The organism is Methyloceanibacter sp. (assembly GCF_050726195.1).
Taxonomy (GTDB): domain Bacteria; phylum Pseudomonadota; class Alphaproteobacteria; order Rhizobiales; family Methyloligellaceae; genus Methyloceanibacter.
On record NZ_JBOHJC010000015.1, the window covers coordinates 55,846 to 97,513 of the forward strand.

Below are 41,668 nucleotides of genomic sequence, written 5' to 3' on the forward strand. Positions count from 1 at the left end.
ATCCTCCTGCGGCACGACGTAAAACAAGCTCTACGTCCGTCAACGCCGAGTATCGCAACTCTGTTAGCCCTAGTGTGTTAGCTTTGTGTATGCCGCAGTACAGGCGCACAGGAGGACAACATGGCCCCAAACGACGCCGAAATGCCGGACCACCAGGCTCTGAAGGAAGACATCCAGGAAATAGCACAGCGCCTGTCGACGCTTCGCCACGCAGTGGAGAATCTCACACGCTCGATCGGACGCGCAGGCAGCCATCAGGCCGATGCGCTTCAGGATCAGGCGAGCGAGCTTCTGTGCGCGGTGGAGGACTCCGTCAGGCGCGAACCCGTCAAGTCGCTCAGCATCGCGCTCGGCGCCGGCTTCCTGCTCGGCGTGCTGATGCGGCGCTAGGGAGCCGTTCCTTACCGTCCTATTTTGCGCACATTGCCGCGATGGAATTCAGGTGTGTAAAGAAAAGAGGCGCCCCATGCAGATTCCCCTGGAGGTCAAATTCCGCAACATGGACCCCTCGCCAGCCGTCGAGGCGCGCATCCGCGAGAAAGCGGCGAAGCTCGAGCGCTTCCACGACCGCATTATCGGCTGCACCGTCGTGGTCGAGGCGCCGCACCGGCATCAGCACAAGGGCAAGTTATACCGCGTGCATATCGACATCAGCGTGCCGGGCAAGGATCTCGTCGTCGACCGCGCAAAGCCTCTCGATCACGCCCACGAAGATGTCTACGTCGCCTTGCGCGATGCCTTCAACGCCGCCGTGCGGCGCCTGGAGGACCATAACCGCAAGAAGCGGGGCGATGTGAAAACGCATGTGGCGCCCTAAGGGTCCGGCCGAACGAACCGCCAGGTCAGGCTTTCCAAAAGGCCTTGACCTTGGCGAAGCGCGCATAGGCGCGCTCGGACTCTTCCAGCCGCTTCTCAGCCTCGGCGGTGTGCGTCTCGAGGCGGACCGGCGCCTTGTCCTCACCAAGCACGATGTGCCGCGTGGCGATATCGTTGAGCGCGCCGAGGGCGCCCTGAAGGTCCTTGAGCGCCGACAGCGACTTCTCGCGGCGCTCGTCGTTCTCCTTGCCGGGAAAGGTGGCGGCGAAGAATTCGGTGGCATAGCGCAGGCGCTTGGCACGAATGCGAAGCCTGTGCCGCTCGCCCGCTGAAAGATCGCGCAAGTTCGCCCCACGTTTCTTGACCTGCCGACGCAGGCGGCGAAGCTCCTTGGCGGCATGCTCGGCGACGGAGGCCCCTGCCCTATCGCTCTCCGCCCAATGGCCCACCTCGATCCAGCCGATAATGTCGACCAGCACCAGGCGAAAGCGCTGCGATCCAACGGCGCCCGCGGCGCGCGCATAAGCGGCGTCGCGGCGCGCGGCGAACTCGCGATGGGCGGCCGCGACCTCGGCGTCGCCGGGACGCGCGGCACGCAGCGGCTCGAGCACATCGGCCGCGAAGACATCAAGATCGCGCGCCGGGCCGAGCTCCTGGGTGATCCACTTCAGCTCCTCGCCGATGCGCGCACGAACTTCGTCATCAACCACATCGGCGAACAGCGCGATGCCGGCGCGAAGGCGCCTCAGGCCTATGCGCATCTGATGCAGCGCTTCGGGGTTTTCATCGCGCACGGCCGGCGCGTTGACGACGATCTGGCGGAGACAATTACGGGCGATGGTGCGAAAGGCCTCGGCCACCGCCATGTCCGGCGAGATCGCGATACTACCCGCCTTCTCCACGGCATGATCGCCGCCGTCGACAAGCTCGAACCCGCGCTCCGCCTTGGTCTTGACGTTGAGGTTCAAGGGTATGGTTTCGGCCAGTTCGCCGGCCAATCGGAACAGCTCGCGCTTGTCTCCAGCCTTCAATTCGAGCTCGAGTTCGGATACCGGCGTCCCCGTGACCCCCGCGGTGATCTCGCCCTGGTCTATGGCCAGCTCAATTTCCGCTCCGTCGCGCCGCATTTGGAAGGTCTGGCGCCTCACCCTAGTGTGAAACCGCGGACGCAAATTGGCGCGGACTTCGGGGGTGAGGAGGGGTGCGAGCGCAGTGCCCTCCGCCGCGTCAAGATCCGGCTCGTGTGTGGGTACCTTCTGCTCCCATTCACGCCGCTCGAGAAACTGCGTCTCGTCGCGGGCGGTCTTGATCGTCTGTACATAGCCATTGCCGGTGGCACGGACCCGCAAGAAGACGCCCGCCTGACGCAGGACGTCGTCGCCGGTGTCGTAATAGATGGAGATCAGATCCCGCGTCTCGCGCGAGGCGTCGCTCGCGGTCAGCACAGGGTGCGACAAAATCCGGGACGCATCGGCGGGATCGAAGGTGAGCTTGAGCTCGACCTCCGTCCCGGCACGTTCCGACTCTGAACCTGACACAGCGAAAACTCCCGCTCCAAACACGCAGGGCGAACGCGTCACGCTATGTCATTGACGGCATTTTGCCTTCGACGCGCGTCGGCCCCTGGCGCCCACGGCGCGTCGCGACAGAGCCAACATCTGAGTGTCACAATCAAGCCCGGAATGGCGGCGGACGAAGCCGCCGTCAGGCGATTCTGACGGGGCGGCGCGGCAGAATGGGCGGCGTGGGCTTCAGTCGCGAGGGCGACGTGCGGATGGCGGCGGTAGGGGCGGCGACGAAGCTCTGGTCGTCCGACTCAAGAAGCGCGACCTGATTGCGTCCCGCGCGCTTGGCGATGTAAAGCGCGGCGTCGGCGCGGCGGAAAAGGCCGGAGAGGTCGGTGTCGACTTCCACGTCCGAGGCGACGCCGACGCTGACCGTCGCGCCGACCGCCAAACCATTGATAAACGCAGCCGACCGCGCGAAGGCGCGCCGTACCACCTCCGCCGATTCGGCCGCGGAGGGCGCGTCGGCGCCCGGCAAGATCGCCGCGAACTCCTCGCCGCCGAGGCGTCCGACGATGCCCCTGGGGCTCAGATGCTTGGCCACGGTCAAGGCGAAGACCTTGAGCACCGCGTCCCCAAGCTCATGACCATAGGAGTCATTGGTTTCCTTAAAGTGGTCGAGATCGAAGATCAGCACGGCGACCGGCGTGCCGCCAAGGATGCGGCGGTGGCCGAAGGCGTCGGCGGCTTCGAACAGCGCCCGGCGGTTTGGCAGCCCGGTTAGGCTGTCAGTAAGTGCGTTGACACGCTGTTCCTCTTCCTGACGCTCCTTGGCCATGGACAGAACGATAAACGCAAGTGCAACTCGAAGCAGCACCGTGACCAGGATCACCACCGGGAACCAGCTGCTTGAGAAAACGGCGCCGGCTTCATGAATTGGCATCGCCGCGATAAGCGGCAGCCAGGACAGGAAGCTCACGCCGGTGAGAACGAGGAGCACGACGGCCGGCCAGCGCGACGGCAGCTGCTCGCCATTGGCGTAGGCGAGCTCGACGGCTGCGCTGAAGCTGTAGGCCGCGATCAGCCCGCATAAGAGAATCAGCCGGTCGTCGAAAGTCTCCGCGTAGCCGGAGCCGGCGGCGAGTAGAAAGCCGACAGGGCCCACCAGCATGTAGATCACACTGGGACGGCGGTGTGAGAACTGCCGGCAGGCATACCACTGGATGCAGCTCGGCAAGATCATCAGGGCCTGGCCGAGAACCAGGAGACCGGAAAGACCGGCCCGCGACGAGACGGCGGCGACGACAATGCCGGCGCTCATAAGCAGCAGGGCAAAGCCCCACAAGCCGACGAAGGCCGAGCCGCCTTGGCGCGCCCAATCGAAGACGAGCACAAGCCCGAGGACGGCGGTGACCGTGACGGCCACGGCCGACATCGTCATCATGTCGAGAGGCATGGGCGCTCGCAGCTTGGGTGAAACCTCGCGCGCACACTAGCTCAGGCGGCCTCACGGCAGGCTTTATGGGGCCGCTAGATTTTCTGGATAATTTTAGGCAACGCGCTCGCGGCATCCAAAATACCGCACGGCAAAATTTCGAGCCGCAACCGGGGCTTGTCACCCGGCTAGGGCCGACGATCAGGCATCTCCGCTTTTGATGCCGCGGAAGAAATCTGCGTTACCGCCAGACGGCGAGCCGCGCCATACCGCGCTAGGCTTGTGACTTTGCCCGCTCGATGCCGGCGCGGATCAGATCGGCGGCCTCCCCGACTTCCGCCCAGCGCACGACCTTGACCCATTTGCCCTTCTCCAGGTCCTTGTAGTGCTCGAAGAAGTGCCCGATCTGCTCCATCAGGATCTCCGGCAGATCGCGATAGCTGGTCACCCGCTTGTAGAACGGATGAAGCTGATCGATCGGCACGGCGATGATCTTCTCGTCGATGCCCTTCTCGTCCTCCATGAGAAGCGCGCCGATGGGGCGTGCGCGAATGACGGCGCCCGAGGCGACCGGCGTCGGCGCAATGACCATGCAGTCGATCGGATCGCCGTCTTCCGACAGAGTGTGCGGGATGAAGCCGTAATTCGCCGGATAGAACATCGAGGTGTGCAAGAAGCGGTCGACGAACAACGCGCCCGATTTCTTGTCGACCTCGTATTTGACGGGAGACCCGCCTTGCGGGATCTCGATGATGACGTTGATCTCGTGCGGCGGGTTATCGCCCACCGGGATCTTGGGGAGGTTCATGCGCAGGCGCTCCGTTTAAGGCTCGAGATCGCCGGCCGATCTTAGGCCATCCCACGGCCTTGCGGGGTGGCAAAAACCTGGGAGTGGGCCCGCCTCTACTTTGGGCTTTGAATGGGCGCCATCTTCCCGCTAGGACTCGTCTCACATCTAAGCAAGAGGAGTGCAAATGAAGCCGATACTCTCAGCAGTTCTGCTCGCGTCTCTGGCGACGGTTTTCAGTTTCCCGGCGCATGCCGAGAAGGTGCGCTGCTCCGCGATCAGGGATTCGGCCATGTGCGTGGCGGAGCCCAGCTGCTGGTACGATGCGGCCAACAACAAGGGGTGCCTCGACGGCCCGCGGCCCGAGGAGAATGCCTGCGCCGTGCACGGGAGCGAATCCACCTGCAATACGAGCTCGCTTGGCTGCACCTGGAGTGCGGCGGGCGAGTGCGTCACCAAGACCGAATAGCGACAACCAAGAGGAGGCCAGATGATCGAGCTGCTCAGAGGCTTTCCGGAGAATGTCGTGGCGGTGAGCTGCACGGGCCAGGTCACGCGCAAGGACTATGACACCGTATTGATTCCCGCGCTCGAGAAGGCCTTGAAAGCACACGAAAAAGTTCGTCTCCTGTACGAGGCCGGTCCAGATTTCGACGGAGTCGACGCCGGCGCCGCGTGGGAGGACTTCAAGATCGGCATGGAGCACTATTTCCGCTGGGAGCGGGTCGCCGTGATCACCGACGTGGAGTGGATCAAGCACGCGGCCCGTCTGTTCAGCTTCGCCGTGCCCGGGGCCATGCGCGTCTATCCCACAGAGGAGGCGGCCAAGGCGCGGCTGTGGATCACGCAAGCCGCGTGAGACTCCCGCTCATTCGTGGCGGAGCGCGTCGATGGGGTTGAGCTGCGCAGCGCGGCGCGCGGGAAAGTAGCCGAACACGACGCCGATCACGGCGGAGAAGCCGAAGGCGATCACGACGATGGCGGGATCGAGCACGTAGGGAATATCCATGCCCGCCGAGGCGGCGCCAGCGAGCGCGAGCCCCAAGAGAACGCCGACGGCGCCCCCGAACAGCGACAGCACCACGGCCTCCACGAGAAATTGCATCAGCACTTGCGATTCCTGTGCGCCGATGGCGAGGCGGATGCCGATCTCGCGCGTGCGCTCGGTGACCGACACCAGCATAATGTTCATGATGCCGATGCCGCGGACCAGCAGGCTGACGCCGGCCACGGCGCCGAGCAAGGCGGTGAGGATGGAGGTTGTCGCGGTTCTTGTATCGGCGATCTGCTTCATGTCGGCGACGCGGAAATCGTCTTCCTCACCGGCAATGATGCCCCTGCGCTCGCGCAGCAGAAGTTCGATGTCGGCCTGCACCTTTTGCGTGTCGACGCCGTCCAGCGCCGAGACGTTTATGGTGTTGATGTCGGTGTTGCCGGCGATGCGCCGCTGATAGGTGCGGATCGGCATCAGCACCACGTCGTCGCGGTCGGTGCCGAAACCGGACTCGCCTTTGCGCTCCAGGATGCCGATGACCTCACAGGAGACATTGCTGACGCGAATGCGCTTGCCAACGGCCTCCGCCGAACCGAATAATTTATCGTGCACCGTCGCGCCGATGATGCAAACGGCGCGGCCGCTGCGCAGGTCGCCGTCGAGGAAATTGCGCCCTTCGGCAAAGCCCCAATCCTGGGTAATGACATAGTTGGCGTCAGTACCGATCGTACCTACGCTCCGGCTTTCCGAGCCATAGACCACGGTCACCGACTGCTGCGCCATGGGCGCCACGGCGCGCGCGCCCCTGAGTTGGCTGCGCAGCTCGGCGATGTCGCGCATGCTGAACGGCCTGGCGGTCGCGCTGGAGCGTCCGGGGCCCCACTGCCCGGGACGAATGAAGAGCAGGTTGCTGCCGAGCTTGGCCATCTCCACCTTGACCTTCTCGGTCGTGCCGTTGCCGATGGTCACCATGGCGATAACGGCGGAGACGCCGATCACAATGCCGAGCAAGGTAAGAAACGAGCGCAAGGCATTGCGCTTGATCGCCTGCACCGCGAGCTTCAGGGTCTCGTAGAACATCAGGCGGCTTGCTGCTCCACGGTGTCGTTCTCGATCTTGCCATCGAGGAAATGGACGATGCGGCCGGCGAACTGGGCCATTTCGGGCTCGTGCGTCACCATGAGGATGGTGATCCCCTGCTCGCGATTGAGATCGACAAGGAGGTCCATGATCTCGTGGCTCGTCCTGGTGTCGAGATTGCCGGTCGGCTCGTCGGCGAGCAGGACCGCAGGATTGGTGACAATGGCGCGGGCGATAGCGACGCGCTGTTGCTGACCGCCGGACAGTTCGGCGGGGGTGTGCAGCGCGCGGGCTTTGAGGCCGACGCGGTCAAGGGCGTCCATGGCCAGCCGGCGCCGCTCCCGCTTGCCCATGCCGCGATAGATCAGGGGCAATTCGACATTCTCCACGGCCGTGGTGCGGGCGAGGAGATTGAAGCCTTGAAACACGAAGCCGAGGTAATGCTGCCTGAGCAGCGCGCGTTCCCGCCGGTCGAGACGACCCACTTCCACGCCATTGAACAAATAATGGCCGCTGGTCGGCTGATCGAGGCAGCCGATGATATTCATGGCCGTCGACTTGCCGGAGCCCGACGGCCCCATGACGGCGGCGAACTCCCCTTCACCGATACGGAGATCGATGCCGTCCAGGGCGCGCACTTCGGCTTCGCCGTGTCCGTAGAACTTGGTAAGGTTGCGGAACTCGATCAGAGGCCGCAAAATTCTGGTGGCAACCCGCTGGTCCATCACTTGCCTGCCGCCGTATCGACGATCACGGCCTGACCGGGCTGAAGCTCGCCGGCGACGATCTGCGTGCGCTTGCCGTCGCTCGGGCCGATGGTGACGCTCACCTCTTGAGGGACGCCGCCGCTCAGCACCCACACTTTGCGCGAGGCGCCTTCGGTCGCAGTCTGCGTGCTCGGTTTGCGGAAGCGCGGCGGGCCCGGCATGATCTTCTGCAAAAAGTTCCTGTCATCGACGTCTCCGGTTCCGGCCGGCGGCGAGAAGCGCAAGGCGGCGTTGGGAACCGTCACGGCGTCGTTGACCTGCTCGGCGACAATCTCGGCGGTCGCGGTCATGCCGGGGCGGAGCAAGAGCTCAGTATTATCGGTGGTCAACACGGCCTTGTAGGTGACGACGCCCTGCACGACCTCAGAGCCGAAGCGAAGCTCGCGGATCTCGGCGACGAACGTCCTGTTGGGATAGGCATCGACGGAGAAGGTCGCCTTCTGACCTTCCTTGACACTGCCGACATCGGCCTCGTCGACATCGACCTGGACCTCCATCTTGGTGAGGTCCTCGGCAATGGTGAACAGGATTGGCGCCTGGAGGGAGGACGCCACGGTCTGCCCTGGCTCGACATTGCGGCTGAGGACCACGCCGGTGATGGGCGAACGAATGAGCGCCTTGCTGAGGTCGGTTTCATGCAGGGCGAGATCGGCGGCAGCGGCGGCGGTTTCGGCTTTGGCGCTTTCGAGCGCGGCGAGCGCCCGCTGATGCGCGGCCTCGGCGGTTTCCAGCTGCTGGCCCGCGCCGACCTTCTTGGTGACGAGCATTTGCTGGCGCTCGTGCTCAAGTTTCTTCTCCAGCACGGTCGCCTCGGCTTCGCTGACCTTGGCCTTGGCCGCGAGGAGCTTGGCCTTGGAGCTGTCGACGGCCGACTTCAACTTGTCGGTGTCGAGCTCGGCAAGTGACTGCCCCTCCTGGACGGCGCTGTTGTAGTCGACCAGAACGGTGCGGACGATGCCGGACAGCTCGCTTGAGATCTCCACCTGGTTGGTGGGCTGGACGGTGCCCGTGGCGGTGACCGTGACGGTCAGGTCGGCCTTGGTGGCGGGCTCGGTCACATAGCGGATGCCGTTGTTTGCTCCACCCGTTCCGAGCCAGAAATAGAGAAGCAGGGCGGCGGCCGCTACTAGGGCGACGATAAGCCCGGGCCGGAAACGGCGGAGCCGCGTCTCGGGCCGGTCGAGTCCAAGTACGGCCTCGATATCGGCCCTCACCTTCTCGGATTGCACGTGTTCGTTCATGGCGGCTCTTCCAATAGCTCGCAGTCCCCCGGCGCGGCCTGGATGAGCCTGCCTTTCCTCTCTGTTGTAATGCCGGATCCGGTCGCCGGAGATGAGATTTTTGTAACGAAAGCCGGCGACTGCCAGGCCGGGAAACGTTTCGACACAAATCTCGCGCACCCGAAATGTTGGGAAACCGAGCCGCCGAACGGCAGCAACGATTGGTGCCTAGCGTGAACGCGTCAACTCTGAGGAGCACCCCCACATGACCGTGTTCTTATGGGTCGTCGCGCTTACGTGCTGGAGCATCGCCGCCCTGCTGATTGCCAGCATCGCCTACCCAGACCTCTGGCAGATGTTGCGCCGCGAGCGCCACACGCGGCTTGCGTCGTAGCGATCGCCTGCCTCAGCGAACCGCAGCCGTGACCGGGGTTCGCTGCGCCAGGATCGGCTCGGCTTCGGGGTCGAGGATCCGGTAGCCGAGCAGCTTGACGCGATCGTTGATCAGGAACCAGACAAGCGCATAGCCCCAGACCAGCAGGGCCAGCTCCCAGCCGATGGCCGGCATGAGGAGCCCGTACACGGCGATGATGGTGGCGACCGTCTGCGTCCCGAACACCGCAATCAGCAGAATAGGCGCCGGCGCGATCGACCAAAACGGTCCCCGCGTGCGGGTCACGAAGATGTTGAGGTGCCCCGCCACCGACAATTTCAGATACATCAAAGTCTGGATCACGGAGCGATCAAGCTCCAGCACGCGCTCGCCGATATAGAAGAGACCAAAGGTGGCGATCACGCCGACGAGGCCAAGTATGGTCGAGATGCCGAGAACGCGGCGCATGTTCCACGCCTCCGGCTTTGGCGAGGTGCGCACGTTGTCGTAGGCGATCGATAGAATCGCGCCGTCGTTGAGGAGTGCGAGCAGCACGATCATGATCGCCGTGACCTAGAAGTTGAACACGATGATCGAGAGCGTCATGAACAAGAGGACGCGAATGGTCTCGGCGATGCGGTAGATCGTGTAGCTGTTCATGCGCTGGAAGATCTTGCGCGCCTCCTTGACGGCCTCGACGATGACCGTGAGGCCGGGCGTGAGAAGCACCATGGCGGCGGCGGCGCGGGCCGCGTCCGTTGCGCCGGACACGGCGATGCCGCAATCGGCCTTCTTGAGCGGCGGCGCGTCGTTGACGCCGTCGCCGGTCATGCCGACGATGTGCCCGTGCTTCTGCAGCACGTCAATGATGTGGAATTTGTGCTCCGGAAAGACCTGGGCGAAGCCGTCCGCCGTCTCGATGTCCTGGTCGAGCGCCGCCTGCTGATGCACCTTTGCGTCCTCGAAGCCGCTCGCGTCGAGGATGTTGGTGCCGAGCCCAAGCTGGACCGCAATTTCCTTGGCGATGGCGAGCTGGTCGCCGGTCACCATCTTGACGTCGATGCCGAGATCTTCGGCGGTGGCAATCATCTCCTTTGAGTCCGGACGGGGCGGATCGAATAACGGAAGGACGCCGAGGAACTGCCAGGACCCGTCGCCAACGGCCTTTGCCACGCCGAGCGACCGGAACCTGCGCTTGGCGAATTCGCCGGTGGCTTTGTCCACCGCGGGGCCGACCTCGGCGGCGTTGGCGGAAAGCCCGAGGATCACCTGCACCGCGCCCTTAGTGACCTTTAACGTGCTGCCGTCGGTGGCCTTGATCGTCGCCTCGGTGCGCTTGTGGACGGGATCGAACGGCTGGAAATGCTCGACTTGATATTTCTTGAGCGCCGCCGGATCCTTGACCCCGGCAATCACCGCCATGTCGATGGTGTCCTGATCCTCGGCCCGGGAGGCGAGCGCGCCGTAGAGCACAAGCTCGTCGCGCGTCACTTTGCCGATGGTGAAAGGATCGCCGAGGGTCAGCTTATTCTGGGTCAGGGTCCCCGTCTTGTCAGAGCAGAGAACGTCGACCCCGGCCAATTCCTCGATCGCCGCCAGCCGGCTGACGATGGCTTCCTTGGCGGCAAGGCGCCGCGCGCCGACCGCCATGGTCACGGACAGGACCGCCGGCATCGCCACAGGGATGGCGGCAACGGTGAGCACCAGCGCGAATTGAAGCGTGGTCATGACCGGATCGCCGCGGAACAGGGCCACGGCGAAGATCAGGGTGACGAGCGCGATGGCGATGACGATCAGATAGTCGCCGATCTTGAGCACCGCGCGCTGGAAGTGGCTCACGGTGTGCGCTTCGGCGACCAGCGCCGCGGTCTTGCCGAAAAAGGTGTTGCCGCCGGTGGCGAAGACGATGGCGTCCGTCTCGCCTTGGCGGACGATGGCGCCGGAGTAGAGCACCTCCCCTGCCTTCCGCGACACGGGAAGCGACTCGCCGGTCAGCGCCGCCTGATCGACCTCAACCGGATCGGGCCCGAGCGAGCGTGAGTCGGCCGGGACGATATCGCCAAGCCTGAGACGCACGACGTCGCCAGGCACAAGCAGGCGCGCGGCCATGTCCGACCAGCTCCCGTCGCGCAACGCGCGGGCGTGCGGCGCGAGCCGCGCCTTGAGCGCGGCGATGGCGTTGCCTGCCTGATACTCCTCCCAGAAACCGACCACGGCGTTGGCGATCAGCAGCACGAGGATGATGATGAAATCCGACCAGTGCTGCACGATGGCCGAGAGGACAGCCGCGGCCTCGATCATCCAGGGGATCGGGCCCCAGAAATAGCCGAGGAATTTGAGAAGCGGGTTGGCCTTCTTCTCGGCAAGCTCGTTGGGGCCGTATTGTCCGAGCCTGCGCGCCGCCTCGGCCTGGGTCAGGCCCTTCGGCGAGGTTGCGAGTTTCGCTTCCAGCTCCGCGAGGGGGAGCGACTTCAGATCGGCCGGCTCGGCGGATGTCGTTCCGGACACTGCCACGTCGATCGTGCTGCCTCCATGAGATCGGGACTCACCGTTCGGCCCCGAAAAGATGCCCCATCGCTTCGCCTGAGTCCCGTCAATCGGCCATCATGCCAAGCGGACGCCTGTGGATATGATGGACAAGACGGCTGTGCTGCACCTGGAGGCCCAGGTTCAGTGCCTGACCGGGCAGGATTTTGGTGGCATCATCGGTAACCTGAATACAATGTTGACCTCGCTGCCGATCTGATTCACGTCTCCGCACGCCTGTCCGCGCGGGCCGGACGACTTCACCGCCCATCATCAATACCAGGCGGCTTCGAGGATCGACCGCACGGTTCACTCTATGTTGATCCGTAGACCGGAGAATGACGACGCAAACGTTGGAGCTTTGCGGATGACAGAGACCGGGGCTAGAGCAGATGGTCCGCTGACGCTCGTCTTCGATATCGGCGGCAGCCATCTGAAGGCGGGGATTCTCTCCCCGGCCAGCGCCGTGCTCCGGGGACCAAGCGCCGTCTCAACGCCGCACCCGGCAAAGCCTGAAGCCGTCGTCGAAGGGCTGCTCGCGCTTGCCGAGCAGCTCGGCCGCCACGACCGAGTGACCATTGGCTTTCCCGGAGTCGTGCGCGGTGATGCCGTCATCACGGCGCCCAATCTCGGCACCGATTTGTGGAGCGGCTTCAAGCTCGCAGGCATCCTCCACGAGCGGCTGGGCAAGCCCGTGCGCATGCTGAACGATGCGACCGTCCAGGGCCTGGGGGCGATCTCGGGAACCGGCGTCGAATGCGTGCTGACCATGGGGACGGGCATGGGATTTGCGCTGTTCGACAACGGCCGCCTCGCGCCGCATCTCGAGATGAGCCAGCACCCAATCAAGACCGATACGACCTATGACCAATATGTCGGCGAGGACGCGCACAAGAAGATTGGCCGCAAGCATTGGAACAAGCGCGTGCGGAAAGTCATCGACATCCTCGCAACGGTGGTCAACTACGACCTGCTCTATATCGGCGGCGGTAACGCGCGGCTGATCGAGCCGCCATTGCCCGACAACGTGAAGACCGTGTCTAATCTCGATGGGATTACCGGCGGCGTGAAGGTGTGGGACAAGAAGATGGACCAGAGCTTCACCGAAACTTCATCGGCTTCTGTGACGGTGGCCTGACAACTGGAGGAGGCGTGACAGGGTGACGCAAACCCGAGACGAACTGGATCAGCTGGCGATCAATACGATCCGCACGCTGTCCATCGATGCCATTCAGAAAGCGAATTCAGGCCATCCGGGCACGGCGATGGACGCGGCGCCGACCGCCTATATTCTGTGGCAGCAATTCCTGCGCTACGACCCGACGGCTCCGCATTGGATCAACCGCGACCGCTTCGTCCTGTCGGCGGGGCACGCCTCGATGCTGCTCTACAGTCTGATCCATCTTGCCGGCATTCAGGCGGCGGAGTCCTCCTATCAAAAGCCCGGCGGCGACGCGGTCACGCTTCAAGACATCGAGACGTTCCGCGAGGAAGGAAGCCGCTGCCCGGGCCACCCGGAATACGGCTGGACCAGCGGTGTCGAATCGACCACCGGGCCGCTCGGCCAGGGCGTGGCGACGAGCGTCGGCATGGCGATGGCGGGGAAATGGCTTGCCGCCACCTACAACAAGCCGGACTTCGACATCTTCGATTTCAACGTCTATGCGCTGTGCGGCGAAGGCTGCCTGATGGAAGGCGTCGGCAGCGAGGCGGCGTCGCTCGCCGGGCACCTCAAGCTGTCGAATCTGTGCTGGATCTTCGACAACAACAACGTGACCATCGACGGTCACACCAACATCACGTTCACCGAGGACGTGGCGAAGCGGTTCGATGCGTATGGCTGGAAGATCGTCCACGTGGCGGACGCCAATGACCTCGGGCAACTGGCCGCAGCCTACAACGCGTTTCTTGCCACGGACGACCAGCCGACGATCATTATCGTGCACAGCCATATCGGCTACGGCTCGCCCGGCAAGCACGACACGCCGGCGGCACATGGGGAACCACTCGGGCCGGACGAGGTTCGCCGCACGAAGGAGTTCCTCGGTTTCGATCCCGACAAGTTCTTCGTCGTGCCGGACGGCGTGCGCGGGCACTTCACGGACGGGATGGGCAAGCGCGGCGCTGATGCGCATGCCAGTTGGGAGGCGCTGTTCGCGGACTACGCCAAGAAATTTCCCTATCTCGCCGCTGAGGTCGAGCTCATCCGCACGCGGGGCCTGCCGAAGGGCTGGGACAGCGATGTCCCGACTTTCGCGCCCGACGCCAAGGGCATCGCGACGCGCGAAGCGTCCGGCAAAGTCCTGAACGCAATCGCAGCAAAGGTGCCGTGGGTGATGGGCGGCGCTGCCGACGTGGCTGGCAGCACCAAGGTGATCCTCGGTTACGACGACGCCGGCGAGTTCCAGCCTTACGGCGAGCTCGGCGACTATAGCGGCCACAACCTCCGCTATGGCATTCGCGAGCACGCGATGTGCGCGATCGTCAACGGCATGGTGCTTACGGGGCTTCGGGCTTATGCGTCCGCCTATCTGATCTTCACCGACTATGCGCGCGGCGCCATACGCTTGTCGTCGCTCATGGACCTGCCGGTGCTGCATATTTGGACGCACGATTCCATCAGCCTCGGCCAGGACGGACCGACGCACCAGCCGATCGAGCAGCTCGTGTCGTTGCGCGCCATCCCCGGCATGATGGTGGTCCGCCCGGCCGACGCCAACGAGACGGCGGAAGCCTATCGCCTCGTCATGCCGCTCACCAACCGGCCCGCCGCGCTGATCCTGTCGCGGCAGGCGCTGCCGATTTTCGACCGCAGCACGCTTGCGCCGGCGTCAGGTCTCGCCAAGGGCGCCTACGTGCTCGCCGAGGCGGCCGGCGGCAAGCCCGACGTCATCCTGATCGGCACCGGCAGCGAGGTTTCGCTGTGCCTCGCCGCACGCGATCTGCTCGCCAAGGACAAGATCAATGCGCGAGTCGTTTCAATGCCTTGCCGCGAGCTGTTCGAGGCGCAGGACGAAGCCTATCGCGAGTCAGTGCTGCCGGCGGGGATCGCGGCGCGTGTCACCGTCGAGGAGGCCTCGCCGATCGGCTGGGACCGCTATGCAGGGCCCAAAGGCGTCGTGCTTGGCATGAACACGTTCGGCCTGTCGGCGCCGATCGAGGTCGTCAATAAGCATTTCGGCTTCACGCCGGAGCGGGTCGCGGCGGCGGCCAGAATGACTCTGGGCCTGTAGCTCTTTCGCGTTCCGGCGACGGAACGTCCCGTTGGATTGAAACGAGGAGACGAACGATGCAACTTGGCATGATCGGCCTCGGCCGGATGGGCGCCAACATGGTCGTGCGGGCGATGAAGGCCGGTCACGACTGCCACGTCTACGACACGCACGCCGACGCGGTGAAGGCGCTGACCGACAAGGGCGCGAAAGGCAGCACGAAGCTTGCCGACTTCGTGAAGGGTCTGGCGAAACCCCGTGCCATTTGGATGATGGTGCCGGCCGGCGTGGTCGACGCTGTGCTCGCCGAGCTTGTGCCGCTACTGGAGCCAGGCGATATCGTCGTCGACGGCGGCAACTCCTACTATCACGATGATCTCCGCCGGGCCAAAGGCTTGAAAGCAAAGAACATTCACTATGTCGACGTCGGCGTGAGCGGCGGCGTGTGGGGGCTCGAGCGCGGCTACTGCATGATGATCGGCGGCGAGGACGACGTGGTGGCGCGGCTCGATCCGATCTTCAAGGCGCTGGCGCCAGGTGTCGCCGAGGCGCCGCGAACGCCGGGCGCTAGCGGCGCGCCGTCACCCGCCGAGAACGGCTATTTGCATTGCGGCCCGAACGGCGCCGGGCACTTCGTCAAGATGGTGCATAACGGCATCGAGTACGGGATCATGGCGGCTTACGCGGAGGGGCTGAACATCCTCAAGAATGGCAACGCCGGCAAGATGAAGCGCGCGACCGACGCGGAAACGACGCCGCTCAGGAATCCAGAACTCTATCAATACGAGATCGACCTCCCGGACGTCGCAGAGGTGTGGCGGCGCGGCAGCGTGATCGGTTCGTGGCTGCTCGATCTGACAGCGGCCGCGCTGCGCCATAGCCCCGACCTCGCCGAGTTCGAGGGCCGCGTGTCCGATTCCGGCGAGGGCCGCTGGACCTTGCAGGCGGCGATCGACGAAGGGGTCCCTGCTCCCGTGATCAGCTCGGCGCTGTTCACGCGCTTCTCCTCGCGCGGCGATGCGGAGTTCGCCGACAAGCTGATGTCGGCGATGCGGTTCGAGTTCGGCGGCCACCTCGAGAAGAAGGCGCCATGACGGAAGCCAATACCAACTCCGATGCGCTGGTGTTTTTCGGCGCGACCGGCGACCTCGCCTACAAGCAGATCTTCCCGGCGCTGTACGGGCTCGTCCGCGACGAGGGCCTGTCGACGCCGATCATCGGTGTCGCCAAGCAGGGCTGGGGCCTCGATCAGCTCAAGCAGCGCGCGGCGGACAGCGTCAAGGAGCACGGCGGCGACATAAACTCGGCTGCGTTCAAGAAGCTCTTGGGCCAATTGCGCTACGTCGACGGCGACTATAACGATCCCAAGGTGTTCGCGGAGCTGCGCAAGCAGCTCGGCGACGCGCAACGTCCCCTGCACTATCTCGCCATTCCTCCAGTCCTGTTCTCCGTGGTCGCCTCGCAACTCGCCAAGTCGGGTTGCGCGAAGAACGCGCGGCTCGTCGTCGAGAAGCCGTTCGGCCGCGATCGAGCGTCGGCGGACGCGCTGAGCCGCATCCTCGATGAGTATTTCTCCGAGGACGACATCTTCCGCATCGATCATTATCTCGGCAAGGAGCCGGTGCAGAACATCCTGTTCACGCGCTTCGCCAACGCGACGTTTGAGCCGATCTGGAACCGCAACTATGTGCGCAGCATCCAGATCACTATGGCCGAAAATTTCGGCGTGCAGGATCGCGGCGCGTTCTACGACGAGGCGGGCGCGATCCGCGACGTGCTGCAGAATCACATGCTCCAGATCCTGGCGTCACTGACCATGGACCCGCCGACGGGCCAGCAGCACGAGGCCATTCGCGACAGAAAGGCCAGTCTTCTCAAGGCAGTACGGACACTCACCACCAATGACGTCGTGCGCGGTCAGTATGACGGTTACGAGAACGTGCCTGGCGTGCACCCCGGCTCGACGGTGGAGACGTTCGCCGCCGCCAGACTCGAGATCGACAGCTGGCGCTGGGCCGGTGTGCCCATCTTCATCCGCACCGGCAAGTGCCTGCCGGTCAGCATCGCCGAGGCGGTGGTGCAGTTCAAGAAGCCGCCGCGCGAAGCGTTCGGCGAGATCGAGTCCGTCGGCTGCGGTCACGTGCGGTTCAGGATTCAGCCGGACGTGACGATTGCCTTGGGAACCCGCGTCAAGGTGCCGGGCGACCGTATGATCGGCGACGACGTCGAGCTGATCCTGACCCGGCAGCCCGGCGCCGACAAGCCGCCGTACCAGCGTCTGCTGGGGGACGCAATGCGCGGCATTGACGAGCTGTTCACGCGCGAGGACATCGTCGATGCCGAGTGGCGGATCGTCGACGACATCCTCGGCAACGTGACGCCGGTCTACCGGTACAAGCCCGGCACATGGGGGCCGGACGAAGCCATGCAGCTCATCGCCGGCGACGGGCCTTGGCTCAATCCCAAACCTGCGTAGACCGGCGATGGCGCAAGAGCTTGGCATCATCTTCCTATTCGACGTGGACGACACGCTGCTCGACAACGACCGCTTCAAGGGCGATCTCGGCCGCTACGTGCTGAGCACGTTCGGCAAGGAGGCGAACGATCGCTTATGGGCGATCTACGAGGAGGAGCGGGTCAAGCACGGCTATGCCGACTTCCTCGGCACGCTCGAGCGATTCCGCCTGGAGCACATCCACAACCAAGAAGTCCTGCGTCTTGCCACTTGGGTCGTGGACTATCCCTTTGCCGATTGCCTCTATCCCGATGCGCTCGCTGTGGTCCGGCATGTAAGCCAATGGGGCTTGCCGGTGATCCTCACCGACGGCGACGGCGTATTTCAGCCGCACAAGCTCGAGCGTTCGGGGCTGTATGGGGCATTCGGCGGCCACGTGCTCAATTACGTACACAAGGAAAACGAGCTCGACGCCGTGCAGCGCGCCTATCCGGCGCGGCATTACGTGCTGATCGACGACAAGCTCTCCCTTCTGAATGCAGTCAAGCGCGCGTGGGGCAATCGTGTGACCACCGTGTTTGCCAAGCAAGGCCACTACGCGAACGACGCACAAGCCGTCGCCAAGGAGGCGCCGGCGGACATTGCCATCGCGCATATCGCGGACCTCATGACCCACGATTTCTCGGCGCTCGCGCCGGCTTGATTAGGAGACATGCCGTGAAAGCAACGCAAGCGCTACACGCTCTCGGGCAAAGCCTGTGGCTAGACAACATCACCCGCGACTTGCTCGACAGCGGAACCCTGAAGAAATACATCGACGAATTGTCGGTCACGGGGCTCACGTCCAATCCCACGATCTTCGATAACGCGATCGCCAAGAGCGATAGCTACGACGACGAGATTCGCCGCCTGACCAAGGCCGGGCTCGCCGGCGAGGCGTTGTTCTTCGAGCTGGCGGTGCAGGACCTGTCGCGCGCGGCGGACCTGTTCTTGCCGATTCACCAGCGGACGGCCACGGTCGATGGCTTCGTGTCGCTCGAAGTGTCGCCGCTCCTCGCCTATGACGCCAAGGCGACGGTGGCCGAGGCGCGGAAACTGTACAAGAAGGCCGGAAAGCCGAACCTGTTCATCAAGATTCCCGGCACGAAGGAAGGCCTGCCGGCGATCGAGGAGGCGATCTTCTCCGGCATCACCGTCAACGTGACCCTGCTGTTCTCGGCCGAACACTGCGTGGCCGCAGCCGACGCATACATGAAGGGCTTGGAGCGGCGGATCGCGGCGGGTCTCGACCCGGGCGTGCGATCGGTGGCATCAATCTTTATTAGCCGCTGGGACAAGGCGGTGATGGGCAAGGTGCCGGAGGCCTTGCGCGACAAGCTTGGCATCGCCGTAGGACAGCGGGCCTATCGGGCCTATCGCGATCTGCTCGATTCGGACCGCTGGCAGCGGCTCGCTTCGCTGGGAGCGCGGGCGCAGCGCCTGCTGTTCGCCAGCACCAGCACCAAGGACCCGGCCGCGTCCGACACTCTATATATCGGCGCGCTCGCCGCGCCGAATACGGTCAACACCATGCCGGACGAGACGCTGCGCGCGTTCGCCGATCACGGCAAGGTTGGGGGAGTGTTGCCGCGGGACGGCGGCGATTGCGATGCCGTGCTTGCCGCCTACGAGAAGGCCGGCATCTCCATCGACGGGCTCGCCGCCGCGCTGCAAAAAGAGGGCGCCGCGTCGTTCGTGGCGTCATGGCAGGACCTTCTCAAGTCGATCGAGACCAAGACCAAGGCGCTGAACTAGGAGGTGCGGACATGGGGCGGCTGACCAACACCCCGGCATGGCAAGCGCTTGAGGCGCACCACGCAAAGATCAAGGATGCGGAGTTGCGGCAGCTGTTCGCCGATGACACGGGCCGCGCGGCGCGCTTCAGCGTCGAGGGCGCCGGCCTCTTCCTCGACTACTCCAAGAACCGCATCACCGCGGAGACCATGGGTCTCCTCGTCGACCTCGCCAAGGAGCGCAAGGTCGCTGAGCGCCGGGACGCCATGTTCCGCGGCGAGAAGATCAACGTGTCGGAGAACCGCGCCGTGCTGCACGTGGCGCTGCGTGCGCCGCGCGACGAGGTGATCGAGGTCGACGGCCACAATGTGGTGCCCGACGTGCACGCGGTACTCGACCGCATGGCGGCGTTCGCCGCCAAGGTGCGCGACGGGTCATGGACCGGGCATACCGGCAAGCGCATCAGGAACGTCATCAATATCGGCATCGGCGGATCCTATCTCGGGCCGGAGATGGCGTATCTCGCGCTCCGTCCCTTCTCGAAGCGTGACATGACGTTCCGCTTCGTATCCAACGTCGACGGCGCCTGCTTCGACGAGGCGACCCGCGACCTCGACACGGCGGAGACGCTGTTCATCGTCTCGTCGAAGACGTTCACCACGCTCGAGACCATGACCAACGCCGCGACCGCGCGGGCCTGGGCCGTGGAGAAGCTCGGCTCGGAGGCGGCGGTGGCCAAGCATTTCGTCGCCAACTCCACCAACACCGCGGGCGTCGAGAAGTTCGGCATCGATCCCGCCAACATGTTCGAGTTTTGGGACTGGGTGGGCGGCCGCTACTCGATGGATTCTGCGATCGGGCTATCCACCATGATCGCCATTGGGCCCGAGAATTTCCAGGCGATGCTCGATGGCTTCCACGACATGGACGAGCATTTCAAGACGGCGCCGCTGGAGCAGAACCTGCCGGTGCTGATGGGGCTGCTCACCGTCTGGTACAACAATTTCTTCGGGGCGCAGACGCTCGGCGTCATGCCCTATTCCGAGCACATGGCGCGCTTCCCCACCTACCTCCAGCAGCTTCAGATGGAGAGCAACGGCAAGCACGTCGACCTTGCAGCCGCCCATGTGAACTACCAGACCGGACCGATCATCTGGGGCGAGCCCGGCACCGACGGTCAGCACTCGTTCTATCAGCTGATCCACCAAGGCACGAAGCTGATCCCGTGCGACCTGATCGGTTTCCTCACGCCGCTCAGCCCGCTCACCGACCACCACGATCTGCTGATGGCCAATTTGTTCGCCCAGGCCGAGGCGCTCGCTTTCGGCAAGACCGCAGCCGAGCTCACCGCCGAAGGTTCGCCGCCGGCGCAGACGCCGTTCCGCGTCACCGAAGGCAACCGGCCGACCAACGTCATCCTCGCCGACAAGCTCGACCCGCGAACGCTTGGCGCGCTGGTCGCGCTCTACGAGCACAGCGTGTTCACCCAAGGCGCGGTGTGGGACATCGACTCGTTCGATCAATGGGGCGTGGAGCTCGGCAAGGTGCTCGCCGTGCGCATCATCCCGGAGCTGAAAGCCCAAGACCAGCCGAAGCTCAGCCACGACTCATCGACCAACGCGCTGATCGAGCGCTACCGCAAGCACAAGTTCTAACCGGGCCGCTCTTAGGCCGTCACAATCCAAGACGCCTCCTTGTCACAAATCTGTCTCTCACCTCAGGCAACCGAGTGACCTCGCGGCTTTTCGTGAATGCGAAGGGCCACGCGAGTGGGGTATTCTCGCTCGAGAACCGACGGGGGAAAGACCTTGAGGCAGAGAGTCGGCGCTGGTGCATTGGCGGCCATTGCAGCCACATTTGTGGCGATCGTTTCATGTGCGGTGGGCGCTTCGCCGCTCATGGACGGCCGCTCCCCGTCTGAGCCGATTTCCCCTCGAATCTCACTGTTCCATCAGGCTGTTATCTACGCCAAGGAAGGCAGCCGGAAGCTCATCGACGGGCGCTGGAATCTCAGCCAGAGCGAGGCCAAGCTCGGCATCAAACTTTCCGCCGACGCGAAGAAGCAACTGATGGCGTGCACCGGGGAGATCGTGTGCGAGAAGCCCGGGCGCACTGGCCGTTGGCGCCGGTACGACGAGCAGGAGCCGATTACGGCCACCGCGGTGAGCGTGCTCAGACCGGACTTGCTGGTGACCGCGCAGCACGTCTTCTTCGACGGCAAGAGAGCGGTGGTGTCTTTTGAGAGGTGTAGCTTCCGCAGCTATTTGCATCGACGCACCGCCATTCCAATCGTTGTCGAGAGAGATCAAAGGCGGGGATACGTTTTCAATAATGAGGATTTTGTCGTGCTTCGCCTCAAGCGCGAACTCAAGGACTGTAACGCGTTTGCGATCGACGATGCCGATTCGTCTCTGCCCGAAGGGGAACAGGTCCTCTCGGTTACCGCACACCAGCGCAATATCTTGAATAAGCTTTCGCGCCTGGAACCGGTGGTCGCGAAGGGAAAGGTAAGAAATGTCTTCAGCGGATTCTACGGGGGGCCGCCGTTCTACCACGCCGATATCGACCTCGACGAGGGAGGTTCGGGGGGCGCGATTTTCGCTCTGAGGGATGGACGCCCGCGATTTCCGCATGCCCAGCGCTCGCGTGTGGCTCCGGTTTCAAATGACGAAGGCCGCCTCGTCCTGAGGGGGATACTGGTGGCCTACGGACAGCAGGCGAAGAGCGGTCAGCCCTACAGCCAAGAGCGAAACTTTACGATCGTTATCGGCCTTCAGGCGGATTTCAGGGACCTAGTCAAAGGCAAAGCTCATATGTCCGCTGCTGTGGCGGCGGCGCCCTGTGTCTGTTCTCAAAGCGAGGCGGCCACGATCAATGTGATGTCGGACTCTGTTGCGGTGGCTCAGTCGGAGGCACTTTCCCCTTTGCTTCAGCAACACGCGTGCGGCCCCGATGCGACGCCCGACGGCGAAGCCGGCGAGGCCAACGCCAGTTGCACAAAGCTCGAGAAGGAATTGAAGGAACTGTCAAAGGCACTGAAGCTCGCCGCGTCGCGGAGAGGAAAAGAAAAGCAGCACTTCAGGCTGGAGAACGCCACGAGCTGTCCGATCTGCTTCACGTATAATCGCTGCAATGATTACGGATGTTGGGACGAGGCGGTGAGGCTAGACGGACACTCGACACATTTCGCCGGAACGGGAGAGCGGGCGCCCGTGATCAAAAACCCGCAATTCTGCAAGTCAGCCGATGTGGGGCCGCCGCTCCCGCCAAGGAAGCCTGAGCTGGCTCACATCACATCTCCAGCAACCGCTGCGGATTCATCACCGCCGCAAGACGACTTCTGTGAATATGCCGATGCGCCCGAGGTCAAGTTCATCGCCGCCAAAGCAAAGGCAGAGCGCGAGGGCGTGCACACGCTTACAAGCGAAGACATTCGCGGCTTAAGCCTGGAACAAATCAGGGAACTGCGCGGCTACTAAGGGAACCGCTAAGCCGCGGCAGCGCGGGCGCGCATGGCGGCCTTCCTGATGGCAGCGATGTTGTCGGCATAAGCGCTCGACTTGAACACCGCCGAGCCCGCCACGAGGATGTTGGCGCCGGCCTCGACGACGAGTGGCGCCGTCTCCGTGTTGATGCCGCCGTCCACCTCGATGTGAATCGGCCGGGAGCCGATCATCTTCCGAATCGCGCGGATCTTGTGCAGTTGCGCCGGGATGAAGGACTGACCGCCGAAACCCGGGTTCACCGTCATCACCAGGATGTGGTCCACCTTGTCGAGAACGTACGCGACGGCCGTTTCCGGCGTCGAGGGCGTGATGGCGACGCCCGCCTTCTTGCCGAGGCTCTTTATATACTGCAGCGACCGGTCGAGATGCGGGCCGGCCTCGGCATGGACCGTGATCATGTCGGAGCCCGCCTTGGCGAAGGGCTCGAGGTATGGATCGCATGGCGCGATCATCAAATGCACGTCGAAGGGCTTCTTGGAGTGCGGCCGGAGCGCCTGCACGACCTCGGGGCCAATGGTGATGTTGGGCACGAAATGGCCGTCCATGACATCGACGTGGATCCAGTCGCCGCCGGCCTTATCGACGGCGCGCACCTCCTCGCCGAGCTTGGCGAAGTCGGACGACAGGATCGACGGCGCGATGATGATCTCGTGGGCCATGGCGGTCTCGCTATCCCCAGAATATAGGCCGATGATTACTGGATTCCCGCACCCGCGGGAATGACAAGTGGTTACTTTTCCCCCTAGCATTCGCTCAAAGCGCACCCTGCCCAGGAGAGGCCCATGAAACCAGCGTTTGGGACGCTTCGCATCTGTGAGGACGCGGCAGCGCTGACGCGTGCCGGGGCGGACTATGTCTGCGCGCGTGCGGCGGCAAGCACGGGCCAGCCCATCATCGCGCTTTCGGGCGGGAACACGCCGAAGCCGCTTTACGAGCTTCTCGCCGAGGAGCCGCTCAGGTCCCGCCTGCCCTGGGACCGGGTCCAGTGGATTCTTGGCGACGAGCGCTTCGTTCCGCCCTCCGATCCGGCGAGCAATTTCGGCATGGCGCGGGCGGCGTTCCTGTCGCGGGTGCCGGTGCCGCCCGCCAACGTACACCCGGTCGAGACGGAGGGCGTGACGCTCGATGAGGCGGCGGAGCGCTACGAGGCCATGCTCAAGGGCCTATACGGCGCCGACACGCTCGATCCCGCGCGCCCGCTCCTCGAGCTCACCCTGCTCGGCCTCGGCGATGATGGACACACCGCCTCCCTCATTCCGGGACAGCCGGTACTCCAGGAAAAGACGCGCTGGGTGGCGCCGGTGCCGAAGGGCCGCGAGGAGGAGCGCATTACCCTCACTTACCCCGCGCTCAACTCGAGCGCCGTGGTCGCCTTTCTCGTCTCTGGCGATGCCAAGCGGGCGATCCTCGACAAGATCTTGTCGGGAGATGCGAATTTTCCGGCGGCGCACGTCAGGCCGGTGGGCGAGGTGATCTGGTTCGTCGACCGGGCGGCGGCGGGGCGCTGGGCTTGATCCGAAGCTGAGGCGGCCTTCGTCAGCGCGACGAAGACCGCAATTCGCCGGGAGTCCGATCTGCGTCTTAGAACTCGATCCCGCCCTGGAACTTGAGCGCGGTGTCGGACGTCACGTCGGTGAGACCGAATTGGACGCCGATATTGAAGACGAACTCCAACTCAGGAGGCCCGCCGATCTCATCGTCGTCGTCGTCTCCTTCGCCACCGATGTCGTCGTCCTCACCGCCAGGGTTATAGAACAGCGTCGGCCCGATGCTGTGCGCCTGATCATCGAAAGACCCGGCGTTCGAGAGATCCTCGATCTCGCCGAACATCTCGACACCGACACCCCAGCGGCTGGCGACCTTGTACTCGGCGCGCCAGCCATATTCGAAACCGAGGCCGTCGGTCTCGCGGTGGTCGCCGACTTGGCTGGTAAAGAACGTATTGGTCGTCAGCAGCAGGGGACCGCTCCCCAGTTCGACGATCGGACCGAACTCGATCTCGTCCGCTTCGCCGCCGCGGGTGGCAAACCCGTAGGCGCCGATAAACGCCAGACCTATACCGTTCCCCTCGCGCTCGATCAGCTCGTACTGGAGCTCGATTTCCACCGAACTCACGTCGAAGTCTTCATCGAGCGGCTCGTCGGCGCTGAGTGCAGTTGAGATCAACCACCGCTCGGTAATGCCGTATTGAAGTTCAATATCGTGGCTTTGCCGGACGAACTCGCCCTCTTCCTCCTCATCGAGTGCACCGCCCCCTTCGCCTTCTTCTTCGTCCTCCTCGGCCTCCTCACGCTCGGCCCCTGGGAATCCCCAGTGAACGGCGCCGCGATATTCGACCTCCGTCTCGCCCTTTTCGACCTCGGATTCCTGGATTTCGAACTCGGCCAGAGCCTGCTTGGGAGTCACGGTCGTCCCAAACAGTGTGCCGAGCATGATCGCTGGCAGTAATGCTGCCCAACGGCGCAAAGTCATGCCACCCCCCCGATTTTTTATCGTCCCCTGTGGTCAGAAGGTGCCATGGCTCGCCGAGTCAGACCAGCCCAATCGGCCAGCATTGGGCGGAAGCGAGAACGGGACAATCTGGCAATCAAATTGCCGACCAATACATGAATGATGCGCATCTATTTACTTGCAGCATTTTCACTTAATGCATCTTGCGGCTCCACCTAAACAAGCTCGAAGAGGAGAGCTCATGAGGGAAATTCGCAGGTCGCTCCACCAATCGTCGCGTCCGACACGGCTAAGCATTGGCTTCGCGGTTTTGGTCCTAGGTGCTAGCGCCGCCTTGGCCGAAGGTGGCAGCATCGCCATCGAACTGAACAAACTCGAATCTCAGGGGCAAGAGTGCCGGGCCTACTTCGTCATCGACAACAAGGACAGCAACACCTACGAAGCCCTGAAGCTCGACCTCGTGCTCTTCGGCCCAGACGGCATCATCAGCCAGAGATTCGCGGTCGATCTCGCTCCCCTCAAGGCCAACAAGCGCACCGTCAAGCTTTTCGACATCGCCGGCACGTCTTGCGACCAGGTCGGAAGCTTCCTGGTCAATGACGCGATGGAATGCAGGACCGAAGCCGGTGAGGTTGCCGACTGCCTGCAAGACATTGCCCTGTCCAGCCGGACCGACAACCAACTGACCAAGTAGGGACTTACGTTCGTGGAACAAGAAATTCCCGTGAGCACGCTCGCCGGACCGGACTATTCCGTCTGGGGCTTGGTCATGCAGGCCGACCCGGTGGTCAAAGGGGTAATGCTCATCCTCGTCCTGGCTTCGGTGGCGTGCTGGGCAATCATCTTCGAGAAGCTCGTTTCGATCAGCTGGCTTAACCGCTCCATTCGCCGGTTGGCCGTGACCAGAGACAGCCGAGAACGAGGCGGGCTGGTGAGCAAGGTGCTGGAGGCGGGCGAGCGCGAGGCGGACACTGATCTCGACGACACGCCGGCCGAGAAGCGCCAGCGCATCGAGGGCGCGATGCGTCTTACGCTTAAATCGCAATTGCAGCAGATCGAGACCGGCCTTCCGTTCCTCGCCACCATCGGCTCCGCCGCGCCCTTCATCGGTCTGTTCGGAACGGTATGGGGCATCGTCAACAGCTTCACCGCCATTGCCCAGCAGAAGGACACGAGCCTTGCCGTCGTGGCTCCAGGCATCGCCGAAGCCTTGATCGCGACGGCGCTCGGTCTCGCTGCCGCCATTCCGGCGGTCATGGCCTATAACCAGTTTGCCGTGGCGCTCGGCCGCGCCTATGCGCGGGGCAATAGCTCCATCATCGAGATCGCCCGTGAGTTCGTGGCGGAAGACGCTCGTGGGGATGGGCGGCGTCCGCGCGCCACCAATGTTGAGCCCATTCGCGCAGGGAAACACTCCTGATGACAATGTCTGTCGGCAATGGCAATGGCGGGGGAGACGAGGCCGAATACCGGCCGATCTCCGAGATCAACATCACGCCCATGGTCGACGTGATGCTCGTGCTGCTGATCATTTTCATGGTGACCGCGCCCCTCCTCGTCGCCGGCGTGCCGGTGGAACTGCCGAGCACGGCAGCCGCGCGCATCAGCCAGCCCAAGAAACCGGTGATCGTCTCCCTCGGGTCCGACGGCTCGATCTATGTCCGGGAGGATCAGGTCAACAGCGATAACCTGGTGCCCACGCTCACCGCGCTTCGCGCCGCCGAAGGCGAAACCGTGGTCTATGTCCGGGCCGACAAGAACCGCGCCTATGGCGAAGTCATGGATCTTCTCGGCCGCGTGGGACAGAGCGGCTACCCGCGCGTTTCCCTGCTGTCGCAGCCAAAGGCCAACGGGGGAGCTTCGGGGCAGAGCCAATAGGTCAACAGGCCACAAACCTCATGGCGCTCCGCATTGTCACATGGTTAGTCTCGCTCGGCATTCACGGCGCCTTCGCGCTGTTCATGCTGATGCCCGCCGGCGGCGCCGCGCTCGAGCAAGGCGCCGGCGATGACATCATGGTGGTCGAGCAAGGCCTCATTCTGGAGGGCTTCGCCAAGCTCGGCGAGGACGTGGTCACCGTCGAGGCGGTCGAAGCCCCGCCGGTGCAGATGGCGGCGGCACAGCCCTTGCCGGAAACCGTTAAGCCGATCGAGGAACTCCCCGTCGAGGAGATTCCGGAAGAGATAAAGCCGGCCGAGCCGCAAGTCGTCTCGTCGGATGCCGGTCCCGAGCAAGAGAACGTCAAGGAGATCGATCCCGAGGAAATGGAGGAACCCGATCTCGAAGAGATCAAGGAGCCCGAGCCGAAGCCTGAAGAAATCAAGGAGCTAGAGCCCGACGAGGTCGAGCAGCCGCTACCGCAGCAAGTCGCCACCGTTCCGCAAGAGAGCATCGCGGCGAGGCTCGAGAGTGCGGCAGAAGAGAAAAAGGGCGGCGACACCACTGCCCACCATGCCTATCTCGGCAAGCTGCGCACGCATCTCGAGCGCAGCAAAGTGAACCCTCGCACGAATTTAGTCGGCACCGCGATGGTGCGCCTGGTGGTCAACACCAGTGGCGAGCTGATCTCCCGTAGGATCGTAAAAAGCTCGGGGTCCAAGATTCTCGACGACGCGGCCATGGCCTCGATCGAAAGAGCCGCGCCCTTCCCGCCAATTCCGAACGAATTGAACCGGGAGACGTTCGAGGTTTCGGTGCCGTTCCGCTTCACCGTGCGCTGAATGCACACTGATCTCCGCTACGCTCGGCGGCTTGCGGGCATGCTGGGCCGGTCGAAAGCGCGTGCGACCTAGTCGGGCGTCCTGTCCTCCAGGAAATCGAGGTTCGGCCCCTGACCAACTTCGCGTGGTCGCATTCGATCGTTGGCGCGATAGACCACGCCGGCGCCGAACCGCTCGGCGAGCGTATCGATGGCCGCTTCCAGGTTGCGCTGCCGCGCCGAAGTACCGAACAGATTGAGTTGAACCCGATCCTCAACACCAGCAAGGTCGTAGGCGACCATGCCGACCAGGCGGAACGGTCCGGGCTCGTGGAACTCGGCGAGGAGATCGACGCCGACGGCATAAAGGCTGTCAGCGATGTCGGTCGGCTCACGAAGCCGGCGCTGCCGGGTCAAGAGCCGGAAGTCGGCGGTCTTGAGCTTGATGCCGACGCCAGAGGCCACGTAGCGCTTCTGCCTGAGACGCCGGCCGATCACGTCGGCCGAGCGGCGGAGACAGAGCTCTATCTCCGCTTTGCCGCGTACATCCTTGTCGAGCGTGCGCTCGGACCCGATACTCTTGGAACCGCGCCTGCCGACAACCTCGCGAGGGTCCTCCGCGTAGGCGAGCGCATGGAAGTGAAGGCCGGCGTTGCCGAGCCTTGCGGCAAGGAATTGCGGGTCGGCACACGCGACGTCCCCGATCGTCTTGAGGCCTAGCTGGTGAAGGCGCAACTCCGTCTTGGGCCCGACGCCCCATAGCCATGAGACGGGAAGCGGCGCGAGCCAGGCTTTCGCGCTCTCCGGCGGTACCACTGTCAGTCCGTTGGGCTTGCGCCATGCGCTGGCAACCTTGGCGACATATTTCGTCGTTGACAGGCCGACCGACGCGGTCAAGCCGCCGGTCGCCTCCCGCACCGCCTCCTTGAGGCGGCGCCCCATCGACTGCGGGTCGCCAAAGAGCTGCTCCGCGCCGGTCATATCGAGGAACGCTTCGTCGAGGCTGATCGCCTCGACCTCGGGTGAGAAGCCGGCAAACACGCCCATGATGGTCCTGGACACCTCCTGGTAGCGGTCGAAGCGGGGCGGAACGATCACCGCGTCGGGGCACAGGCGCCGCGCCTTGGCCATGGGCATTGCGCTGCCGACGCCGTAGGGCCGCGCCTCGTAGCTCGCGGTGAGCACGACGCCACGGCCGCTGCGCGGTCCGACCAGCACCGGTCGTCCGCGCAAGGCGGGATCGTCGAGCTGCTCGATCGCCGCATAGAAGGCATCCATGTCGGCGTGAGCGACAATGCGGGGCCAAGCTCGCTCCGGGCGAATCATCGCAAGGAGGAGTCTAGACGAACGTCAGGCCCTTGGGGGAGCGGCGGGGATGGCCGGGCGTTACACCAGCAGCTATCTTGGCCGATCCAACGGCTGGCGCGCCGTGGCGATCCTGGCTGACACCGGCCAAGCTTCACTCGTCGGACGCATCCCCGGCTTGATTATGGACTGGCTCGCCCGCGGGAACCAACACGGGGCAGCCCCTCCGCTCATGAAGGCGCTGGATCAGGGCTGCGGGACCATTGTGGCCCAAAGCGGGCCCGCTCCGGAAATTGGTATTGACTAGCCGCAGCAATCCGAGGGAGCCTTGAGTTAGGCTGCGGGTAGCGGCCGCGGCGCCGCCGGTCGTTGGCAATATGCGCCAGTAGTCTCGGAGCGCCGAACCTCGAGTAGGGGGTCGGGAACATGTTTATTCGGTTGGCCACCGCACTGACGGCGGCGTCGATTATTGCTCTGGGCGCACCAGCCCTCGCAGAAGACTCAAAGGAACCCATCAAGCTCACGCTTCACGACTGGACCGGCCAGCTGATCACCACGCAGCTGATGGGTGAGGCGTTGAAGGCCAAGGGTATCAATGTCGAATATGTGCCAGCTGACTACCTCGCCCAGTTCGCCGGGCTGAAGACTGGCGATCTGCACGTGGCCATGGAGATGTGGGAAACCACCGGCCGCGAGGCGATGGATGAGGCAACGGCGACCGGGCAGGTCGAAAATCTCGGCGAGACAGGCATGCTCGCCATCGAGGAGTGGTGGTATCCCGAGTATATGAAAGAGAAGTGTCCGGGCTTGCCCAACTGGGAAGCCTTGAAGGAATGTGCCGAGCAATTCTCGACGGCCGAAACCAAGCCCAAGGGCCGTTATCTCGGCGGGCCCGTGACCTGGGGCGGCTTCGATGACGAGCGCGTCGAGGCGCTTGGGCTTCCCTTCGAAGTGGTTCATGCGGGAACGGACGCAGCCCTGTTCGCCGAGCTCGAATCCGCCTATCAGCGCAAAGCCCCCATCATCCAATGGGTCTACGCGCCGCATTGGGCGCCGATAAAGTACAAGGGCGAGTGGATCGAGTTCCCGAAATACGAGCCCGACTGCTACAAGGATCCGGCGTGGGGCATCAACAAGGAGGCCGCCTATGACTGCGGCAAGCCGCGCGGTCCGATCTGGAAAGTGTCCTGGTCGGGTGTGAAGGACAAATGGCCGAGCGCCTACGAGGCTATAAAGAAGTTCAACATCTCCAATGACGAGATGGGCGCGCTGATCACCAAGGTCGATCTGGAGGGCCAGTCGGTCGAGGAAGTCGTGGCCGAATGGATGAAAAATAACGAGGCCAAATGGAAGGGCTGGATCGGCCAGTGATTTCCGAGCGACTCGATTAGGGCCATTGCAGCCTGCTACAATTCAGCAGGCTGCAGCCCAATCCTGCGGGTGCAAGGGGGCTCCTCGATCCGTGACTGACGTCGCTCTTGCTTGCCGCAATGTGTGGAAGCTCTACGGGCCGGACCCCAAGGGCTTCCTTACAAGGCGGGGAGTGCGCCCGAGCGACGCCGACATTAAAGGCGCCGGTTATGTCGCGGCTGTCGCCGATGCGACGCTCTCCGTCGCGCGCGGGGAAATCTTCGTCATCATGGGCTTGTCAGGCTCAGGCAAGTCGACTTTGGTACGCTGCCTCGCACGCCTGATAGAGCCCTCGACCGGCGAGGTTATGTTCGCGGGACGCGACCTGCTCAAGGCTTCGCCAAAGGAGCTGATCGAGCTCAGACGCCATAAGATGGGCATGGTGTTTCAGCATTTCGCCCTCCTGCCGCATCTGACCGTGCTCGACAATGTGGCCTTCCCGTTGGAAGTCCAGGGCGTGTCGCGCAAGGACCGCGAGGCGCGTGCGCGCGAAATGACCGCGCTCGTCGGACTCGAGGGGCGCGAGCTAAATCTGCCGGAAGAGCTGTCCGGCGGTCAACAGCAACGCGTCGGTATCGCCCGTTCGCTCGCCACGGATCCCGACATTTGGTTCCTCGACGAGCCGTTCTCGGCGCTCGATCCCCTCATCAGGCGCGAAATGCAGAATGAATTCATGCGTCTCCAGTCCGTCCTGCACAAAACTATCGTGTTCATCACCCACGACTTCGACGAAGCGATCAGGCTCGCAGACCGCATCGCCATCATGCGTGACGGGCGCATCGTGCAGATCGGTACGCCAGAGGAACTGGTGCTGTCACCCGCGGACGACTACGTCGCCGAGTTCACGCGCGAAGCGCCGCGCGCCAAGATCCTTTCGGCCCGCGCCATCGCCCGGGCCAAGCGGAACGGCGAGGCTATCGTCGGCAACATTCCTGCCGACAGCAAGGTCGAGCAATTCGCCAGGAAGGTCGAGGACTCGGACGGCGCGCTCGCCGTGCATGATGCAGACGGTAAGCTTGTCGGCGTGGTCGATCGCGCCGCCGTCATGTCGGTGCTAATCGGCACCACGGAGGCTTCATGACGGCGGCTACCGCAGTAGGCGACCGCTCGCCTGCCAGAAAAATTTCGGCGGCGACCGCGATCTGGATCGGCTTCGCCGCACTGGCGATGGTCTCATTCGCTTTGCCCGACGGAACGATCCCCGCGTGGATGCGAGAGGTCCCGCCGCAATGGCGGCTCGGATTGGACACGGCCATCTCCAATTCCATGAAGTGGCTGGTGAACGACGCCACGTTCGGCCTATTCACCTTCCGTGAGGCGACGCGCGCTATCAGCGACCTGCTCGACGCGCCGCTCACGGCGGCCACCGCCATCTTCTCCACGGGACTTCTTCGCGGCAGCGGCTCGACGGCCGTGCAGCTTGCTCCGCCGCTGCCCTGGATCGCGGTCGTCGGCATTGCCGCGGCCCTCGGCTACCGGTTCGGAGGAGCCCGCCTCGCTTTGCTCGCAGCAGGCGCGTTTCTGTATCTCGCCGTGTTCGGCCAATGGGCAAGCGCGATGACGACGCTCGCCGCAATCGCGATCGCCGTGCCGCTTGGAGTCGCCGGTGGCATGCTGTTCGGCATCCTCGGCTTCAGCGTTCCACTGGCGCGGCGGGTCATGGAGCCGATCCTTGACGTCATGCAGACGGTGCCCATCTTTGCCTATCTCATTCCGATCCTGTTTCTGTTCGGCTTCGGGCCCGTGTCGGCGCTGATCGCCACCATGATCTATGCCATGCCGCCGATGGTGCGGGTGACCATGACGGCGCTCGAAGCCGTCCCGCGCGAGATCGTGGAATACGGCACCATGGCCGGCACGACGCGGCGGCAGATGCTGTTCAAAGTCATGCTCCCTGCCGCGCGGCCGCAGCTTCTCGTCGGCGTCAACCAGGTCATCATGCTCTCGCTCAACATGGTGATCATCGCCTCGATGATCGGCGCGGGCGGACTCGGCTACGACGTGCTCACCTCGCTCAGGCGGCTCGACATCGGGCGCGGGTTCGAGGCGGGCATCGCCATCGTGGTGCTCGCCATCGCGCTCGACCGATTGAGCCAAGCCTATGCCTCGCGGCGGCGAACCGCGCGGAGCGACGGCCGGGGCTTCGCACTGGGTCTTCTGGGTTTCACGCTCGCCATCTATATGCTCGGGCTCTTCGTCCCGGCGATCGCGACCTATCCGCAGTCGCTCGAAGTCTCGACCGCGCCATGGTGGGGCGAGGCGGTCAGATGGTTCAACATCAATTTCTTCGACGCCATGGACGCGATCAAAAGCGCGCTCCTGCTCAACGTGCTCATCCCGGTCAAACGGTTCATGGTGGCGCAGACCTGGCTCCTCGTTACGGCGGCGTTAGCCTTCGCCGGCTGGCGCCTTGGCGGGACGCGCCTTGCTCTTCTGGCCGGCGGCCTCTCGCTGTTCATCGCGCTCAACGGACTGTGGGAGAAGGCGATGGTGAGCGTCTATCTGGTCGGCATCTCGGTCATCGTCGCCTCGGCCATAGGCATCCCGCTCGGCATCTGGGGCGGCCTGTCCTCCCGCGCTTGGCGCGTGATTGAGGCCGTCATCGACACCCTGCAGACCCTGCCGAGTTTCGTCTATCTCATACCGGTCGTCATGCTGTTCAGGGTCGGCGACTTCACCGCCATGATCGCCATCGTGCTCTACGCGTTGGCGCCGGCGGTGCGCTACACGGCGCACGGCATTCGCGGCGTGCAGCCGACGCTGGTCGAGGCCGGCACGGCGGCCGGCTGCACGCCAAGTCAGCTCCTGACCAAGATCCGTCTGCCGCTTGCTACCCCCATCATCCTGCTCGGCGTCAACCAAACGGTGATGCTCGCCCTCTCCATGCTCGTCATCACCGCGCTCGTCGGCACGCGCGATCTCGGCCAGGAGGTCTATATCGCCCTGACCAAAGCCGACGTCGGGCGCGGCCTCGTCGCCGGGCTCTGTGTCGCCGCCATCGCCATCATCGCCGACAGGTTGATCCAGACGGCTGCGCGCCGCCTTGCCGCCCAACGAGGAGAGCGCACGCGTGAGCCTTGAGACGTCCGAAGATCGCCTGGTGGAGCGCATCGCCGAACTGACGATCTGGTTCGGGCGCGTGGCCCCCGTGCCTCTTGCCGGAGGCATCACCAATCGGAATTTCACGGTCGAGGATCGCGGCCGGCGCCTCGTGGTGCGGGTCGGCAGCGACATTCCTGTCCATGGAATCGTGCGCGCCAACGAGGTGGCCGCGAGCCGCGCTGCGTACCTCGCCGGCTTGAGCCCCGAAGTGGTGCATGCGGAACCGGGCATTCTCGTGCTCGATTTCATCGAGGGACGCACTTTCGCGCCAGAAGACGTGCGCGCCCCGGCCAACCTCGAGCGCCTCGTCGACGTCGTGCGGCGCTGTCACCGCGACATTCCGCAATACCTGCGCGGGCCTGCGGCAATGTTCTGGGTGTTCCACGTCGTGCGCGACTACGGCCACACCTTGCGCGAAGGGGGCAGCCGGCACGTTCCCATTCTCGCCGATCTTCTCGCGCGAGCCGCGAAACTTGAAGCTGCAATCGGGCCGATCGATGTCGTGTTCGGCCATAACGATCTACTCGCGGCGAACTTCATCGACGACGGCAAGAGGCTGTGGCTGGTCGATTGGGAGTACGCCGGATTCAACTCGCCGCTGTTCGACCTTGGCGGCCTAGCCTCGAATAGCGAACTTCCGCCGGCGCAGGCGGAACAAGCCTTGACCTTGTATTTCGGCAAGCCCGTCGACGATCAGTTGCGGCTCCGCGCCGCGGCCATGACGGCGGCGTCGCTGTTGCGCGAGACCATGTGGAGCATGGTGTCCGAGATCCACTCGACCGTCGACTTCGACTATGCAGCCTACACGGCGGAGAACCTGAGACGCTTCGAAGCGGCTTACGCGACCTATCAAGCCATGGAGAGTGCATGAGCGAGGTGCCGTCTTCGGCGAAGATCGTCGTTATCGGCGGTGGCATCGTCGGCTGCTCGGTGGCCTATCATCTCGGCAAGATGGGGCTCACCGACGTCATCCTACTCGAGCGCGGCAAGCTCACCTGCGGCTCGACTTGGCACGCGGCGGGGCTCGTCGGGCAGCTGCGCACCAGCGCCAATATCACCCAACTGCTCGGTTACTCCGTCGCACTCTACGACAAGCTCGAGCAAGAGACAGGCCTCGCCACCGGCTGGAAGCGTAACGGCGGCTTGCGGCTCGCTTGCAATCCCGAGCGCTGGACCGAGGTGAAGCGGCAGGCGACCACCGCCACGTCCTTCGGGCTCGAAATGCATCTCCTCACGCCAAAGGAAGCCCAGGATCTGTGGCCGCTGATGCAGGTCGACGACGTGGTGGGCGCTGCCTTCCTGCCGACCGACGGGCAGGCCTCCCCGTCGGACATCACCATGTCGCTCGCCAAGGGCGCGCGCATGGCGGGTGTCACCATCGCCGAGGACGTGACCGTGACGGGGATCGAGGTGGAAGCGGGGCGCGTGCGCGCCGTGGTCACCGATCGGGGGCGCATCGCTTGCGACAAGGTCGCGATCTGCGCCGGCCAGTGGTCGCGCGAGCTTGGCCGCATGGCCGGCGTCAACATCCCCCTCGTGTCGGTACAGCATCAATATCTGATCACCGAGTCGATCGAAGGGGTGACCCCCACCCTGCCAACCTTGCGCGATCCCGACCGCCTCACCTATTGGAAGGAAGAGGTGGGCGGGCTGGTGATGGGCGGCTACGAGCCCAATCCCATGCCGTGGGCCACCGAGGGATTGCCGGAGAATTTCGAGTTCCAACTGCTCGACAGCGACCTCGACCACTTCGAGCCCCTGCTCGAGTTGGCGATTGGCCGTGTGCCGGCCATGGAAACGGCCGGCATCAAGGAGTTCTTCAATGGTCCTGAGAGCTTCACCCCAGACGGCAATTTCATCCTCGGGGAAGCCCCGGAGGTGCGCGGCATCTTCGTCGGCGCCGGCTTCAACGCGTTCGGCATCGCCTCGGGCGGAGGCGCCGGCATGGTGCTCGCCGAATGGATCGCCAAGGGCGAGCCGCCCTACGATTTGTGGCCGGTCGATATTCGCCGATTCGGCAGGAACCATCTCGATACGAACTGGGTGCGCACGCGCACGCTCGAGGCTTACGCCAAGCACTACACGATGGCCTGGCCATTCGAAGAATATCGCTCGGGCCGGCCGCTCCGCCGCTCGCCGCTCTACGACAAACTCAAGGCGCAAGGCGCCTCGTTCGGCGAGAAGCTCGGCTGGGAACGGCCGAACTGGTTCGCCGATCTCGCCGCGGGGGAAAGGCCCGAGGACATTTACAGCTACGAGCGGCAGAACTGGTTCGACGCCGTCGGGCGCGAGCACAGTGCAGCCCGCGAGCGGGTCGCCGTGTTCGATCAGACGTCGTTCGCCAAGTTCCTCCTCGCCGGTCGCGATGCGCAAGAGGCGCTGTCATGGATCGCGGCCAATGACGTGACGCGGCCGCCGGGTCATCTCACCTATACGCAGATGCTGAACGCGCGCGGCGGCATCGAATGCGACCTGACGGTCGGCAGGTTGTCCGAGACCGAACATTACATCGTGACCGGCACGGGCTTCGCCACGCACGATTTCGACTGGATCTCGCGCTCGATCCCCGACGGAGTCGATGCGCGGCTCATCGACGTCACCTCGTCGAACGCCGTGCTGTCGGTGATGGGACCCCGCTCCTGCGACGTCGTCCAAGCCCTGACCGAGCATGACATGTCCAACGCCGCCTTCCCGTTCGGCAGGATCAAGCGGATCACCGTCGCCGGGGCGCCTGTGCTCGCGCTCCGCGTCACCTATGTCGGCGAGCTCGGCTGGGAGCTGCACATTCCCGTGGAGTTCGCCGCCAGCCTCTACGACGCGCTCATGGAAGCCGGCAAGCCGCATGGCATCGCCAACGCCGGCTACCGCGCCATCGAGTCGCTGCGGCTGGAGAAGGGTTACCGCGCTTGGGGCGCGGATATCGGTCCGGACCACTCGCCGCTGGTTGCCGGTCTCGGCTGGGCGGTGAAGCTGAAATCGGGCACGCCGTTTCAGGGGCGCGCGGCGCTCGAAGCTCAGGCCGCAAAGCTACTACCGCGCCTGCTTGCCGGGTTCACCACCGATCCTTCGATCGTACTCCTGGGGCGCGAGACCATCTATCGCGACGGCAAGCGCGTGGGTTGGCTGACCAGCGGCGGCTATGGGTACACGGTCGGCCGCTCGATCGGCTACGGCTATGTGCGCGACCCGGAGCATGGAGTGGACCGCGACAAGGTGCTGTCCGGACGCTATGAGCTGGAGGTCGCCACGGAGCGCGTGCCAGCGGAGGTCTTTCTCGATCCCCTCTACGACCCGACGATGTCGCGCATCAAGTGTTGAGGGGCAACGTCAACCGACTAGGTGGCTGTGCTGAGAGGCTGAGGCGAACATGTCTTGGAAGCCCAAATTTCCCTGATTATCGGGAAAATGCAGGGGAATTTCCCTCGAAAAAGGAAATCCCCTCAAACGGCCTTGAAAAACAATCAGTTCGGCCATCCTCAATAAGGCACCTCAAAGGCTGGGCTCGCGTTGGAGGGGATTCAAGTCGTTCGTGAGGAAGTTGCGCACTTCTTCCGCAAACCTGTCGGGCGTGTCGTGCGGAATCCAATGCGATGCATTCTCTACGCGCACGAGACACGCGTTGGGAATCTCCCGCGCCAGCCTCTCACCGTCTTGGATCGTCTGCCAGGGATCGTGAACGCCCCACAGGCAAAGCGTCGGTGCCCGGATCTCGCCGTGCCTTTCCACGAGCATAGTCGTGTGATTGGTGTTGAGGGCGCTGGCATTGCGGATGATGGATATCTTGCCTTCCTCGTCGCTGTAAGGCGCCACGATGCCGGCCTCGAACTCTTGCGTCAGCCGGTCCCGGTTGAAGAGACCATCCGGCAACCCCGAGGCCAGGAAATCCGCGACTTCTTTCGGGGTCTTGCTGCGCCAATTCGGATTTCCCAACGCGATCATGTCGTCGATCGGCCACGAGTCGTAAGCGACCACATTGGTGAGCACAAGGCGGCGGACCCGCTCCGGATGGTGAATGGCCATGATCAACGAGACGCCGCCCCCCGTGTCGTGGCCCACAAAATCCGCGCGCTCAATGCCGAGATGGTCCATCAGGCGGATGATCATGGCTGTCTGAGCGAGCAGCGAGCGGTCGAAAAAGTCTCGCCTGTCCGAATAGCCGTGGCCAAGAAAGTCTGGAGCGATAACCCGAAAGCTATGGGCGAGCGTTGGGATCACCTCATTGTAAAGGAATGACCAGGTGGGAATCCCATGCAACAGAATAACCGGCTTGCCCTGGCCGAGATCGGTCCATGCCACGCGCAACGGCTTGTAGCTCAGGCCGTCGACTTCCGCCGTCTTCTGTCTCTGTCTAAAGGCCTCGTGTGTCAGCGGTGGCGCTGTACCGACATTCTTCATGACGTCACCAAATCACCGGACTGGCTTCAGTACTGGCGCGATTTCTCCGACACTTCCTGGTACCAGCGGCGGCGCGTCCCGACCTTGGCCCGCATCTTCCAACCCAACGTTTTCGGCGCCTCGTCCAATACTTTCAAGAGCTCCTCGATGCGGCTTCGCACGGTCCCTTGGTCTTGGACGCCCAGGGACGGAAACTCAGTGAGAAACTCCGGGACGCGTTTCAGATTGGTGGTGACCGTATGGTAGAAGCCCCAATCCTGTCGCATGATGTCAACGATGTAGTTGGTGTCGATCGATTTCGGCCCCGGCTGTTCATGCGACAGAGGGTGCTCGAGCATGAGCACTACGGTGTCCTTGAAGTCCTTCAGGTTGATCTCGACGATCTGCATCTTTTCGAGAAGTAGGTCAGTCGTGCAGATGGTCGGGCTGTCCAGGTCGAGCCGCCCTTTGAAGGGGATGCGGTGACAAAAATAGAGCTCGTCAGCGAAGACATCGACATTTAGGCCCGTATCCTTGTGCAGATAGGCGTGTCGCGCGCCCTCTGAGGCTACGTAGACCCCGTCGTCGGGAACGTAGCCACGGGCCGTCAGGAACTCGCGGATCGCCCGGTTCTGCTTCTTCTCAGCCCCGAAATCCACGTCGGTAAGCACGCGCTTCATGTCCTCGAAGAGGTTTAGGTGGTTGGGACATTGCAAGCGATAAGCGATCGATCCCAGGATGCGCAGGCGTATGCCCTGCTTCTCGGCGTCGCGCACAAGTCTCAACGCCTCGTCGACAAATTCCAGGTTTAGGCCTGGATCAGTAGGCATCTCATTCACCTATGCCTCCTCGCACTATGAGCGGATTGAAGCACATATGGCTCTCTCTATGACCCTAGATCGTCTGCACGAGCGGTCGCGCCTGGGGGTAGACAAAGCGCGACCGCCCGACCAAATGCCGGAGGGCGCGCGCTTCCCAACCCGCCCGCTCTGCCGGCTGCGGCGACGAAGATCATTCGATCGGAATCTCCTTGAATGCCAAGGTCACGTCGACGCCTTGCGACCGCCTGATCAACTTCATCACGTAGTAGAACGCGAGCCCGATCAGAAACACGCCGCCGACGATGGCCACTTGCGTTGGATCGTGGCCTGCCGCGTTCGGATCTGAGAACAGCGTCCAGAAGTAGAACTGCGCGGCGATGAAGCCAAGGAAGCAGGCCACGGTCATTATCGGCAATCCAAACACCGTTTTGTTAGCGATCGGCGATTTTTCGTATAGCTCCGGACGGAGGTACGGGAAGAAGATTCCCGCGGCAAGGACCACCGACCACGCCAGCACTGCCGCCTCGATGAGGATCACGATCCTTGAGAACCACGGTGTGAACACGAACAGCGCCATGAAGATCAGATTGACTACAGTGGTCGTTGTAATCGCGATGATCGGGGTATGATACTTCTCCGAGATGGTCGCAAGCGGCGCGGGGGCCACCCGGTCGAATGACCAGGCCACCACGGCGCGTACGCCGAAAGTGTGCATCGCCGGAATCCACATCCACATCCACAGCGCCAGCCCCAGCGAGGTAAGCACTGTAATCAGTGGCGACCCCGTGAGAATCCCGGTCAGCAGCGCAATGGAGGGGTCGGTCGGGGTCGTCAGACCTCCTTCTCCGCTCAGTGTGTTGAAGACCGCCGTGCCGAGGAACTCGAAACCGAACACCTTGTACGCCAGCCACACCGTGATGACGAAGGCTACGGTCGCGGTGAATACCGCTCCCAACATGCCGATGGTCTGCGACTGCCTGACTGACTTGATCTCACCTCCAATTGCAATGGAGAAGGCAGCGCCGATCAATGGGAGAAACGGCCAATTCGACACCAAGATCGTCTGCCAAAGGTCGAACCCGGCTTCCCCCCAGCCCTTTTCCTTGCCGCTGGCGATGATCGCGTTATAGGCGTCCGGCACACCAAGTGACGGTCCGACCAACGCGTTGAGGTTAGTCACGAACTCCTCACGCGTATACATGGCGAGCGTCACGATGAGGAGGATCGTGCTCGCCATTGCCAGGAGGAAAACCCACTTGTTGAGCGTAAGATAGAAGCGCATACCAAAAGACAGAACGACCTGAGAGATGAGAAGAATAACGGCCCCGATCAGGAACGTTGCCCACGGCTCCAGCATCGTCGTCGAGATTGTGAGAAATGTCTCGTTGCCCGTCAGTAGGCTGAGCCCGGCGAACATTGGCGCCAGTGCCAGGATGACGATCCAATACGCGGCAATCGCGCAGTAGAAGAGCCAGGCGGTGATCTCGACCAAGCTCATCGTCAAGGCCAACGCCGGCGGCAGGATTCTCGAGCCGAACACGTAAATTCCGCCCGAACGCGGCAGAGTTACCGTCCAAGTGATGAACCCGAAGGAAATTAGCGCCATGGCGACGCCGGCGATGATGCATCCCCAGACGAGATCGCCTTGCGGGTAGAAGGCCGGGCCGTAATACAGCATCGAGCCCACACCGAGACCGATGCTCACGACGCCCAAGTTGTAGATGAACGTATCCGTGCCGCTTGCCGTCCTGATCAGCCCGGACGCCTTGCGTAAGAATATTCGCTTGTCACCCCCGACATCAGTAACGGACATTTTTCCCCTCCCTGGTTTGGACGTTCCGTTTCTGAGGCGCTCTCTCTCACCCCTGTGTAAGACTCGCTTGGGTGATCTCGCCTTGCTGCAGGGTGATGACTGCACCCTGTAGGATTCCCTCGGGGTAGACGCTCCCCGGATTAACGCAGACGGTCTTGCCGATATTGATCCTGGCGCGTCCTTCGTGAACATGACCGTGAAGGCCGAGAAGCGGCTGATGCTGCTTGATGACGTCAACCAAGGCCTTGCACCCCGCGTGTGTCTGGGCCGGGAGCCCCATTTCGTAGACCACCTGCAGGTTGCCATCGAGCTTCGGACAGGTATCGAGCGCCGTCCCAAACGGCGGGACGTGCACGTTAAAAATGCACCGGCTCATATCGGCGACCTGCGGAAGGAGCTCGGCGAAGCGAGAAATGAACTGCTCTTCCGAGTATTCGCGCTCCGTGTCCCAAGGCGTCGGCGTCGAGCCGCCGCAATAGAGCATTTGATACCCACCCTTGAACTCGCAGACCTGCATCTCGTGAAAATCGAAATGAGGCGCCTGAGAAAGGATGTCGTCTATCTCATGGAAATCGTCGTTACCCGGCAGCGCGACGAGGGGGATGTCGGTGCCTTTGAGCTTTGCCGCCGCGAACTCGGCCCATTCGCGGACGCGTTCGAGCACAAGCCTCTTGAATAGTGCGGCCTGTCCGATCGCGTCGCTTTTCAGAGCCTGATACTCGGACTCCGACATAACCACCGGATAGAAGCCGATATTGCCCTGGCGCTTCACGAAGTCGTCAAGCGCGGCCTTGTCCTTTATATGCACCGCCTCGCCGTGCTGAAGCGCAAGGAAGGTGCCGTCCTGCTGCTCCGCGATTGGAATAACCGCTTTGCCGGTCAGATCACCGCCGAGAACGAGTACATCGGCGCCATAGAATTTGGCGCCGTTGACGAACTTCTTGAAACAAACATTCGAGCCGTGGAGGTCGGAGGCGAAGAAGATCTTCACCTCTCCGTTGGCAGCTTTGTCTTTTTTCCGCCAAAACGCCACGACGCTCCTCCCCAGGGGCTCAAAATTTCGTCAAGTAATTGTCGATCTCCCACTGCGAGATGGAGTTGTGGTAGGACCACCACTCGCTTCTTTTCAATTCGACGTACGCGTCATAGAGCTCCTCGCCCATCACGCTGCGCCCGAGGTCATCCTCCTCGAAGGCCTTGATCGCCTCCAACAACGTCCGCGGGAGCTGCTGGATGCCGCGCTCG

Annotated in this window: 39 protein-coding genes and 1 pseudogene; 24 read left to right on the forward strand and 16 right to left on the reverse strand. The window is 63.4% G+C overall.

Annotated features, from left to right (window positions below; genetic code table 11):
• The first annotated feature begins 120 nt into the window (after positions 1-120).
• Both ACRECX_RS11510 and ACRECX_RS11515 read left to right on the forward strand, forming a co-directional pair.
• Entirely contained in the window at positions 121-390 is a 270-nt protein-coding gene (locus ACRECX_RS11510) for a DUF883 family protein (protein ID WP_431558981.1), read from the forward strand.
• A 76-nt stretch (positions 391-466) separates the two neighbouring features.
• A complete protein-coding gene (locus ACRECX_RS11515; RefSeq protein WP_431558982.1) occupies positions 467-817 on the forward strand; it encodes an HPF/RaiA family ribosome-associated protein in 351 nt (116 codons plus the stop codon).
• A gap of 25 nt (positions 818-842) precedes the next feature.
• Here ACRECX_RS11515 and ACRECX_RS11520 read toward each other — a convergent pair whose 3' ends face one another.
• The 3 genes from ACRECX_RS11520 to ppa form a co-directional block, all read right to left on the reverse strand.
• Entirely contained in the window at positions 843-2,354 is a 1,512-nt protein-coding gene (locus ACRECX_RS11520) for a CHAD domain-containing protein (RefSeq protein ID WP_431558983.1), read from the reverse strand.
• A gap of 166 nt (positions 2,355-2,520) precedes the next feature.
• On the reverse strand, positions 2,521-3,777 hold the full coding sequence (locus ACRECX_RS11525; RefSeq protein WP_431558984.1) for a GGDEF domain-containing protein: 1,257 nt from the start codon (positions 3,775-3,777) through the stop codon (positions 2,521-2,523).
• Between the two features lie 253 nt (positions 3,778-4,030).
• A complete protein-coding gene (gene ppa / locus ACRECX_RS11530) occupies positions 4,031-4,564 on the reverse strand; it encodes an inorganic diphosphatase (protein ID WP_431558985.1) in 534 nt (177 codons plus the stop codon).
• Between the two features lie 166 nt (positions 4,565-4,730).
• On the opposite strand from ppa, the gene ACRECX_RS11535 reads away from it, so the two are divergent.
• Together ACRECX_RS11535 and ACRECX_RS11540 are read left to right on the forward strand one after the other, a co-directional pair.
• A complete protein-coding gene (locus tag ACRECX_RS11535) occupies positions 4,731-5,012 on the forward strand; it encodes a hypothetical protein (RefSeq protein WP_431558986.1) in 282 nt (93 codons plus the stop codon).
• A 21-nt stretch (positions 5,013-5,033) separates the two neighbouring features.
• On the forward strand, positions 5,034-5,402 hold the full coding sequence (locus ACRECX_RS11540) for an STAS/SEC14 domain-containing protein (protein WP_431558987.1): 369 nt from the start codon (positions 5,034-5,036) through the stop codon (positions 5,400-5,402).
• Positions 5,403-5,411: 9 nt separating this feature from the next.
• Here ACRECX_RS11540 and ACRECX_RS11545 read toward each other — a convergent pair whose 3' ends face one another.
• Genes ACRECX_RS11545 through ACRECX_RS11555 form a run of 3 tightly spaced genes read right to left on the reverse strand, consistent with a single transcriptional unit; the run spans position 5,412 to position 8,625 of the window.
• Positions 5,412-6,617: an ABC transporter permease gene (locus tag ACRECX_RS11545; RefSeq protein WP_431558988.1), complete on the reverse strand. Its 1,206-nt coding sequence runs from the start codon at positions 6,615-6,617 to the stop codon at positions 5,412-5,414.
• The gene (locus ACRECX_RS11550; RefSeq protein ID WP_431558989.1) at positions 6,617-7,342 is read right to left on the reverse strand and encodes an ABC transporter ATP-binding protein; all 726 of its coding nucleotides are present in this window, start codon (positions 7,340-7,342) and stop codon (positions 6,617-6,619) included. The genes ACRECX_RS11545 and ACRECX_RS11550 overlap by 1 nt, the downstream gene beginning before the upstream one ends.
• A complete protein-coding gene (locus tag ACRECX_RS11555; protein WP_431558990.1) occupies positions 7,342-8,625 on the reverse strand; it encodes an efflux RND transporter periplasmic adaptor subunit in 1,284 nt (427 codons plus the stop codon). Before ACRECX_RS11555 ends, ACRECX_RS11550 begins: the two co-directional genes overlap by 1 nt.
• Positions 8,626-8,869: 244 nt before the next feature.
• Here ACRECX_RS11555 and ACRECX_RS11560 point away from each other — a divergent pair, with 244 nt between their 5' ends.
• The gene (locus ACRECX_RS11560) at positions 8,870-8,998 is read left to right on the forward strand and encodes a hypothetical protein (RefSeq protein WP_431558991.1); all 129 of its coding nucleotides are present in this window, start codon (positions 8,870-8,872) and stop codon (positions 8,996-8,998) included.
• A 12-nt stretch (positions 8,999-9,010) separates the two neighbouring features.
• Here the strand turns inward: ACRECX_RS11560 and ACRECX_RS11565 are convergent, their stop codons facing one another.
• Both ACRECX_RS11565 and ACRECX_RS11570 read right to left on the reverse strand, forming a co-directional pair.
• A complete protein-coding gene (locus ACRECX_RS11565) occupies positions 9,011-9,538 on the reverse strand; it encodes a hypothetical protein (protein ID WP_431558992.1) in 528 nt (175 codons plus the stop codon).
• Positions 9,539-9,550: 12 nt separating this feature from the next.
• Positions 9,551-11,491: a plasma-membrane proton-efflux P-type ATPase gene (locus tag ACRECX_RS11570; protein WP_431558993.1), complete on the reverse strand. Its 1,941-nt coding sequence runs from the start codon at positions 11,489-11,491 to the stop codon at positions 9,551-9,553.
• A 379-nt stretch (positions 11,492-11,870) separates the two neighbouring features.
• Here ACRECX_RS11570 and ACRECX_RS11575 point away from each other — a divergent pair, with 379 nt between their 5' ends.
• The 8 genes from ACRECX_RS11575 to ACRECX_RS11610 all read left to right on the forward strand — a co-directional run bounded on the left by ACRECX_RS11575 (position 11,871) and on the right by ACRECX_RS11610 (position 22,422).
• Positions 11,871-12,641, forward strand: a complete 771-nt coding sequence (locus ACRECX_RS11575; RefSeq protein WP_431558994.1) for an ROK family protein — start codon at positions 11,871-11,873, stop codon at positions 12,639-12,641.
• Positions 12,642-12,663: 22 nt separating this feature from the next.
• The gene (tkt, locus tag ACRECX_RS11580; protein ID WP_431558995.1) at positions 12,664-14,736 is read left to right on the forward strand and encodes a transketolase; all 2,073 of its coding nucleotides are present in this window, start codon (positions 12,664-12,666) and stop codon (positions 14,734-14,736) included.
• A 56-nt stretch (positions 14,737-14,792) separates the two neighbouring features.
• On the forward strand, positions 14,793-15,809 hold the full coding sequence (gene gnd / locus ACRECX_RS11585; RefSeq protein WP_431558996.1) for a phosphogluconate dehydrogenase (NAD(+)-dependent, decarboxylating): 1,017 nt from the start codon (positions 14,793-14,795) through the stop codon (positions 15,807-15,809).
• Positions 15,806-17,191, forward strand: a complete 1,386-nt coding sequence (zwf, locus tag ACRECX_RS11590) for a glucose-6-phosphate dehydrogenase (RefSeq protein ID WP_431558997.1) — start codon at positions 15,806-15,808, stop codon at positions 17,189-17,191. The genes gnd and zwf overlap by 4 nt, the downstream gene beginning before the upstream one ends.
• Before the next feature lie 7 nt (positions 17,192-17,198).
• A complete protein-coding gene (locus ACRECX_RS11595; RefSeq protein WP_431558998.1) occupies positions 17,199-17,873 on the forward strand; it encodes an HAD family hydrolase in 675 nt (224 codons plus the stop codon).
• Positions 17,874-17,887: 14 nt separating this feature from the next.
• A complete protein-coding gene (gene tal / locus ACRECX_RS11600; RefSeq protein ID WP_431558999.1) occupies positions 17,888-18,964 on the forward strand; it encodes a transaldolase in 1,077 nt (358 codons plus the stop codon).
• 11 nt (positions 18,965-18,975) lie between these two features.
• Complete coding sequence (gene pgi / locus ACRECX_RS11605; RefSeq protein WP_431559000.1) at positions 18,976-20,598, forward strand: glucose-6-phosphate isomerase; 1,623 nt, start codon at positions 18,976-18,978, stop codon at positions 20,596-20,598.
• Positions 20,599-20,778: 180 nt separating this feature from the next.
• Positions 20,779-22,422, forward strand: a complete 1,644-nt coding sequence (locus ACRECX_RS11610) for a S1 family peptidase (protein WP_431559001.1) — start codon at positions 20,779-20,781, stop codon at positions 22,420-22,422.
• 8 nt (positions 22,423-22,430) lie between these two features.
• Here ACRECX_RS11610 and rpe read toward each other — a convergent pair whose 3' ends face one another.
• Positions 22,431-23,108, reverse strand: a complete 678-nt coding sequence (gene rpe, locus ACRECX_RS11615; RefSeq protein ID WP_431559002.1) for a ribulose-phosphate 3-epimerase — start codon at positions 23,106-23,108, stop codon at positions 22,431-22,433.
• A 123-nt stretch (positions 23,109-23,231) separates the two neighbouring features.
• Here rpe and pgl point away from each other — a divergent pair, with 123 nt between their 5' ends.
• The gene (gene pgl, locus ACRECX_RS11620) at positions 23,232-23,963 is read left to right on the forward strand and encodes a 6-phosphogluconolactonase (RefSeq protein WP_431559003.1); all 732 of its coding nucleotides are present in this window, start codon (positions 23,232-23,234) and stop codon (positions 23,961-23,963) included.
• A 67-nt stretch (positions 23,964-24,030) separates the two neighbouring features.
• Here pgl and ACRECX_RS11625 read toward each other — a convergent pair whose 3' ends face one another.
• Positions 24,031-24,921 carry a hypothetical protein gene (locus ACRECX_RS11625; protein ID WP_431559004.1) on the reverse strand — a complete coding sequence of 297 codons (891 nt, stop codon included), beginning with the start codon at positions 24,919-24,921 and terminating at the stop codon, positions 24,031-24,033.
• Between the two features lie 313 nt (positions 24,922-25,234).
• Between ACRECX_RS11625 and ACRECX_RS11630 the strand changes: the two genes are divergently transcribed.
• The 4 genes from ACRECX_RS11630 to ACRECX_RS11645 are packed head-to-tail and all read left to right on the forward strand — an operon-like array spanning position 25,235 to position 27,620.
• Positions 25,235-25,594: a hypothetical protein gene (locus ACRECX_RS11630; RefSeq protein WP_431559005.1), complete on the forward strand. Its 360-nt coding sequence runs from the start codon at positions 25,235-25,237 to the stop codon at positions 25,592-25,594.
• 30 nt (positions 25,595-25,624) lie between these two features.
• Positions 25,625-26,320 (forward strand): MotA/TolQ/ExbB proton channel family protein, encoded by a 696-nt coding sequence (locus ACRECX_RS11635; protein WP_431559006.1) that lies wholly within the window; start codon positions 25,625-25,627, stop codon positions 26,318-26,320.
• Positions 26,320-26,778 (forward strand): ExbD/TolR family protein, encoded by a 459-nt coding sequence (locus ACRECX_RS11640; protein ID WP_431559007.1) that lies wholly within the window; start codon positions 26,320-26,322, stop codon positions 26,776-26,778. The genes ACRECX_RS11635 and ACRECX_RS11640 overlap by 1 nt, the downstream gene beginning before the upstream one ends.
• A gap of 20 nt (positions 26,779-26,798) precedes the next feature.
• On the forward strand, positions 26,799-27,620 hold the full coding sequence (locus tag ACRECX_RS11645) for a TonB family protein (protein ID WP_431559008.1): 822 nt from the start codon (positions 26,799-26,801) through the stop codon (positions 27,618-27,620).
• 68 nt (positions 27,621-27,688) lie between these two features.
• On the opposite strand, the gene dinB is transcribed toward ACRECX_RS11645, so the two are convergent.
• Complete coding sequence (dinB, locus tag ACRECX_RS11650; RefSeq protein WP_431559009.1) at positions 27,689-28,924, reverse strand: DNA polymerase IV; 1,236 nt, start codon at positions 28,922-28,924, stop codon at positions 27,689-27,691.
• 49 nt (positions 28,925-28,973) lie between these two features.
• Between dinB and ACRECX_RS11655 the strand changes: the two genes are divergently transcribed.
• From ACRECX_RS11655 to ACRECX_RS11680, 6 genes are all read left to right on the forward strand, one after another.
• Positions 28,974-29,210: a hypothetical protein gene (locus ACRECX_RS11655; protein ID WP_431559010.1), complete on the forward strand. Its 237-nt coding sequence runs from the start codon at positions 28,974-28,976 to the stop codon at positions 29,208-29,210.
• Between the two features lie 119 nt (positions 29,211-29,329).
• On the forward strand, positions 29,330-30,274 hold the full coding sequence (locus tag ACRECX_RS11660; protein ID WP_431559011.1) for an ABC transporter substrate-binding protein: 945 nt from the start codon (positions 29,330-29,332) through the stop codon (positions 30,272-30,274).
• Between the two features lie 91 nt (positions 30,275-30,365).
• Entirely contained in the window at positions 30,366-31,394 is a 1,029-nt protein-coding gene (locus ACRECX_RS11665; protein ID WP_431559012.1) for a quaternary amine ABC transporter ATP-binding protein, read from the forward strand.
• Positions 31,391-33,394, forward strand: a complete 2,004-nt coding sequence (locus tag ACRECX_RS11670; RefSeq protein ID WP_431559013.1) for an ABC transporter permease — start codon at positions 31,391-31,393, stop codon at positions 33,392-33,394. Before ACRECX_RS11665 ends, ACRECX_RS11670 begins: the two co-directional genes overlap by 4 nt.
• A complete protein-coding gene (locus ACRECX_RS11675) occupies positions 33,384-34,286 on the forward strand; it encodes a phosphotransferase (RefSeq protein WP_431559014.1) in 903 nt (300 codons plus the stop codon). The genes ACRECX_RS11670 and ACRECX_RS11675 overlap by 11 nt, the downstream gene beginning before the upstream one ends.
• Positions 34,283-36,733: a GcvT family protein gene (locus ACRECX_RS11680; protein WP_431559015.1), complete on the forward strand. Its 2,451-nt coding sequence runs from the start codon at positions 34,283-34,285 to the stop codon at positions 36,731-36,733. Before ACRECX_RS11675 ends, ACRECX_RS11680 begins: the two co-directional genes overlap by 4 nt.
• Before the next feature lie 171 nt (positions 36,734-36,904).
• Here ACRECX_RS11680 and ACRECX_RS11685 read toward each other — a convergent pair whose 3' ends face one another.
• The 5 genes and pseudogenes from ACRECX_RS11685 to ACRECX_RS11705 all read right to left on the reverse strand — a co-directional run.
• Complete coding sequence (locus tag ACRECX_RS11685; RefSeq protein WP_431559016.1) at positions 36,905-37,810, reverse strand: alpha/beta fold hydrolase; 906 nt, start codon at positions 37,808-37,810, stop codon at positions 36,905-36,907.
• A gap of 26 nt (positions 37,811-37,836) precedes the next feature.
• Positions 37,837-38,619 carry a hypothetical protein gene (locus ACRECX_RS11690; RefSeq protein ID WP_431559017.1) on the reverse strand — a complete coding sequence of 261 codons (783 nt, stop codon included), beginning with the start codon at positions 38,617-38,619 and terminating at the stop codon, positions 37,837-37,839.
• Positions 38,620-38,800: 181 nt separating this feature from the next.
• Positions 38,801-40,423 (reverse strand): amino acid permease, encoded by a 1,623-nt coding sequence (locus ACRECX_RS11695; protein WP_431559018.1) that lies wholly within the window; start codon positions 40,421-40,423, stop codon positions 38,801-38,803.
• Between the two features lie 46 nt (positions 40,424-40,469).
• Complete coding sequence (locus tag ACRECX_RS11700) at positions 40,470-41,456, reverse strand: metallophosphoesterase family protein (RefSeq protein WP_431559019.1); 987 nt, start codon at positions 41,454-41,456, stop codon at positions 40,470-40,472.
• 19 nt (positions 41,457-41,475) lie between these two features.
• Positions 41,476-41,668 (reverse strand): annotated as a pseudogene (locus tag ACRECX_RS11705) (type III glutamate--ammonia ligase); the annotation flags it as partial.

Coding starts and splice junctions, on each gene's coding strand:
- pgi (WP_431559000.1), top strand. CDS start 18,976: ATGGGGCGGCTGACCAACACCCCGGCATGGCAAGCGCTTGAGGCGCAC.
- ACRECX_RS11550 (WP_431558989.1), bottom strand. CDS start 7,342: ATGGACCAGCGGGTTGCCACCAGAATTTTGCGGCCTCTGATCGAGTTC.
- ACRECX_RS11540 (WP_431558987.1), top strand. CDS start 5,034: ATGATCGAGCTGCTCAGAGGCTTTCCGGAGAATGTCGTGGCGGTGAGC.
- ACRECX_RS11565 (WP_431558992.1), bottom strand. CDS start 9,538: ATGATCGTGCTGCTCGCACTCCTCAACGACGGCGCGATTCTATCGATC.
- ACRECX_RS11515 (WP_431558982.1), top strand. CDS start 467: ATGCAGATTCCCCTGGAGGTCAAATTCCGCAACATGGACCCCTCGCCA.
- ACRECX_RS11640 (WP_431559007.1), top strand. CDS start 26,320: ATGACAATGTCTGTCGGCAATGGCAATGGCGGGGGAGACGAGGCCGAA.
- ACRECX_RS11535 (WP_431558986.1), top strand. CDS start 4,731: ATGAAGCCGATACTCTCAGCAGTTCTGCTCGCGTCTCTGGCGACGGTT.
- ACRECX_RS11625 (WP_431559004.1), bottom strand. CDS start 24,921: ATGACTTTGCGCCGTTGGGCAGCATTACTGCCAGCGATCATGCTCGGC.
- ACRECX_RS11655 (WP_431559010.1), top strand. CDS start 28,974: ATGGCCGGGCGTTACACCAGCAGCTATCTTGGCCGATCCAACGGCTGG.
- ACRECX_RS11560 (WP_431558991.1), top strand. CDS start 8,870: ATGACCGTGTTCTTATGGGTCGTCGCGCTTACGTGCTGGAGCATCGCC.
- ppa (WP_431558985.1), bottom strand. CDS start 4,564: ATGAACCTCCCCAAGATCCCGGTGGGCGATAACCCGCCGCACGAGATC.
- ACRECX_RS11575 (WP_431558994.1), top strand. CDS start 11,871: ATGACAGAGACCGGGGCTAGAGCAGATGGTCCGCTGACGCTCGTCTTC.
- gnd (WP_431558996.1), top strand. CDS start 14,793: ATGCAACTTGGCATGATCGGCCTCGGCCGGATGGGCGCCAACATGGTC.
- ACRECX_RS11680 (WP_431559015.1), top strand. CDS start 34,283: ATGAGCGAGGTGCCGTCTTCGGCGAAGATCGTCGTTATCGGCGGTGGC.
- ACRECX_RS11645 (WP_431559008.1), top strand. CDS start 26,799: ATGGCGCTCCGCATTGTCACATGGTTAGTCTCGCTCGGCATTCACGGC.
- ACRECX_RS11510 (WP_431558981.1), top strand. CDS start 121: ATGGCCCCAAACGACGCCGAAATGCCGGACCACCAGGCTCTGAAGGAA.
- ACRECX_RS11555 (WP_431558990.1), bottom strand. CDS start 8,625: ATGAACGAACACGTGCAATCCGAGAAGGTGAGGGCCGATATCGAGGCC.
- ACRECX_RS11660 (WP_431559011.1), top strand. CDS start 29,330: ATGTTTATTCGGTTGGCCACCGCACTGACGGCGGCGTCGATTATTGCT.
- pgl (WP_431559003.1), top strand. CDS start 23,232: ATGAAACCAGCGTTTGGGACGCTTCGCATCTGTGAGGACGCGGCAGCG.
- ACRECX_RS11545 (WP_431558988.1), bottom strand. CDS start 6,617: ATGTTCTACGAGACCCTGAAGCTCGCGGTGCAGGCGATCAAGCGCAAT.
- dinB (WP_431559009.1), bottom strand. CDS start 28,924: ATGATTCGCCCGGAGCGAGCTTGGCCCCGCATTGTCGCTCACGCCGAC.
- ACRECX_RS11685 (WP_431559016.1), bottom strand. CDS start 37,810: ATGAAGAATGTCGGTACAGCGCCACCGCTGACACACGAGGCCTTTAGA.
- zwf (WP_431558997.1), top strand. CDS start 15,806: ATGACGGAAGCCAATACCAACTCCGATGCGCTGGTGTTTTTCGGCGCG.
- rpe (WP_431559002.1), bottom strand. CDS start 23,108: ATGGCCCACGAGATCATCATCGCGCCGTCGATCCTGTCGTCCGACTTC.
- ACRECX_RS11595 (WP_431558998.1), top strand. CDS start 17,199: ATGGCGCAAGAGCTTGGCATCATCTTCCTATTCGACGTGGACGACACG.
- ACRECX_RS11690 (WP_431559017.1), bottom strand. CDS start 38,619: ATGCCTACTGATCCAGGCCTAAACCTGGAATTTGTCGACGAGGCGTTG.
- ACRECX_RS11695 (WP_431559018.1), bottom strand. CDS start 40,423: ATGTCCGTTACTGATGTCGGGGGTGACAAGCGAATATTCTTACGCAAG.
- ACRECX_RS11670 (WP_431559013.1), top strand. CDS start 31,391: ATGACGGCGGCTACCGCAGTAGGCGACCGCTCGCCTGCCAGAAAAATT.
- ACRECX_RS11525 (WP_431558984.1), bottom strand. CDS start 3,777: ATGCCTCTCGACATGATGACGATGTCGGCCGTGGCCGTCACGGTCACC.